We start from the raw sequence: 55,371 nt of genomic DNA, 5'->3' as shown, positions 1-55,371 counted from the left end.
TCAGTGCCCTCACGAACCGTTGTCATCAATTCGTAACCGATGAGTCGCTGGTGCTCAAAATATTATTATAAGTGAAATTGGATTTACTCCGTTGAATAAACGCTGAGGCATAGTTAGAGTGGAACACGCAGCGGTTCTATATTTGCAGTGGTAAACACCAAATCGATTTCACAGAACCATTGGTACAGCAAACACTCGCTTAACTCTGTCCTGCGAGCGCTTAGTTGTCGAATATGAATTTCGGCCATCCAGCTCCGAGAGCTCTCTTTTGTCCGGACGGATGTGTTATCTGCGGTTACGTTCAGTGACGACCCACGAGAGTGAACGAGGTGATCAATTTCTAGCGTAGCAATTTCGCATTCGGTACGCCAGTCTTGGAAAAATCAGTCCCTGTCAGTGAATGGGTGGGATGGATACGTCAGAACGGACTGTCGTCCAGATGGAGAGACTCACAGCTCTGAAGTCAGACGGAGTACTTGAACACGACTGCTTTTATATGATCTGTCAATGTCTACTATCCTCTCTATAGAATCTTAGGTCGAGTTGTCCGCAATAGAGTTCTCAACACGCCACCGACAACACCCCTTTGATAATAACGTGGGTTATGGACAGTCACTGATCGCTTTTGCGAGTGTGTATTCACAGTCAGCGTGCTACTTTCTCACCTCGTCATACTGTTTCTCTGGTCACTGCCTCTCACCGTATCTCGGTTATGCCAAAGAGTGTGTAGAAAGCCTCGTGTCGAATGCACAGTGTTCAGAGTGCGTCCAGCACAACCGCAAACCTACAACGATACTACCACCGGAGAGTTTCAAGGGTTGTGCCACAATCCGGACACTCACCGTCGGTAATCGTTAGCTGTGCATCGCACGACGGACAGTAGTCACGATAACACGCTGGGTCGCCCATATCACACATCTATTCCGGCAGAGTGTGAGCGTTTCCCCGTTCTCAGACAGTCCTTCAACGAAGCACTGATAACCAGGAAAAGACACGACCTCCTTCTTCGGCTATCAATATAGCATCCTGATTCCCATACACTATTCCTATAGCAGTAACAGGCTTGTGCGCGATCCGTCTGGTGTCCATATGCGCAACACCGGCGACCAAGGGTCAGCAGCCGAAGCGGACCAGCCAGTCGATGGTGCTGGGTACGGGCCGGCGAGCCCATCAGAGACGGGTGAGACATCACGGGGGAAGAGCCTCGGTGTCGATCTGTGTCTGAGTCATCCGGAGCTGGTTCTGACGGAGGCAGTCGAGAGTAGTCCGGACATAACAGTCCGTCCGGAGCAGATGGTCGACGACGGTACGTCGAGTTTCGTGGTGATAGAGGCCGTCGGTGAGGGTCTCGACCAGTTCGAAACAGAACTGGAGAGGGATAGCACGGTATGCGAGTCCGTCGTGTTAGACTGGACGGAGACGAACCGCGTCTATCGGGTTGAGGTGGCCGACAGCGCCGTTCGACTCACGCCCTCGCTCGTCCGCGCCGGTGGTCGGGCGCTCGATATCAAAGGGACAAGTGGACAGTGGCTGGTACACGCCCAGTTTCGGTCGCGGGCGGCACTGTCACAGTTCCGCTCTGACTGCTCTGACCGGAATATCACGTTTCGACTTGATCGACTGTACTGGACCTCCGGAGAAGTCAATGCCGGTGCATGCGGGCTAACCGCAGACCAGCAAGTCGCACTCGAGACGGCACACAGCGAGGGGTACTTCGACGTTCCCCGTGGCATCTCACAAGCAGAGTTGGCGGACAAACTCGGCATTTCACCATCTGCGATGTCACAGCGGATTCGGCGCGGGATGGATCAGGTCGTCGGGTCGGAGCTTGGACTATCTGATGAGTAGATGACTAAAGAATAAATAATTATATCTGAATTATCAAGTGTGGCCAGACGTGACAGGGCTATCATGTGCCAAAAAGGATATTGTTCCGCTGTGACACCCGTTCCGTATGAGACACCGGATCGTGAGCGGGATATGCGCTTTATTCCTCCTCTTGACAGTCGCGTCCGTCTCCGTGGGTGTCGCTGCTGCAGCGGACGCCGGGCAGTATGCTGATGACACAGCGACGGGCAACGAAACAGCGCCAGCGATACAGTCGGCTGGTCCCACACAGGCTGTTGCGCACGGGCCGAACGGAACCGCGTTCGTCTGGGAACGGATAGACGGCGCGCGGCCCGGCGGGTATCAGATCGCAGTGACCGTTAGCTCGCCGCAGGAGAACCGCTCGATCTGTGCGCGCGCGAACGGGTCTTTGAACTGTACGTCGGTCGGCCCGAACGGAACAACGACCCTCACGACTCCCGGGACAACGGGGATCGATGATCTCTCAGTCTCTCTCTACAACACGCGCACCGACACCATGATAGATCGGCAACCGGTGTCTCTGCAGCCGATTCAGCGTACCGGTGATATTGATGACGACGGGCTCAACAACAGCCACGAGGTGGTCCAGGGTACGAACCTCACTGACGCCGACACTGACGGCGACGGGCTGTTGGACGGGACAGAAGTCCACCAGCACGGGACGGCCCCCACAGCCGTAGACACTGATGAAGACGGTGTCGCCGACAGGACTGAGATCCAACAGGGCACCGACCCGCGACGGGCCGATACCGATGGCGACGGGCTAGCAGACGAACGCGAACTGACACTCGGGACGAATCCGACCGTCGCGGATACTGACGGCGATGGGCTGTCCGACCAGCGAGAGGCGTCAGGCAAGACCGATCCAACCGACGCGGACACGGACAACGACGGCGTCGTCGACGGTCGGGAGCTGGCGGTCGGCACGAACCCGGCTCAGGCCGACACCGACGCTGATGGGGTCGCTGATGGCAGGGAGCTGGCTCTGGGCACGGATCCAACAGTCGCAGACACTGACGGTGATGGGGTGGCAGATGGAACAGAACTCGAATCGGGGACCGAGCCTACCGAGAGTGATACAGATAGTGACGGCCTCGACGACGGAAGAGAACTGGCAGCCGGCACGTCCCCAACCACCGTCGATACGGATGGCGATGGTCTCAGCGACGGGCGCGAGGTTTCGGCCCTTGGAACAGACCCGCTCGCGTCCGATTCGGACGGTGACTTCCTGACCGACCCACAGGAAGTCACCTGGGGGACGAACCCGAACAGCGTTCTGACGCCAGCCTGGGTGACGAGTTCGCTACTGGGGTTCCTGATAGGAATTGGGTTGACAGTCGCAGCGATCAGGCGTGGCTGGGTGATAAGGCTCTCCACGGCGGCCAGACTGTTCATTTATCGCTACCTCGAACTGGATCGGGAGATACTCGAAATTAACCGTGAAGTCGACGCCACGGACAGGGTGGTCGAAGCCGACAGTGCAGACATCGACGTGGACACTGCAGCTGGGGCCTTCGAGCAAGCTGACCGGGAACTCACCCCTGACGCGCACCTCGTGAAGCTGATGCTGCAAGCCGAGAACGGTCGTCTGCACCAGACAGATATCGTTGAGGCGACGGACTGGTCGAAAGCGAAGGTTAGCCGCCTCCTTTCGCGGATGGTGGACGAAGACGAAGTCGTAAAAATACGTCTCGGCAGGGAGAACCTCATCTGTCTGGAGCGGGCAAAGCCCCCGGCGGCGAACTCGCCCCACGCAGGCGATATCAAGCCGCCGACGCCCGGCGGATAAGCTGACACGCGGGCCGGATAGCTTGGTCGGTAGTGGCGTCACTGCACAGAGATGGGTAAATCTCCGCCAAGCGCACCTGTCCGCCGCCGTCACGGCGGTCAGGAATATGTGCACAACACCCTGCGGCAGATAAAGGTCACCGTACTCCCGGCTTTTGTGCCTTCTACGTCCCGAAAACAGTCGAATAGGCCCGTGACATGCGAAATTCCCACGGTGCACGAGTGTGGTTTTTCACATACTAGTTGCTGTCGAAACGGTGGAACGATCCGGTACGGTGCGTGAAACAGTACTGGAAAGCAATAGCTGGGGCGAAACGACCTATATGGCTGTATTCGTCCTTCAGAAGCCACTTTTACTGTCCTGTGTCCAGAGTAAGTCGGTCACTACCGACCGGCTAAATCGGTGAAACAGTCGCAACCGACGGAACAGTCGACCCGGTATATGGCGGCCGCTGGAAAAGGAAAAGTCACATGTCGATAGCTGAAACGACTTCCGAACCCACAGCAGCCGAGGCAGAGGCGTCCACGACAGACGAGTCATCGTCTGGAGACGCCTCGTCTGACGATAACCTCACCCGCGACGACATTTTCCATGTCCTTCAGTGTCGTCGTCGCCGCTTAGTCCTCAAGTACCTCCACGAGCACTCCGGCGAAGAGCCAGCCGATATGAGCGACATCGCAGAACACATCGCGGCGCTGGAACACGACACCACCATCGACTCGCTGCGCTCGAAACAGCGCCAGCGCGTCTACATCGCGCTGTACCAGTCCCACCTCCCAAAGATGGACGATGCGGGCGTTATCAACTACAACCAAGATCGAGGACTCGTCGAAGCGACCGCGCTCGCGAACTCCTTTGATAAGTATCTCGCTGCGGAACCATCACTTCTGTCGACGCCGCCTGCGGAGTCGACGCTGTCGGCCGGTGTAACTGACCACGACCGGCCCGGGGCCCACACGCCTGCCGATGAGCGATGGGCAGGTCGGTATCTCGGGACTGCGTGTGCCACACTGGTTGCAGTCGGTGGACTCGCACTCAGCGGGACTACAGTGTCAGGTGTCGCAGTCGCACTCGTCGTGAGCGTGGTATTTGTAGCACTGGCGGTGATCCATCGGCTCTCACTGATGGGGTCGCGGTCGCTTTCAGACCGTCTACGAGCGGCTCTCGATACGGAGATGTAAGCTACGTACTGGACAAATGCGTGCACACAGCGGTACACCCGGGGTGAGTAACATATGCGACCGGCAGTAGGGCCCGACGCCTTCGTTGATACCGGAGAAAAGACTACGCCGCCAGCGCAGAACGACCTCGATGGCGCAACCCTATTCGATATTCTCGGTAACGAGCGGCGCCGCGCATGCCTGTACTGCCTTGCTGAACACGGGACGGCGCTCTCTGTCAGTACGCTGGGCAAACAGGTGGCGCGGGCCGTCGCCGATGCAGAGACCGATAGTGACGAACTCTACGACAGTGTGTACATCTCCCTCTGTCAGACTCACCTGCCCAAACTCGACGCTGTCGGGCTGGTAGAGTACGAGCAAGACCGGAAACGTGTCTGTCAGGGCCCCAGATTTGACGCTATCAGGGACCAGTTCGAAGCGGCCCGCACGCCCAGAGAACAGGCAGCCGAGAGTCTTCGGGCAGAGACCATCGTGAGTGTTCTGACGGTGGCGATAGGCGGGGCCGCAGTCGCGAGTCCACCGACAGCTAGAACCGTACTGCTTTCCGGACTCGTTGGGATTCACCTTTTCGTTCTCATCCTCGGGTCCGCGTCTCCGTTCAGAAGTAGTGACTGAGCGCGTCCGTCTGGTCGGGCGTAGCACATACACTGGCCAGTGGTGAAATAGTAGTCACCTGCTACCGTAGTGAACGCTCCGCCGGGCGGCTGTTGCGTGTTTGACAGGGCTGCAGACAAAGACCGGTGCCGTATTGTGGTACAGTCCCTGACGGCGGTTCCCTGAATTGCGTGGCAGAAGTACGTGTCTACCGGGTAGATAGCGGGCGTAAAGAAGCATATAATCAAACGGTGGGCGACAGAGAAAGCGTGTATGACCGACTACGCCAGTATGCGAAAAGCGATCGAAGAGACGAAAGAATCGTTCGACGCGGTCGAGCGGTTCCAACGTCGGTCAGCCCTCTGTCCTTGGTTGAATGTACCGCTTCGGGATGAGCCGTAAGTAAGCCACAGGTGCGTCTTGACCGCCGGATTCGGTAGCCTGTCCGCCCCGATGGGGCCGGACTGCTGGCCGGATGAAAATACACTTCACCCATCGGCGGAAAGCTGATGCATATGAATCAGGCGGAGGCACAGCCGTGTATATCGTAATCGTCGGCGCGGGCGAGGTCGGTTCGAACATTGCTGAGAGCCTCGCTGAGAGCCACGAAGTCGCCGTCGTAGATATCGACCCAGACCGCGTTGAAAGCCTGATGTACGAGGCTGACGTGCTGGGCGTCGAAGGGGACGGTGCGGAACTCGACACCCTCTCCGAGGCCGGTATCGAGAAAGCCGACGTTCTCATCGCCAGTACCGACGACGACGAGACGAACATCGTCACCTGCGGGACGGCGGTAACGGCGGCTGACCCCTTCACCATTTCCCGCGTCAAGAGCGCGAAGTTCCTCCGGACTTGGGAGAAATCCGAGGGCGCCTTTGGCGTGGATCACATGGTCGCGACGAACCTGCTCACTGCGGAGAATATCGCCCGAGTAATCGGGCTCCCCGGTTCGCGCGACGTAGAAACATTTGTTGACGGTCAGGTCCAGATGGGTGAGTTCGAAGTGCGCGAATCCAGTCCAATCACGAACCTGACCGTCGCTGAGGCCGACCGCTACGAGTCATTAACCTTCGCTGCCGTACTGCGCGACGGCGAAGTCATTATCCCGCGCGGAGAGACAGTCATCAAAGCCGGCGACGATATCGTCGTCATCGGCAGCTGCGAGAGCGTTCGCCTGTTCGCGACCGAGATCGCGCCGAAGTCGGAGGCGACCCAGAACGTCCTCGTTGTCGGCGGGAGCGACGTCGGCTATCACACCGCACGACTGCTTCAGGATCGCGGTATCAAACCGCGGCTTATCGAGCGCGACCACGACAGAGCGCGCGAGCTGGCAGAAGAGCTGCAAGGAACCACCGTGCTGGAGAGTGATGCAACCGACACTGAGTTTCTCGAACGGGAACACGTCTCCGATGCCGATGCTGTGGTTGCGACGCTCGATAGCGACGAGAAGAATCTCTTAGTGACGCTGCTGGCCAAGCGACTCGGTGCGGAGCGAACCGTCGCCGTCGTCAACTCCGGCGAGTACGTTGACCTGTTCGAAGCTGTTGGCGTCGATGTAGCTGTCAATCCCCGCGAGACGACCGCAGAAGAGATTACCCGGTTCACCCGGGAGTACGACGCGACGAAGGTTGCCATCATCGAATCCGACCGCGCCGAAGTGCTGGAAATCGAAATAGCCGCTGACAGTGTCCTCGCCGGGCGACCGATCCAGGAATCGGTGCAGGAACTGCCGACTGGCGTGGTCATCGGAGCTATCAGCCGCGGCGGCGAGCTTGTCATCCCCCGCGGTGACACTGTTATCGAACCCGGCGACCACGTCGTGGTGTTCGTGGACGCCGACTGTCTGGAAGCGGTCAACGACAAGCTGTAGTAACAGCGCTACGCCCAAGAGACTAAGCCTGTTTCCCGCCTCAGTTAGTGTATGGCTTCCGTTGCGGCCCGTATCGTGCTCTCGTTTGCTCCCAACACCACCGATGGAGACCCGTGGTCCGGCGTCGATACCGAGTGGATAGCTGACGAACTCCGCGGGGACACCTATCAACAGTACCTTCGACGCGCCCACAGCGGCCCGGTAGCCGTCGGCGAGGAGTGGGACGAGTTCGTGAGCTGTGGTTGCGCGACGCCACAGGACGTGGTGCTGCGCGTCGAGCGCGTCGAGGCCGGAACGGCAGTTGGTGACGAAACGACGCTTGACGTTCATCCCCGTAACGACACCGAGGCAGTGCCCCAGTAGCCGTTTTTTGCTGTCGAGCGTGTCTGTTCCTGCATAGTAGTCCGCCGCGACTGTCGCACCGGTCAGTATCGGGAGATATTGGGAGAAGGGAAAGGCTGATGCATGGCACTAGCACATTCCGGACTATGCCACGCGATTCCTATCAGGAGGGACTGAACTCGCTCCGCGAGGATGTCCTTTATATGTCAGAGATCGTCCTCGAGCGGCTTCGGCTTGGCTTGGATGCGCTCGAACAGAAAGACGAAGAGATGGCCCGAGAGGTCATCGAGGGCGACCACGAGATCAATCAACTGTATCTCGACCTCGAACAGGACTGTATCGACCTGCTGGCGCTGCAACAGCCGGTCGCATCCGATCTCCGCTTTATCGCCGCGTCGTTCAAGATCATTACCGACCTCGAACGGATCGGCGACCTCGCCACGAACCTCGGCGAGTACTCGCTGGAGGCCGAACGCGATGTATACCCCGAGGTCGACATTCAGGACGTTGCCGACGTGACCATCGAGATGGTCGAAAACGCTATGCAAGCCTACGGCGACGAGAACGCCGACCAGTGCTACGCCATCGCCGATGTCGACGACGAGGTGGACGAACGCTGTGAGGCCGCCTCGGAGACGGTCGTGCGCGACCTCATTGAGCGGGAGATAGACACCGACTCCAGCGAAGGCGAGATTGAGCAACTGATGGCCGACGTGTCCCGTCTCCTGCTGACGATTCGTGACATCGAGCGGGTCGGCGACCACGCCGTCAACATCGCCGCGCGGACGCTGTACATGGCCGAGAACGACGACGACCTCATCTACTGAACCTTTTTCGTCGTCGGGTCGCCGGGGGCGACCGCTCCTCGAAAAACGGTCATGAAAAAGGCCGAGCACGGCGAGCCGTGCTCGGTGAAACCGCGCTCGCTCCGCTCGCGCGGTATGCGTCGAACGGCCACAGAACCGCGACGGCCCGTGCCCGACTGGTTCAGCAGTTAGGGCGGGCTACTGCGGCGTCTCGGGCGTGTCGTCGCCTACAAGTCCCGAGTCGGTGATGCGGAACTGGGCCGTGTCGCCGGCCGGTTTGGCGCGGTGTTTCTCCAGTGTGGCGCGGCGGTTGCCGCCGCGGAACCGGTCCAGGCGGACGATTGCGCCCGACCAGTGGTTGAGGGTATGGCCGCCGAGCGCCGTTGAGCGGTCGCTGTCGGGGTCGGTAAACACCTGGTTCGTAAACAGGACCGCGAGGTCGTGTTTGCGGGCCAGCGAGAGCAGGTGGGTAATCTGGCGGGCCACGTCCCGAAGCGTCTCACCGCCGTCCTCGTCGTCGCGGCGGAGTCGATAGAACCCGGTCGCGCTGTCGAGCACGATGAGTTCGACCTCGGCGGCGAACTCCGCGGCGTCCTGGACGGCCTCGGCCTGCTCGTCGTAGTCCAGCGCCTCGGTGATGATGAGGCGGCCGGCGAGGTCGTCCACGGTCTGGGCGGTCCCGCGAGCGCGGCCGCTAGCGACCTGTTCCATCCGGTCGGCCGAGAGTCCTTCAGTGTCGATGTACAGCGCCGCGTCGCCGGCAGCGGCGACTTCCATCACCGCCGACAGGGCGAAGTTGGTCTTGCCGGCCGCCGGCGGGCCGTACACCTGTGTGACCGCACCGCGCTCCAGCCCACCACCCAGGAGGTCGTCAATAGCGTCACACCCGGTCGGGACGTACTCGCTCACGGGCAGGGGTTGGGCAGGTTCGGATAAAAACACTGGTACCTGACGACACTGCTGTCAGTCGTCCGAAAGCCGTTCGGCCAGCGTCCACTCGGCGAGGGACACGTCGTCGATGTCGGCTGTTGCAAACCGGAGGGCAGTCCCCCATCTGCGGGTGATGACGAGCGACTCGGCGTCGAGCTCGTAAGATTCCAGTTCTTCCCAGGCGTAGAACTGTCTGGCAATTGGGAGTCTGACTTCCAGACCGCGCTCGGTCGCCACGACGGTTCGGGTTCCGCCTGTCGAGAGAAGGACGAAGCCGGACGGGAACAGCACCTGACTGATGTACTGGAGCAGGGCGATATCGAACACCGCACCGACGGCGAAGCCGATGGTCGCGACGCCAGCGATGGCTCCGCCGACGTGCAACCGCCGACGCTGTGCAGACTCGGGCCAGCTCGCTCGCCAGCGGGTCAGCTCGTCCGCCCCTGCGGTAACTGCCGCAGTGTACCGTGTCTGTGACATAACCGCGACAGCGACTCCGAGCAAAACGGCTAGCAAGCCGAAGAAAAACGCCAGCACGCCACTGACACCACTCATCTCCAGCGACGCAAAGCCGACGGCGGCGTACACGGCCGCGATCGCCGCTGGAAGCCACCGGGCGCGAGTCGCGCCGACTGTAACGGCTACTGCCGGTCGACTGGAGAGCAGCCATCCTATTACGGTGGTCACAGCGGTCACCGTCCCGACCAGCGCGGCGTAGAGCGCCCACGCTTCGGTAACGCCGACCCACTTCAGCCCCGGTACAATCGGCGGTGCCAGAAGCAAGCCCAGATAAGCTCCGCTGGCACCACTGAACAGCGGGTCGGAAGCCGCGCCTGCTCCGTCAGTGTGAACCACCGGACGCATCACTAGCAGTCCAGTTAGCTGTTATAAAAATCCTATCAAATATAATAGGAATCGTAGATGTCCCCAACACGATGTATCCAATGGTGTCTGGTAAATATCTAGAATACAAACGTGGACTAACGGACTCCCATATCTGTAAGTAATCGGCGTCCGAACTCCGGTTGTGATTGTCGTCGCCACAGCGGACTTCGAAGTGTACCACGGTGTCGTCAACGAGCTGCGCGACCGTGGTGTGGCGTTCACAACTATCGAACCGGGCGACCAATGGCCCGAGGAGGCGGAGGTCGCGGTCATCGCGGCCGGGGAATCGGTCGAAATCCCCGACGGCGTCGACCTCGTGCAGGCGGACCCGGACACACCGCGTCGAGCCGTCGAAACCGTCATCTCGACACTCCGGGGTGGTGACGGTCGAACCGTCATCGGTATCGACCCCGGCGAACGGCCGGGTGTCGCGATTCTCCACGGCGATATGGTCGTCGCGGCGTTTCAGGTACCTGTGGCGGAAATCACCGACATCGTTCGCGATGAAGTCGAGGACGCGGTCGACCCGGTCGTCCGCATCGGCGACGGTGCACGGCTCGTCGGCGCGCGCATCATCGACGAGATTCAGTCCGTGCCGGTGGAGTTGGTCGACGAAACGGGGACGACGCCGTATCTCGGGTCCGGCGCACGCGGAATGGGTGACGTGCTGGCCGCGGTCAACATCGCCCGGCTCGACGGCGAGGAAATCGAGAGCCGAACCATCGAACCCACCGCCGGCGAACTCCAGAAGATCAAGGACCGCTCGCGGGAGGCAAGCGAGACGAACCGGGCAATCAGCGAGGGGCTGGCCCGAAAGGTCGCCACCGGCGCGCTCACCGTCGAGGAGGCGCTGGCCGAACACGACAGCGACACTGCGGTCGGGGACGGAGACGAGGGCGACTCCGACCCGGACACGGCCGACGAGTAGCGGCTATTCCCGCACCATCCGCTCGGCTCGCTGCATAACCGCCCGAACGGGGAGCCCGGTCGCGTCCGCGACGGCCGCGGCGTCGTCGTACTCCGCGCTCACGTCGAACACTGTGCCGTCAGTGTCACTTGCGACTTTGACCGTGACCTCGAACTGCTCGCCGTCGACGGAGAGCGCGACCGTCTTGTACTCCCGGTCGGCGACCCAGCGGTGACCGGCCCCGGACTCGCGCACGCCGAGCGTCCCGGTCGCTTCGGCGAGGCGGCGCGCGACCCGCTCGGCGTCTTCCGGCCTGCAGATGACCTTCACGATGTGGCCGGGCCGGGACTTCTTCATCGTCGTCGGCACTATCGACACGTCGCGTGCGCCGACCTCCGGGAGCGAGCGCTGGAGGTCGCCAAGCACTTCGGGTGGGACGTCGTCGACGTTCGTTTCGAGGACCGTGATTTCATCGCGGCGGAGCCGCCCCGCGCCGTCGCCGACCATGGCCCGCAAGACGTTGGGGCGGTCGTCGAGGTCCCAGCCGCCAGCGCCGTAGCCTGACGCGTCGAGATCGAGCGGTGGCAACGAGTCGGTCCCGTCAGCGATGTGGGCGAGAATCGCCGCGCCGGTCGGCGTCAGGAGTTCCCTGTCGATGGGGCCACCCTGCAGCGACCAGTCGGCTTGCTCCGCGATTGCAACTACTGCGGGAGTCGGGACCGGGTAACTGCCGTGGCTCATCTCGACAGTCCCGCCGCCCGTCGCCAGCGGCGTCGTTACGACCCGCTCGATGTCGAGGTCGTCCAGCAGGAGGCAGACGCCGACGATATCAGCGATGGCGTCGTCGGCCCCGACCTCGTGAAAGTGCGTGTCGTCGAGATCCGTCCCGTGGACAGACGCCTCGGCCTCGCCGAGTATCTCGAATATCGCCAGCGCGTCCGTTCGCACTGTCGCCGGGAGGTCCATCTCCCCGACGAGTTCGACGACCTCGGCGTACGTTCGGCTCGGGCCGCGCCCCTCAGCGTGGGTGTGGTCGTGGTCTTCGTGGGTGTGTGGGTGTGCGTCGTCGTCCCCAGCGTGGCCGTGTCCCTCGTCATGGTCGTGGGAGTGAGAATGCGACTGGTCGTCGTGAGAATCGTCGACATCGTCGGCGTCGGTCAGCAGTACGTCGACGCGCGTTGCAGCAATCCCTGAGCGGTCCACCGCGGAGACGGCGTATTCGACGTCCAGCGCGTCTTCAACCGGCGACAGAGCCTCGCGGTCGGCCCCGGCGGCCAGTAGTGCCCCCAGCAGCATGTCGCCGGCAGCACCTATCCGGCCATCGAAAGCGAGTGTTCGCATACCCGGAGAGTCAGGCTGGGCCGGTAAAAGCCCTCTCGCTACAGCCTCACGTCTGGCGGACGATGTGGATGTCGTAGGACTCGCCGTCTGTGACTTCGCCGATGGGGACGACGATGTCTTCGGTGTCGTCGCTACCGAGGAACACGACGCTGGCGTCAACGTCTCGGGCGGTCTGCCTGATCGTCGTCGACAATTCACTGGTGGAGTGGGCGCTCACGTCGTCGTAGCGGAGTTCGGAGTCGTCGGTCGCCTCCTCGATCTTGCGTCTGAGGTCATCTGCGGCGGTTTCGGCGGCGAAGTCTTCAGTGGGGTCGACGCGTCGGCGGCGCTCGGCGTAGTCGGCCCCAGTGGGGATGAACGCGACGGCGACGACATCCTCGTCAAGCGCTCCAGCGTAGGTGACGGCGCGGTCGAGTGCGGCATCTGCAAGCGGTGACCCATCGAAGGGAACAAGAAATACCATATCGGCGCTATCGGGTCCAGCCTTATGAAACGCGGCGATGGCGGCAGCCTGTGTCACTGCGTCCCAAAACAGAGGCTATTACCGCATGCTGTGCGGTGTGTTATTAGGTATCATATAAACCCGTCGCCCTGCGTCTTGGCCGCCGGTAGCATAAAGCATATCTCCGGGGCTACCCGAGTTCGTTGTAAGCAGGCTCTACTATGAACGAAGTCCAATTGGAAGTGGCGAAGGCGTACCCGAACGACTCGGGGCGCGGCATCGCCCGACTCGACCCCGACACGCTGCTGCATCTCAAGCTTTCCCCCGGCGACATCATCGAGATAGAAGGGAGCGATACGACCGCGGCCAAGGTGTGGCGGGCCGACCGACAGGACTGGAACACCGACACCGTCCGCATCGACGGCTTCACGCGCCAGAACGCAGACGTGGGCATCGGCGAGCGCGTCACCATCCGCAAGGCCGAGGCCGAGAAGGCCGACAAGCTCGTGCTCGCCCCGCCCGAGGAGGCATCGGTCCAGTTCGGCTCCGACGCCGCCGGCATGGTCAAACGCCAGATTCTCAAGCGGCCGGTCGTCGAGCGCGACATCGTCCCCGTGATGTCCTCGACGAACCACCCGTTCATGCGCTCGCCCGGACAGGCCATCCCGCTCATCGCAGTCGAGACCGAGCCGGAGGGCGTCTGTCTCATCACTGAGGACACCGAGGTCGAACTCCGCGAGGAACCCATCTCCGGGTTCGAGAAGACCGGCGGCGGCATCACCTACGAGGACATCGGCGGCCTCCAAAACGAGATTCAGCGGGTCCGCGAGATGGTCGAGCTGCCGATGAAACACCCCCAGATATTCAAGAAGCTCGGCATCGAGCCGCCACAGGGGGTCTTGCTCCACGGGCCGCCCGGCACCGGGAAGACCCTGCTCGCGAAGGCCGTCGCCAACGAGACCTCCGCCAGTTTCTTCTCTATCGCCGGCCCCGAGATAATCTCGAAGTACTACGGCGAATCGGAACAGCAGTTACGCGAGATCTTCGAGGACGCGAGCGAGGAATCGCCCTCGATAATCTTCATCGACGAACTGGACTCTATCGCGCCAAAGCGCGAGGACGTGACCGGCGAGGTCGAGCGCCGCGTCGTCGCCCAACTGCTGACGATGATGGACGGCCTCGAATCGCGGGGCCAGGTCATCGTCATCGCCGCGACCAACCGCGTCGACAGCGTGGACCCGGCGCTTCGCCGCCCCGGCCGCTTCGACCGCGAAATCGAGATCGGCGTGCCCGACGAGGTCGGCCGCGAGGAAATCCTCCAGATTCACACCCGCGGCATGCCGCTGTCTGACGACGTGAACCTCGCCAAACTGGCGACGGACACGCACGGCTTCGTCGGAGCCGACATCGAGAGTCTGACCAAGGAGGCCGCGATGAAGGCGCTCCGGCGCTACCTCCCCGAAATCGACTTGGACGAGGAGGACATCCCGCCGAGCCTCATCGACCGCATGATAATCAAGCGCGACGACTTCAAGGGCGCGCTCAACGAGGTGAGTCCGTCGGCGATGCGGGAAGTGCTGGTGGAACTCCCGAAGGTGTCCTGGGACAGCGTCGGCGGCCTCAGCGAGCCCAAAGAGCAGGTCCAGGAGGCCGTCGAGTGGCCGATGAACTCCCCGGAGAAGTTCGAGCGCATGGGCGTGACGCCGCCGTCGGGCGTGTTGCTGTACGGTCCGCCCGGCACCGGAAAGACGCTCATGGCGAAAGCTGTCGCCAACGAGACGGACGCGAACTTCATCTCGGTCCGCGGGCCGCAACTACTCAGCAAGTGGGTCGGCGAGAGCGAGAAGGCCATCCGCCAGACGTTCCGGAAGGCTCGCCAGGTCGCCCCGACCATCATCTTCTTCGACGAACTCGACTCGCTGGCACCGGGTCGGGGCGGCGAGATGGGGTCGAACGTCTCCGAACGCGTCGTCAACCAGCTCCTGACCGAACTCGACGGGCTCGAAGAGATGGAGGACGTGATGGTCATCGGCGCGACCAACCGCCCGGACATGATCGACCCGGCCCTCATCCGCTCGGGCCGGTTCGACCGGCTGGTGATGATCGGCGAGCCCGACATCGAGGGCCGCGAGCAGATCCTGAAGATCCACACGGACGACACGCCGCTGTCGCCCGATGTGAGCCTGCGTGAACTGGCCGAAGTCAGCGAGGGCTTCGTCGGCTCGGACCTCGAATCCATTGCCCGTGAGGCCGCTATCGAGGCGCTCCGTGAGGACGACGACGCGGAGGAAGTCGAGATGCGCCACTTCCGGCAGGCGATGGACAGCGTGCGCCCGACCATCACCGACGATATCCGCGAGTACTACGAGCAGATGGAAGAGGAGTTCAGAGGGGGTTCCAGCCCACAGCGTCAGGCTGGAACCGGCGGCCGGATCGGCTTCCAGTAACGCCGGCGACCTCGATACTGCTTCTCGCTTGATTTGAACGCGTTTTCCGCTTCACCGCTCTCGATCAGCGATGCATCCCTCGTGGCTGCACAATACCCGTGGATAATTATTAGATAAACTATAAAACCGGTGCTTGTTTCTCCTTTCGAAGCCCCCTTTCAAGTCGCAAGTGTATGAGGGGTGATGTCGAACACAAACCGCGTTTACCGGCTGGCGAAGCGCCCCGAAGGGACGCCCGACCACGATACGTTCGAGCTTTCCGAGGAAGAGATCCCGGACCCGGGGCCCGGCGAGGTACTCATCAAGACGCTGTACCTCTCTGTCGACCCGTATATGCGTGACCGGATGCGAGACAGCGAATCGTATGCGGACCCGTGGGATGTGGGCGACGCGCTCAAGGGTGCTGTCGTCGGTGAGGTTGTCGAGTCCAACGGTGCACGTTTTGACGAGGGCGATGTCGTCACCGGCGAGCTAGAGTGGGCGGAGTACGCCACAGCGCCCGGACCGGTGCTCACAGAAGTCAATCCGGAGCTCGCACCCATTTCGACAGCGCTCGGCGTCTTAGGGATGCCGGGCCTGACAGCGTACTTCGGCACGCGGGAAGTCGCGCAGCCTGCGGCCGGCGACACGTTCGTCGTCACCGGCGCTGCGGGCGCCGTCGGCTCCGTGGCGGGTCAGCTCGCCAAGCTCCAGGGCGCACGCGTCGTCGGTTTCGCCGGCTCCGACGAGAAAGTCTCGTTCCTCGAAGACGACCTCGGCTTCGACGCTGGCATCAACTACAAAACGACCGACGACTACCGGGCCGCGCTGGACGAGGCCGCGCCGGACGGCGTCGACGCCTACTTCGACAACGTCGGCGGCCCGATCACCGACGCGGTGTTCACGCGACTCAACACCGACGCGCGCGTCGCCGTCTGCGGACAGATCTCGCTGTACAACAGCGAGGAGGTCCCGATGGGGCCGCGCAAGCTGACTCAGGTCATCCAGTCCCGGGCAACCGTCGAAGGGCTTCTCGTCTCCGACTTCGAGCCGCGGTTCGAGGAAGCGACGAAGCAGCTCGGTCAGTGGGTCGCCTCGGGCGACATTTCCTACCGAGAAACCGTCACCGAAGGCATCGAGAACGCGCCCGACGCGTTCCTCGGGCTGTTTGAGGGCGAGAACATCGGCAAGCAGCTCGTGCAGGTCGCCGAGCGATAGAAAAAACGAGTATCCGGTTATAGCTCGCCGAGCTTACGGAGGAGCTGGCCGCGGTACTCCTCGTCGGCCTGAACGCCTTTCAGTTCGAGGACGTTGCGTTCTAGCTTGTCGAGCGCGACGTTGAAGGCGGTTTCAGCGCCGTAGCCCTCACCGGAGCCGGCCGCCTGACCCTTGTTGGTGCGCAGGCGGATCTGACACTGGATGAGCGGCGTGCCACGGAGCTTCTCCTTGTGCTCGTGGAACCGGACGTGCGCGTGCTGGACCTGCATCGCTCCGTACTTGTCCGCGACCGTCTCGATGTCGGCCCGGATATCCGCACGGGAGATGGTGTCCAGCAGTTTTATATTCGTGATCTGGACGTCCATGTGCTCTTCTTCGGTGTAGGTCAGCGCACGGAGCACGTCGGTCTTCGTGAGGATGCCGGCGACGTGGGTGTCGTCCTCTTCCGGCGTGACGACGAGCCCGGCGAAGTCGTTTTCGAGCATCCGCGCGACGGCGTTCTCGACGGAGTCGCCGAGCTTTGCCGTCTCCACCGGACTGCTCATTACGTCGTAGACCGGCATGTCGAGCACGCGCTCGACTTCGCCGGAGCGGTCGCCCCGCGTCGTCTTGTTCATGTCCCGGACGACCACGTCGACGATGTCGTGACGCGTGACCATCCCAGTCAGGCCGTCGTCGTCACCAAGTACCGGAAGCCGGGAGATGCCGTGTTTCCGGAGGAGGTTGACGACTTGCCCGACGTTGGTGTCCTCAGAGACTGTGATGACGTCCTGCGTGTAGATGTCCTCGACGCGCAGTGCGTCGAGGTTGTCGAGAACCGCGTCGAGGATATCGTCCTCGGTGACGATACCCCAGAGCTCGCCCGCCTCGAACACCGGCGCGAGCTTGACACCACCCTCGACGAGGACGCGCGCGACCTCGCGCACGTCGTCGGTGCGCTCGACTTTCGGCGCCGAGCGCGTCATCGCCCCCGCTTTCGCGTTGTCCTCGACATGGGACTGGACCAGCTGTTTCTGCGTGATAACGCCAGCGTAGTCACCGTCTTCCGTGACGATGATACCCTTGGGGTTCTCGCGTTCGAAGATAGACCGGACTTTCCCCAAGCGCTTGTTGGCGTCAACCTCGACAAATTCTCTGGTGGCGATATCAGCAATATCCATCGTTCTTCACAATTCGTAGATTCGACGTGTGGGGTTATCAAGGTTGGTTTAGTCCCCGGAAACCGAGAGACGAACTAAGCTTTAGGCCCGTAGATCTAAGGTCGGTGTATGCTGCCTGACATCGGGGTCTTCGGCCCCTACACCTACCTAGTGACCGAGGTGATCTGGGGGAGTATCGCTCTCGTGTTGCTCTGGCGCGCGAACGCCCTCCGGATGGCGGCCAAGACCATCGTCGCGCTCTATCCGATCGCCTACGTCTGGGACTGGTACACACTGACCGTTGGTGTCTTCGAAATCAAACTCCGGACCGGTGTCGACCTGCTCGGGATTCCCATCGAAGAACATATTTTCATGATCGTCGTTCCCGCGCTCATTCTCGGTATCCACGAGAATCTCCACGGTCTTTCGTCCGGGTCGAACAGCGAATAGTAAGAAATCCGATATCGCTTTCAGCTGTTAACTACTTCCAAATTTGCGTTACAACTGGAATCGGACCGCTCACAGATACTGCTGATTTCGCGCGTATCTCGTCCTGAAAGGGCCATCTGTACTATGCAGACATCTCTCACAGTATCTATATGTGTCAGCCGGGAGTGCTGTCGGATAGCCATGAGTGATACTAACCCGACACCTCATATTGAACTGTATGTCCGGTCGATGCTGCCTGACGGCGCACACGAACGACAGGAAGCGGTCATCGACCGGCTTCAGACGCTCGACGAGAACGACCACATCGACGGGTTCAACGTCATCGTCTGGGGCAAACAGATCGCACCGCAGTCGGCCGCCGCACGGACGGAGGAAGGCAAGTACATCCTGAACCGGGTCGCCGAGTTCAAGCAGTGGGCACTGAGCAACAATGTCTCGCTGGACTCGTTCTATCAGGACACAACCGTTGATTCAGAAGTAGCGGAGTCGGCGTACGACGCTATGGCGTTGCCAGTCATGGGGCTGGCTGAATACGACGGCAGCGAACTCGTCCACGTCGCACCCTGTACGAAAGACGATGTCGTCCACACGATTATGGACCGCCTTGACCGTCTCGAAGTGGGCCAACCACCCGCTCTCGATCAAGAGGGTGGCGACGTGAGTGTCGTCTAACGGGAACCTACGAGGACCGCACCGTTTCGATATACGAGTTGAATTCGTCCGTCGTCGACAGCGCTTCAAGCACTTCGTCCGGGTCTCCAGCCAGTCCGTATCCCGGCCGCCCTTTCCCCGTGGGTGACTCCGTCTTTTCGTTGCTCAGGAGTCCCTTCTCGGCGAGTTGTCCCAGCACCGAGATGACCTTCTGGCGCTCGACGCCGCCGAAGGGCTGTCGGTCGATATCTGCGAGGTGCGCTTTCATTGTCTGCGTCACGTGATAGGAGTGGACTGGCGTTTCACCGGCGGTTTCGAGTTCCACAACGGCCAGCAGCACGAACTGTTCGAACGCGTCCGCCGACTGGACCTGATCTCTCATATAGATGACTCTAACGCGGTTGGGGCAAGAAACTATGGGACGGTTCTGCCGGCCGATCGGTCTGCTTCCGACTTCGTCGGGGTGCGCCAGTGTCGTACTCATTCCCGACGACAACGGGAGTGGACTCGGGAGGATTGTGGTCCACGTCGAGACGGGTGCGTTTGCACAGACTCGGCGAACCAACGCCAGCAATCGCTGCAGACTTGCTTCGCTCGCCGGCAGGGATAGTAGAAATGGGTTCGGGCGGATTTGAACCGCCGGCCTCCTCCATGTCAAGGAGGTGTCATAACCGACCTAGACCACGAACCCTCACTGCGAGGTACACCACATTGTTTCCGGCGGGTGTAATTGAAGGTTTCGAATTCCGTATCGCTACGTTGTCTGTTGATTGTCCACACGTATCCGTCAACGGGCAAAGTCCCGATAGGCTTAAGTCAATGTACGGATTTGTACATCACAACACGAAAGAGTCCATTGGTGAATACAATGAAAGAGTATATTGAACGCGTCACCGACGGTGAAGACCTGACACAGGACGAGGCTCGGACCGTCGCGACGACTGTCTTCGAGGATGCGACCGAGGCACAGATCGGAGCGCTCCTGACGGCACTGCGGGCAAAGGGGGAGACAGAGGCCGAGATCGCTGGCTTCGCGGAGGGGATGCGAGACGCCGCACGGACCATTCGGCCCGACCGCGAGGGGCTTGTCGACACCTGCGGGACCGGTGGCGACGACTACAACACAATCAACGTCTCGACGACGAGCGCCATTGTCGCGGCCGGGGCTGGCGTCCCGATTGCCAAACACGGCAACTACTCTGTCTCTTCATCGTCTGGGAGCGCCGACGTGCTCGAAGAGGTCGGCGTCGACATCGAGGCCGAACCGCCGGCTGTCGAGGAGACGATTGAACGAGACGGGATCGGCTTCATGCTCGCACCCGTGTTCCACCCGGCGATGAAGGCCGTTATCGGCCCGCGCCAGGAACTCGGGATGCGGACTGTGTTCAATATTCTCGGCCCGCTGACGAACCCTGCCGATGCGGACGCACAGGTGCTTGGCGTCTACGACCCGGACCTCGTGCCCGTGATGGCCGAAGCGCTGGCTCGACTGGATGTCGAGCGGGCGCTGGTCGTCCACGGCGACGGCCTCGACGAGATTGCAGTCCACGGCGAGACGGTTGTCGCGGAAGTAACCGGCGACCGGATCGCGGAGTACACCATCTCCCCGGAAGACATGGGGCTTGAGACACATGACATCGAGGCCATGGCGGGCGGCGAGCCCGCGGAGAACGCCGCCGACCTTCGTGGCATCGTCTCCGGAGAGATCACCGGGGCGAAGCGGGACATCATCCTCGCTAACGCTGGCGCAGCCATCTACGTCGCCGGTGTCGCCGACACGCACGAGGCGGGGGTCGAACAGGCCCGGGAGGCTATCGAGTCGGGCGCGGCGGCCGACAAACTCGACGATCTGATCGGGGCATGACGCGCGTGAAGATCTGTGGCGTGACGGACAGCACGGACCGCGATGCCGTCGTTACGGCCGGCGCTGACGCGGTCGGCGTCATCCACGGTGTCCCGGTCGACACACCACGGGAAGTCGATGCGGCCACTGCCGAGAAGCTCGCCGACGGCGTCCCGCCGTTCGTGACGAGCGTACTGGTGACGATGCCGACGACGGTTCAGGAGGCCGTCAGGCGCGTCGACAGGATCGAACCCGACGCAGTGCAGGTCCACGACGGACTCTCACCGGCAGAACTCGGGGCCCTCGACAGCCGCATCACCCAGGATATCGTCGCCGTCGTCGAGGCGGACGCGCCAGCCATCGAGAGCTATGCCACCCACGCCGACGCCTTGCTCGTGGACTCAGTCGACGCCGACGGCGGCGGCGGCACGGGCGAGACACACGACTGGGAGCGCACGCGCGACCTCGTCGACTCGCTGGATGTGCCCATCGTGCTGGCCGGCGGACTGACCCCTGAGAACGTGGCCGACGCCGTCGAGACGGTCGAACCGTTCGCCGTCGACGTGGCGAGCGGCGTGGAGTCCGCTGGCGGCACGAAAGACCACGACGCGGTCAGCCGGTTCGTCCGGAACGCCAAGCAAGCAGCGGAGGGAGCGGTATGACCCTCGATATCTCCCGCGAGGAGTTCGTCGAACACGCCAAGGCCGACCGCCCGGTCGTCGTCCGCACCGCCGCGGAGCTGGACGTCGACGTGGAACCGCTGACCGCGTACGCAGCGCTGACCGGCCGCACGAGTGACGTAGCCGCAAACGATTACACGTTCCTGCTGGAAAGCGCCGAGAAGGTCGCCTCCAGCGACCCCGACGGCGCGTTCGCGCCGGAGACCGACGACCGCCACGCCCGCTTCTCCTTCGTCGGCTACGACCCGCGCGCTGTCGTTACCGTGACCGGCGACGAGAGCGAGGTCGAGGCGTTCGACGACCGCTACGCCGACCTCGTGACGACCGATGGCGGCGACGTGGTTGATGACCTCCGGGCCGCGATGCCCGATGTGGCGCTGCGGAACTTCCCGGAGATGGACCGCCAGCATCTCGAAGGCGGCCTCGTCGGCTTCCTCTCCTATGACGCCGTCTACGACCTCTGGCTCGACGAGGTCGGCTTGGACCGCCCCGACTCGCGGTTCCCGGACGCGCAGTTCGTCCTCACGACGTCGACGGTCCGATTCGACCACGTCGAGGATACTGTCTCGCTCGTGTTCACACCTGTTGTCAGGCAAGGCGAGGACGCCGGCGAGCGCTACGACGAACTGGTCGCCGAGGCCGAACGGGTCGAGGCCGTGCTGACGGACCTCGCCCCGCTGGAGACTGACGGCTTCCGCCGCGAGGACGAAGTTGCTGGTCCGCAAGACGAGTACGAGGACGCCGTCGAACGCGCCAAGGAGTACGTCCTCTCGGGGGACATTTACCAGGGCGTCATCTCGCGGACCCGCGAGCTGTACGGCGAGGTCGACCCGCTGGGCTTCTACGAGGCGCTCCGGGCGGTGAACCCCTCGCCGTACATGTATCTGCTGGGCTACGACGACCTGACCATCGTCGGCGCGAGCCCGGAGACGCTGGTCTCGGTCGCCGGCGACCACGTCGTCTCGAACCCCATCGCGGGGACGTGCCAGCGCGGAAACTCCCCCGTCGAGGACCGCCGCCTCGCCGGCGAGATGCTCGCCGACGGGAAGGAGCGGGCCGAACACACCATGCTGGTCGACCTGGCGCGCAACGACGTGCGCCGCGTCGCCGAGGCCGGGAGCGTCCGCGTTCCTGAGTTCATGAACGTCCTCAAGTACAGCCACGTCCAGCACATCGAATCCACGGTCACTGGCCGGCTCGCCGCGGACAAGGACGCCTTCGACGCCGCCCGCGCGACGTTCCCGGCGGGGACCCTCTCGGGCGCGCCGAAGATTCGCGCCATGGAGATAATCGACGAACTCGAACGCTCGCCGCGTGGCCCCTACGGCGGCGGCGTCGGCTACTTCGACTGGGACGGGGACACCGACTTCGCCATCGTCATCCGCTCGGCCACGGTCGAGGACGAGGGCGACCGGGACCGCATCACCGTCCAGGCCGGCGCGGGCATCGTCGCGGATTCGGACCCCGAAAGCGAGTACGTCGAGACCGAGCAGAAAATGGACGGCGTGCTGACGGCGCTGGAGGAAATCGAAGGGGAACCGGTCGACACGACTGTGGGTGCCGACGACACCGAGGCTGCGAGCGGAGCCGACGGCCCCGAGGAGGTGACCCGATGAGTGCGTCACAGCCCGCTGGTGTGGACGCTGTCAGGGATGACCTCCGGGTGCTGTTCGTCGACAACTTCGACTCCTTTACGTACAATCTCGTCGAGTACGTCTCCGAACACGCAGAGACCGAAGTCGTCCGCAACACCGCGACGCTCGACGAGGTCAAGGCGTTCGACCCCGACGCCATCATCCTGTCGCCGGGGCCGGGCCATCCGAAGAACGAGCGGGATGTCGGTGTCACGCTGGAGGTCCTCCGCGAGGTCAGCCCTGACGTGCCGACGCTCGGGGTCTGTCTGGGCCTCGAATCGGCGGTGTACGCCTACGGCGGTAGCATCGGTCGTGCGCCGGAGCCGATTCACGGCAAGGCGTTCCCTATCGACCACGACGAGACGGGGGTCTTCGAGGGCCTGGAACAGGGGTTTCAGGGCGGGCGCTATCACTCGCTCATCGCCGAGGACGTGCCCGACGAGTTCGTCGTCAGCGCGACCACGGAGACCGAGGACGGGACAGAGCTGGTGATGGGTGTCCGCCACCGCGAATATCCCATCGAGGCCGTCCAGTTCCATCCGGAGTCGGTCCTGACTGCGGTCGGCCACGACGTGATTCGGAACTTCCTCGCCGGCCTCTAGATGACCTGAAAGCCCAGCAGTCCGAGTATCCAGAGGACGGCGACGGCGATGATAGCGATGATAACGAGCCGCCACGCCACCTTCATCACGAGCCGACCGACCAGCAGGACCACGGCGATAGCCAGCAAGCCGACGAGTATCGCTGGCAGCGATGGCAGCGCTCCAAGCTGAAGGAGTGGCAACATACTACAGATAGGAATAGCCACGGGGAAATACTTCGTGGCCGGCGGGGACTGTCCCGGCACGGGTTGCTGAACCACTGCACGCTCACACCGCCAAAGATTCAAACGGCCAGCTGTGCTACCCACTATCATGAGCGTCGCCGGACTGTGTGAACTCTGTGAGCGCCCCGACGTGGACCACACCTGCGACAGGTGCGGGCGACTCGTCTGTGATCGCCACTGGGACGACGACACCGGGATGTGCGTCGAGTGTGGCGCAGAGGTCGGTCGGCCGGGCGACCGCGTCTCGCCGGAAGACATGCCTGACGGCGTGGACACGTTCCGCTTCTGATACTGTCGGCTGTAATCACGTACCGAATGTTGCCACCTCGAACTGGCGAATATCTCCACGAAGGTACGGCTACCATACGAGCTACCGGAACTGATTCAATCGCTCTTTGAGCTGTCGTGCCGACTGGCCGGCGGCCTTGAAAAACGCGTCACCAGAGTCATCGCGCCGCGCGTCAGCGTCCTCGCCGGCGAAGATGATACCCCGCGAGGAGTTGACGAGGCCGACGCCGTCGGCGAGGCCGTGCTCGACGGCGGCCTCGGCGTCGCCGCCCTGCGCGCCGACGCCGGGGACGAGAAACGGAATGTCTGGAACCAGTTCGCGGATTTCCTCGAGTTCGTCGGGGTTTGTCGCACCGACGACGAGACCGACGTTCCCGTTGCCGTTCCAGAGGTCAGCGAGGTGGACGACGCGCTCGTACAGTTTCTCGCCGGAGGCCAGTTCGAGGTCCTGTAAGTCCTCGCCGCCGGGGTTCGAGGTGCGCCCGAGAACGAACACCCCTTTGTCCGCGCACTGGAGGAACGGCTCCAGCGAGTCTCGTCCGAGAAAGGGGTTGACCGTGATGGCGTCGGCGGCGGGGCCTGCCTCGTCGTCGAGAATCTGGGCGTACTGCCGTGCGGTGTTGCCGATGTCGCCCCGCTTGGCGTCCAGCAAGACCGGCACGTCTTTGCCGTGTGCGTAGGCGATGGTTTCTTCGAGGGCGCGCCAGCCGTCGGGGTCCTCGTAGAAGGCGGCGTTTGGCTTGTAGCACGCGGCGTGCTCGTGGGTCGCGTCGATAATCCGGCGATTGAACTGCCAGCGCGGGAGGTCGGCGTCCAGCACGCTGTCTGGGAGGCGGTCGGGGTCCGGGTCGAGACCGACCGATACCACGCTGTCGGCGGTCGCGATGCGGTCCGCGAGGCGGTCGAAGAAGTGCATAGATACCGCGGCGGTTGGAAGCGATACAAGCGTTTCCTTCTCGTGTCGCCCCTTGCTTCGGTGGAATCAGATTTGATACTTCTTCCGCTGTCTATTTCACACCGGAGGGAGAAGCCCGCGTATGGATCGTTTCGTGGATGTCGGTCACGTGGCCGAGACTCTCCCAGACCTGAGCGAAGCCCTGGATGACCCACGGCTGCGGCAGTTCGGACTCGTCGGCGGTGTCGTGCTCGTGGCCCTCGGCGCGCTTCTGTCGCTCGCGCCCGCGTCCGAGCAGTGGCTGTTCTGGTCGTACGCCGTCGCCGCGACGCTGGTGTTTATCGGCGTCCCACTGCTGTGTCTCGGCCTCGCCGCCCCCGACCCGGAACCCGGGTCGCTGTTCCATCTCGGTATCGAACTGACGACGACACAGCGCCGGGCCGTCGCGCTGGGCTCGCTCTGTATCACAGTGACACCGATTGTCATCGCCCTCGGGACGCCGCTTGGCCTTCCAACGCTGGTGCTTGCTATCGCTGCCGTGACAGCTATACTCGGCTCCGTGCTCATCCTGACCGGATTCGTCGCATGGACGTCGGCAGCTATCGCTGAGCCGAGCCGTCACTGAGTGCAGTTCAGTCGGTGTCCAACCGTTTCCGTCCTCCGAAAGACCGTCTACCTCGAGAGAGTCTGCTCCAGCACGTCGACCGTGGCTTTCACCGCCGCGCCGCTGTGAACAACAACGGTCCCCCCGTCGGCTGTGATATCGTTACGCTCTGGGACGGTTACGGGCTCCGCGTTCAGGACCAGTCGGGCCGTCTCCGGCGTCACCTCGACAACCGCCACTTCAGTGTCGTTGGCCGTCACACGGTAGGCGAAAGCCCCGTCAGGCGTCGGCTCCACGTCTCTGTCCGCATCAACGACGGAAATGTCCGCGAACGGGCCGCGCTGGAGACCGGTCAACTCCGAGGCGAGCAACTGCCCGATCCGCCGGCCGTCAGTGATTCTGTCCTTGACCATCAGAGTTCCTCCCGAACGTCCGCCGCGATAGCTTCGACATCGACACTCTCACTTCGCGCATACACGACAGCCGCGGCCTCAAGCGTAACGCCGATGTCGGACTGAAGCGCGTTGATGCCGGCGACGGCGGTTTGCTTTTCGATGCCGGCCTCGACGACAGCGTCGAGCACCCGCTCGAACGTCGACCGCGACTGCAGGATTTCCTCGCCGGGCGTGAACCCATCCGGGATGTCGGTGTGCGTGGCGTCGAATCCGACGACGAGGTCGTCGTCGTCCCGTTCGACTAACCCCTCGCTTGCGGCCACATCGACCAGTGTCTTGGCCTGGTCGGGCGAGAACCAGTTCCGGTCCAGCGAGAGCGCGACGACGAACTCGCTTTCCGCCATCCGGTCGGTTCCACGCTGGCGGAACGGCGCGGCGACGGCCGTCTTCAGACTCATCGTCAGAGCAACCGCTCGGCACGGGGGTAACGATTACGATGGCGAGTCGGCATCGAACGGTTCAAGTAGCCGCTGGGTCTTCCTTCCCCTATGAAAGACCAGGGACGCTCCCCTCGCAAGCGGACAGGCGGACGCCGACGACCGAACCACAAGAAGAAGAAACACGAGCTCGGGAAGGACACCGTCGAGACGCAGGTCGGCGAGCAGCGACTGAAGACCGTTGACTCCCGCGGCAACACCCAGAAGGTCCGTGCGGTCAAGACCGACGTTGCGAGCATCGCTGACGGCGCGGAAACCATCGAGGCGACCATCGAGAACGTCGTGGAGAACCCGTCGAACCCGAACTACGCCCGGCGAAACATCATCACGAAAGGCGCAATCCTCGAAACCACCGAGGGACGTGCCCGCGTGACCTCCCGTCCCGGGCAGCACGGGCAGGTCAACGCCGTGCTTGTCGAGTAATCCGGCGCGCAATCAGCGTTTTTAGCTGGCCACAGGTTCGGAGCGACAGCTACGGCCGTGGCGCAGCCTTCTGGAGTGCGCTTTCGGCGATATTGCCACCGTAGTCTGCAGTCCGGGACAGCGAGTCAACCACGCGACCAAGTAGTTGTGCGCTCTGTGGATCTAGCTCCCTGACTTTTCCGTCGACCTCGCGGGCGGTTTCATCGACTTCGGGAATGCGGGACCGAGCCTCGTTTGCCAGCTCGACGGCCTCGTCGTTGTCGTCAGCTAACAGCGCATCCATCGCGGTTTCGGGGACCGCAATGGCTTCGGTCTCCAGCTGGTCGAGAAGGTCGGCGGTTTCGCCGGTGATTTCGTCAATCTCCTGTGAGAGGCCGGCGATCTTGGTCGCGTGGTCGGCGATGCGTTCGAGTTGCCGGGCGCTGGACTGGTAATCGAACACAGTCTCACGCGGGAAGCCGATCTCGTTAGCCGCTGTCGGGTTCCGGAGGACGGTTCGGAACACACGGGAGACCATGTACCAGAGCCGGTCTACGTCGTCGTCGCGTTGCATCACGTCTTCTGCGAGGTCGTTGTCGTCCTCTATGAGCGCCTCGACAGCATCGGAGAGCATCGTTAGCGACACGAGTCGCATACGTGTGATGGCGTTGAGAACAGAGAGTTCCGAGGAGTCAAGCAGGTCCTGCAGAACAACACGGGCAGCCGTTTCCTCGATCATCTCGAGGCCGACCAGTCCCTGGGTCGCATCGCGGATGATGCGTCGCTGCTCGGCCGTGATCCGAGCGGCTTCCAGTCGGATGATGTCGAAGCCGCTGACGTACATCGTCATCACTGCCCGCGTGAGTTCGTGCCTGTTTTCCAGGCCGGTCACGTCCAGCGCTCCCTCGACGTGGTCGTCGCCGTGCTGTGGCGAGACCAGTAGCAGGTCGTCTTCGGCGTAGAATTCGACGATACTGCCGCTCTCGACACCGTTCTCTGTCGCCCATTCCTTCGGTAATGAGACGGTATACGTGGACCCACCCGTCAACTGTACTTTGCGCGTCTCCATAGTACTACAAATACACGCCAGAGATTTATAAAATATGATTTGACTATATATTAGCCATCGGTGCTCTATCAGATGCTGCCATGGAATCACAACCCACTGTGAAAGCACTATTCCAAGTGGTCTGCCACCACCGGAGTATGTGATAGATTTCGCTCTGTATTAGGATTAAAACGGCTTCAGACGGCCGCTGAATCGGTTTAACGGCATAGCTTGGTAGTAGAACATAATAATATATAGCAGTATATAGCGTTTATATCTGGATATAGGGCTAATAGTAGGGTACTTATCCGCTCTTCATCTGGAACTGGATGATGACAGATTCACCGAGCGGTGGTTTCTCCCGCCGTCGTTTTCTGACGAGCTCCGGTGCAATCGGAGCGCTGGCACTGGCCGGCTGTACTGAACAGTCCTCTGATGGCAGTGACGGAAGCACCGGTAACAACGGTGGCAGCACCGACAGTAGCGGCAGCGGACAGCTGTCCGGTGAAATTACGATCACGGGGAGCAGCACGGTGTTCCCCCTCGCGACGGCCGTCGCAAACGAATTCCAGAAGCAACACGGCCAAGTCAACATCAGTCTCTCCTCTACGGGGTCCGGTGGCGGCTTCAGCAACCACTTCTGTGTCGGAAACGCCGAGTTCAACAACGCCTCACGGCCGATTTCTAGCGAAGAGAAGCAGCTCTGTGCCGATAACGACATTGAGTTCCACGAGATTCAGGTCGCCACCGACGCGGTGACCGTTATCGTCAACACGGAGAACGACTGGGTCGATTGCGTGACGCCGGAGCAGCTCAGACAGATGTGGCGCGCAGACGGTGCGTCGACCTGGGCGGACGTGAATTCGGACTGGCCCGATGAGCCGATCAACCGGTTCGGTGCCGCCGACACGTCCGGGACGTTCGATTACTTCAACGAGGCGATTCTCGGCGAGGAAGCGGACCACACCAGCAACTACGAAGCCACCGAACAGGATAACCTCATCCTGCAGGGCGTCCAGCAGGACCAGTACGCCATCGGCTACTTCGGTTTCGCCTACTACCAGAGTAACACGGACGCAGTCACGGCACTCAGCATTGACAACGGCGACGGCTGTGTCGAGCCTTCACTGGAGACAGCCAAGGCCGGCGACTACCAGCCCCTTTCTCGCCCCCTGTTCACCTATCCACAGAAGGGCGCGCTCGCCGAGGAGCACGTCGCCGAGTTCGCTCGGTATTTCATCGAACAGAGCGCCAACACTGAACTCGTCGCCGAGGACATCGGCTACGTCCCACGGACAGAGGAAGCGATGCAGGCGGAACTCGACGCCCTCAACGAAGTTATCGACGAGGTCCAGTAACGAGTCAGCTATATAGACAGTAGAGAACTACAGATACAATCACGCACTTTTCCCGAGATACATAGAATGAGCGAACAACACCGATGAGCAACGAAGGACAGACGCCAGACCTAGCAGGGGATCGAGGGTTCAGGTCGGTCCGTGAGTCGGCATACAAATACGCGCTGGCGGGCTGTGCCGTCCTATCCGTCCTGACGACGGTGAGTATCATCGGGGTGCTCGTCCTGGACGCCGCGGAGTTTTTCGCCGAGGTGCCAGTCCTCGCGTTCTTGACCGGAACGACGTTCAGCCCGAACCTCGAACCGGTCTCGTTCGGCGTGTTGCCCCTCGTTCTCGGGACGATTCTCATCACCATCGGCGCGGGCGCGCTCGCGCTCCCGACCGGCGTGTTGACCGCGATATACCTCAGTGAGTACGCGAGCGACCGCACGCGGTCGATACTCAAACCGATGCTCGAAGTGCTCGCCGGCGTCCCGACCGTCGTCTACGGCTACTTCGCTATCGTCTACGTCACGCCCGCGCTGAACGCCGCAATCACGTGGCTCAACGGCGCGTTCGGGACCGGCTTCGACGAGCTGGGGCTGTTCAACGGGCTCTCGGCTTCCATCGTCGTCGGCATCATGATTATCCCGATGGTCTCCTCTATCAGCGAGGACGCGATGAGTTCGGTCCCGGACTCACTGCGCCAGGCCGGCTACGGCCTCGGAGCGACGAAGTTCAATGTCTCACTGACTATCGTCGTGCCGGCGGCGGTTTCCGGTATCGCCTCGTCGTTCATCCTCGCTATCTCGCGGGCCATCGGCGAGACGATGGCTGTCGTACTGGCCGCGGGGTCGCAGCCGCCGGATATACCGCCCGTCCAGCAGGCCTTCGGCATCCCGTACGTGGCACCGGCTGACGTGATCGGGCTCTTTACCGAGAGCTCTGCGACAATGACCGTCGCGATGGTCAACATCGCACAGGGGGACATCTCCGGCGGGTCGACCGCGTACCAGTCACTGTTCGCTATCGGGCTCACGCTGTTCGTCATCACGCTGGCGATGAACGTCGTCAGCGACCTCGTGGCGAGTCGCTACCGGGAGGTTTACGAGTAAATGGCCACGACATCACCGACCGAGACCGAGTTCGGCGAGGTCAGCCGAATCAAAGGCATCGTCTTCAAGTACATCTCGTTTGCTGCCTCTATCGTCGGTATCCTCGCGCTCGGCGTGTTGCTCGCGTACGTGTTCTGGGACGCGCTGGGCCTAGAGAGCGCTGGCACCGGCTGGTACCTCGCGTACACGGGCACGCTGCTCGTCCCGCTGCTCGCGTTCTTCGCCTACGCCCGGACACGGCCCGCCGTCGTCGCGGGGACGTTCGAACTGTTCAGCATGACGCTGGCCGGCGTCCTGCTGACCGGCGCGGGCGTCATCATCCTCTCGATTATCGCCAGCCCCGGGGTGTGGTTCGCGTACTTCCTGACCGTCGTCGGGCCCATCGTCGGCCTGTACGTCTACGGCCAGTACGACCGCGAGGCGACCTGGGTCGGCCTGGCGATGCTCGGGGTGGTACTGCTCGGCCCGGTCGTCGGGACGCTCGGGCTGGGCCCGCTGACCGCGGTCGGCGCGTTGCTCGGCTCGCCCGGCATCTACTTCCTGTCGCTCGTGGTCCCCGCGGCCGCCGTCGCCGCGTACCTGTCGGCGGAACGGCTGGATTTCTCCCGGCGGCGGAGCCTGGGCATCGGCGTCGGCCTCCCGGTGCTGGCCATCGCCGCCGTCCCGCTGGTCGACACCGTGCCGGCCATCTCGCGGTCGGTCTGGCTCATCGGGCTCGTGTTGCTCGGCCTCCCGGCCGGGTTCGCGGTCGCGAACACGGCCCGAACCCGCGAGCGGTGGCCGGCGTTTGCCTTCCCCGCAATCGTCGCTCTCGGGTTCCTCGCGGGCGAGGCCGTCGTCACCGCCATCGGCGCGACGCCGCCGACCCCGTGGCTCGACTGGCAGTACGTCACCAGCGGCCCGTCCCAGACCGCGGCGGAGGCGGGACTGTACCCCGCCATCATCGGCTCGATATTCCTCATCGTGCTGGTGAGCGTGTTCACCTTCGTCTTCGGCGTCGGCGCGGCCATCTACCTCGAAGAGTACGCGCCGGGCAGCGGCCCGCTGGCCGCCGTCACGCGGATTATCAAGGTGAACATCTCGAACCTCGCCGGCGTTCCCTCAGTCGTGTACGGCCTGCTGGGGCTGGGCATCTTCGTCAACATCGAGTCCCAGCTCGGCCCGTTCACCTACGCCGGCTTCGGCGTCGGGACGGTGCTGACCGCCGCGATGACCCTGTCCCTGCTCATCCTGCCCATCGTCATCATCTCCGCGCAGGAGGCGATTCGGTCCGTGCCGGACTCGCTGCGGCAGGCGTCCTACGGGATGGGCGCGACCCGGTGGCAGACGATTCGGAACGTCGTCCTGCCGCGCTCGCTGCCGGGCATCCTCACCGGGACGATTCTCGCGCTCGGGCGGGCTATCGGCGAGACCGCACCGCTTATTATGGTCGGCGCAGCGACGACGAAGTTCTCCCCGCCGAGCGGGCTGTTCGGCAAGCTCACCGCGATGCCGATGCAGATTTTCGCCTGGGCGTTCGAACCGAGCGACGAATTCCGGTACGGCGTCGTCGCGGCCGGCGTTGTGACGCTGCTCATCGTCATGCTGACGATGAACTCAGTTGCGATTCTCGTACGGAACAAATATCAACAGGAGGCAAACTAATGACTTCACAGGACATGGCCAGCGACACCGACGTTGAGACCGACGACGACTCCCTCGTGACGACAGACCCCGGCAAAGGCGGTCTGGACGAGAACGCCGACCGCGGCTCGGTCGGGCAAAGCGGGGCGGGGACCGTCATTGAGTCCCGCAGTCTCGACGTGTTCTACGGCGAGACCCAGGCGCTCCAGGACATCGACCTGGCCATTCCGGAGAACCAGGTGACGGCGATGATCGGCCCCTCGGGCTGTGGCAAATCGACGTTCCTGCGGTGTATCAACCGCATGAACGACCTCATCGACATCGCCCGCATCGATGGGGAGCTCATGTTCAAGGGGAAAAACGTCTACGACACTGACGTGGATCCGGTGGCTCTCCGACGCCGAATCGGAATGGTGTTCCAGCACCCGAACCCGTTCCCGAAGAGCATCTACGACAACGTCGCCTACGGCCTCCGCATTCAGGACAAGACCGATAACATAGACGAGGTGGTAGAGCAGTCTTTGAAGAAAGCGGCGCTGTGGGACGAGGTCAAAGACCGGCTCGACGAGTCGGCCCTCGATCTCTCTGGCGGGCAACAGCAGCGACTGTGCATCGCCCGCGCCATCGCCGTCGACCCCGAGGTCATCCTGATGGACGAACCGGCCTCGGCGCTTGACCCCATCGCCACCTCACAGATAGAGGACCTCATCGAGGAACTGGCCGAGGAGTACACTGTCGTCATCGTGACTCACAACATGCAGCAGGCGGCCCGCATCTCCGATAAGACGGCCGTCTTCCTCACCGGCGGCGAACTCGTCGAGTTCGACGACACGGACAAGATATTCGAGAACCCCGACAGCCAGCGCGTCGAGGACTACATCACTGGGAAGTTCGGATAGCCGTCGCCTGCGGACCGGCCGTTTTCGTCGCCTCTTACTGTTCTAGCGTCGCTTCGGTGTCAATACCGTACACCGCCTTCGGTGTCTCGACGTGTGCCGTTCTGACCGCGTCCTCGTGTCCCTCTTCGAGTAGCCAGCGGACGCGCCGTGGGACGGTTTTCGGTCCAAGTACCGCACCGGGGCGGTCCGGGTCGTCGATGTAGTCGGTCTCCATCAGGAACGGCTCGTCTGTCTCGACGGCGATTTCCAGTTCGTCCTTGTCGGCCAGCACCGACTTGACCGGCCCCTGGAGCCGGCCCCCGGAGTAGTGTTTGACGACCTGCGTGCGGTCGAGGCCGCGTTCTTCGGCCCAGCGGGCGACTTCTTCGAAGTCTTCGCCGCCCTCGGTGTGAAGCTGTATCGCACAGCCCACGTCGGCGGCGCGCTCGAACCCGTGACACATGACTTCGTTCGAGGCTTCCCAGACGGCGTCGTCCACGTCGTAGTGCGGGCGTCCGGATTTCATCGCGAGTGCGTCACCGGTATCGACATACTCCGCCGCCACGTCGAGGCCGGTCTGCATGATGTCCCGCGCTTCCGATGGCGTGTGGCCGTCGTCGACGAGCTTCGAAACCAGCGCCGGGTGAACACCGAGGACGGGCCAAGTCCGGCCGTCGAGTACGTCCGACGCGTCGGCGGCCGCTTCGACAGTCAGGTCGAACACTTCCCGGAAGGTGGCCTCGTCGGTGGCCATCTCGACTAAATGCCAGGACGGCTTGTTGAGCACCAGCAGGTGTGTGCCGCCCTGTGCTGCGAACTCCTCGGCTGCCGCAACGTTCCGTCCGTTGACCGGGTCGAGATGCAGGTGGTTGTCCAGTATCGGCGTGTTGTCGATATTCATACGTGCTCACTAGCACTGGCGGAAAAAACAGTTGGCGTCATGAGATTCGAACCTTAGAGCGTTACTGCGTCCTCAGCCGCGTTGCGTAACGCATCAGAGCGGCCATACTCTCCCGGCGCGATGGCGACCGTTCGGACTCCTTCTCGTGCAGCCACTTCCAGCGCCGGCTTGAAATCCGTATCCCGCGAGGCAACGGCCAGTACGTCGATTTGTCCAGCAACGGCGGCGTCTGTCGCGTCAACAGCCAGCCGGACATCGACGTCACCGCTGGTGGTTCGAACCTCGAAGCCGCGGGCCTCGGCGGCCTGAATAAGCCCCGGCGAGGCGTTCTGGTCGACGTAGAGACGAGTGACCGCCAGCGGACCGTATTCGGCTGCGATATCCCGGACCGCATCTAGATCGACATCGAACTCGGACCTGAGCACGTTCGGGCCGTCGACGAACAGTCCGACGCGCTGTCGCGAATCTTTCTCCTCGAATATCCGACGGAGCAGCTCCATACGCCTCTTTCCCTGCCCGGTCTGCTTATGCGTGCCGCTTCGGTCGGTAAACTCTTTCTCGCTATATAGAATAATACGACACAAAGTTTAGTATGATACCCTCCTCACACTATGTACGCATTTCCGTCCGGAGTCGGCCAGCAACAATGCGTGGACATTGACATATGAGTGAAGAACGCCTTCACGACCAAGACGTACTAAACGGGCTCTGTGAGATTATTTCTGATCCGGCTATTGTTCTAGACGCCGACGGCGCCTTTGTCGATGTTATCCACAACGCCCACAACGGGGCATTGTTTTTCAAAGATCCAGAGGCACTACTTGGAGCAGATCTCTGGGATATTTTCTCTACAGCACAGGCAGACCAGTTCTACGCGATTATAGAGGATGCTTTACAAAGTGGTGAACAGCAGGATATCGAGTACCAGTTATCGCTCGATCACGGAGAGCGATACTTCGAGGCTCGTGTCACGCCGGTCGGCGGTGATAACATGGAGCGCGTGCTATGGCTGGCGGAGGATATCACACAGCGTAAACAGCGGCAAAAAAAGCAGGCCCTCATCGAACGGGTGTTCGAGGTCAGTCCGGTCGGCATCGTCGTCGTAGAACGGTCTGGCAAAATTTCGCTAGCTAACGAGCGCGCCGAGGAACTGCTCGGTCTCGAACGCGAGAAGATCACTCAGAGACGATACACCCAACCGGAGTGGAATATTTACTACGAAGACCGGACGCCAATCCCCAACTCAGAGCACCCGGTTACGCAGGTACTCGAATCGGGCGAACCGGTGTTCGGGTTCGAGCACTGGATCGAACTCGCTGACGGCAGCGAGCGGTGGCTTTCGAGCAATGCCGCGCCGATACTGGGCGAGGATGGGACTGTCGAACGCGTCGTCGTTGGTCTGGACGACGCCACGGGATTGAAACAGCGCGAAGAACAACTGGAGTGGCTTGTCGGGACCGAAACGTTGGCCGACATTGGCGGGTGGGAACTCGATCTGGAGACGGGTACGATAGAGGGAACGACTGGAATGAAGCGCCTCTACGGAACGTCAGAGTACAATCCAACGCTTGAGGAGGCTATCGAGCAGTACCATCCCGACGATAGAGCGGCCGTTCGCGACGCCATCGAGGCCTGTTGTGAGACCGGCGAACCGATGGAACTAGAGGCACGCCGCCAGACCGCGTCCGAAACCGAGCGCTGGTTCCGACTTCGGGCCGAAAAAACGGTCCGGAACGGGACGCCGAAACTGCGAGGCATCGTTCGCGACATCACACAAGACAAAGAGCGAGAGCAGCGGCTCATGGTCATGAGCCGGATTCTCCGGCACAACATCCGGAACAAGCTGACCGTGATACGGGGTAATTCGAGACTTCTCAAGGAAGAACTCGATTCGCCTGGTTTCACTGTTGACGCTGCTAGCGGACACATCGAAAGAATCGAAAACGCCTCCGAAGAGCTTGACTCGCTGGCTGAGCGCGTACGGACGTTCGACCGGGCTATTGAGCGTGACCTCCGGAGTGGGACATTTCACCTCCAGCAGGCGCTCACTGCTGTCCAGAGCGACCTCACAGAACAATATTCCGAGGTGACTATTAAGGTAGCGCCGACTGACGCGGAGGTATCAGGCGACAGGATGGCTCTCGACCTGATACTGGAGATTCTCGTCGAGAACGTGCTGGAATACAGCGACCTGACCGACCCGACAATTGAGCTTACCGCTGAGGAGACACCGTCGGGACAGGTGACAGTTGAGGTCGACACCGATGGCTCCGCAATCCCCGATATGGAACGCGACGTTCTGACTTCGGAGACTGAGGGGCCAGTGGCACACAGCCGTGGGCTCGGACTATGGGCAGTCATGTGGCTTGTCCGACGACTCGGTGGGTCCGTGACGATGGACGAAGATCACGGCGACGGAACCCGAGTTGAACTCGTGTTCCCGCAAGCACGAAACGAGTAACGAAGACGCTGCTTGTTTTCTCTCTCTCAATTCGCCGTGTGCCTGCCACGATTGCCGATTTGATATCGTCGTATGTGATTTATCAGTGGGCCGAGGGCGGTGAGGGCCAAACGGTAAGACCACGCGGTTCGAGAGGTTCGCGTATGACACTGCGGGCACCACCGCTTTCTGCGGTTCACCAGCGAGCCGACGCTTCGTTCACCGATTTCGGCGGGTGGGAGATGCCGGTCGAGTTCGAGTCGATTCGCACGGAACACGAGGCAGTTCGGAGCGAGGTTGGGAAGTTCGACGTTTCGCACATGGGACAGATAACCGTGGCCGGGCCGGACGCGGCAACGCTGACACAGCGGCTGACCACCAACGACGTGACCGTGCTGGACCCGGGTGAGGCCCAGTACGGAGCCATCACAGACGAGGATGGGATCATGCTGGACGACACCGTCGTCTACCGGCTGCCGGAAGGCGCGGCCGATGAGTTCCTGTTCATCCCGAACGCCGGTCACGACGGGGAGATGACCGAGCGGTGGCTCTCCGAGCGGGACGAACGGGGGCTTGACGCGACAGTGACGAACCGGACCGAGGAGTACGCGATGATCGCCGTTCAGGGGCCTGACGCGCCGGACCTGCTGTCGGCCGAGACAGAGGTTTCGCTCGCTGGCCTGTCGCGGTTCGAGGTGACTGACGGGCCTGTCGCTGGCGTTGACTCTCTGATTGCCCGGACGGGATACACGGGCGAACCGGGCTTCGAAATCCTCTGTCCGCCAGACGATGCCGAAGCGGTCTGGGGCGCGCTTGAGTGCCAGCCCTGTGGGCTCGGCGCGCGCGACACCCTCCGCTTGGAAATGGGCTTTCTACTCTCCGGCCAGGAGTTCCATCCAGTTGACGAGCCTAGGACGCCCTACGAGGCCGGTATCGGTTGGACTGTCAAACTGGATACGGAGTTCGTCGGTCGGGACGCACTGGAGGGCGTCGCCGCTGACGGTCCCGAAGAGAAGCTCATCGGCATCGAACTCATTGACCGTGGTGTCCCGCGCCACGGGTACGACGTGACGACGCCTGACGGGGAGCCAATCGGCCACATCACCAGCGGGACGATGAGTCCGACGCTGGGAGCGCCGATTGCCCTCGCCTACGTCCCGGCGGCGTACGCCCAACCGGGCACATCCGTCCGCGTCGTCGTCCGCGGTGAACCGAAGAAAGCACGTACCAGGAGCACGCCATTCCTCGATAGATGAGCTTCGACGTTCCCGACGACCTGCGATATCTGGAGTCACACGAATGGGTACGCGTCGCCGGCGATACCGCAGAGGTCGGCATCACGGCGTTCGCACAGGACGAGCTCGGCGACGTGGTGTTCGTCGAGCTGCCCGAGGAAGGGGCGGAGTTGACCGCCGGCGAGGACTTCGGCGTCGTGGAGTCCATCAAGGCCGTGTCGGACGTGTACGCCCCCGTCTCTGGCACCGTCACAGCAGTTAACGACCGACTCCGCGACGAGCCGGAACTGCTGAACGAGGACCCGTTCGGTGACGGCTGGATGCTCAAGGTCGAAGTGGCCGACGAGAGCGAAGTCGACGACTTGCTCTCACCCGACGCGTACCGCGACCAGATTGAGTAACCCGGTGGCAGTGGTCCCCTGCAGGGGTGAAAGGAGTAACCTAATGTGGACACGGTCGCTAGCTGTCGATATCATGTCACCCCGGCGCTACTGGGTGGTTCTCCAATGAGCGATAGTGATTCACACGCGACAGGCAGTCCGTACGCACCGCAAACGGCTGCAGAGACCGCGGCGATGCTCGACGCGGTCGGGGCCGACGACCTCGAATCGCTGTTCGACGTTCCCGAGTCCGTTGCTTTCGACGGCGAGTTCGGCATCAATGCCCGGAGCGAGCGGGCGACCCGCCGAGAAGTCGCCGGCCTCCTGAGCCGCAACGCCGACCTTACCGAGTTCCTTGGCCGCGGCCACTACGACCATTACGTCCCGAGCGTCGTCGACGACCTCGCAAGCCGGTCTGAGTTTTTGACCTCCTACACGCAGTATCAGCCCGAGGTCGCACAGGGGTTCCTGCAGGCCCTCTTCGAGTTCCAGTCGATACTGGTGGAACTCACGGGGCTGGGCGTTGCTAACTGCTCTATGTACGACGATGCGACGGCGCTGGGTGAGGCGGCGACGCTCTCCCAGCGCGTCCGCTCGGTGTCTGGCGACCGGATTCTGGTCCCTGAACACCTTCGGGAGAGCAAACGAGCCGTGCTGTCGAATTACGCCGATGGACCGGCTCTCACGATCGAGTCCTACCCGATGACCGACGGGGCCGTCGACGTACCGGCGCTGTCTGACCAACTCGGCGACGACACCGCGATGGTGTACGCCGAGTCGCCGACGGTCCGCGGCGTTATCGAGGAACGCCTCGGCGCAATTGGCGACCTGGCTCACGACCACGAGGCGCTGTTTTGCCTCGGCTCGGACCCGCTCGCGCTGTCCCTGCTTGAGCGCCCGGTCGATGTCGGGGCAGACGTGGTCGTCGGCGACGCCGCGTCGCTGGGGACCGGGACCGCCTACGGCTTTGGACTGGGGATGTTTGTCACCCGCGAGGAGTACCTGCGGCAGGTCCCCGGTCGGCTGGTCGGGGCCAGCGAAGACGCCGCTGACCGCCGCGCGTACACGCTGACACTCCAGACACGAGAGCAGCACATCCGCAAGGAGCGAGCCACCTCCAACATCTGTACGAACCAGGCGTGGGTCGCGCTCCGAACCGCGATGCACGCCGCGTGGCTCGGCCCGGACGGGCTGGTCGACCTCGCCGAGGACTGTGTGACCCGCGCCCGTGACCTGGCCGACCGCCTCGACGACATCGTCGGCGTGAAAGCGCCGATTCACGGCCGCCATCACTTCCGGGAGTTCCTCGCACGTACGGACCAGCCCGCAAGCGCCATCGTTGCCGATCTCGCAGCAGAGGGCTTCGCGGTCCACGCGGTCGATGACCATCTGGTACAGGTGTGTACGACCGAGACCACTGCCGACGCCACAGACGAGTTCGTCGCGGCGTTCCGAGAGGTGGCGAAATGACACTCGCCGCACTGCGTTCGGCGACCCACCGTGGGACAAGCCACGCCCCACGAGCGTCACGCTCGACACGGGGGTGTCTCGCGTGAAATACGATCAAGCGCGCTGGACTGACGACAGCGAGGACCTGTACGAGCCGCTGCTCTCGGAGAAAGCGAACAAGACGGTCGCGGTCGAGGACTCGCCGCTACCCGATGACCTGACGCGAGACAGTCTCTCACTGCCGGACCCAGCCGAGCCCGAACTGGCCCGGCACTACACGCGCCTCTCGCAGATGAACTACGGCGTCGAGAGCGGGCCGTTCCCACTCGGTTCGTGTACGATGAAGTACAACCCCTCCTTTACAGAGGATGTCGCTGGACGAGCCGATGCTGCCATCCACCCGGACCGACCCGATTCGACGGTCCAGGGGACGCTGGCACTGTGTCATCGCCTGCAGGACTATCTCGGCCGCATCGGTGGCATGGACGCCGTGACGCTGCAGCCACCCGCCGGCGCGGCCGGCGAGTTCACCGGAATACAGATCGCAAAGGCGTACCACGAACACAACGACGACGAGCGCCCGGAGGTCGTCATCCCGGACTCGGCACACGGCACGAACTTCGCGACAGCGGCGATGGCCGGGTACGAGGTCGTCGAGCTCCCGAGCGGCGACGACGGTCGCGTCGACATCGAGGCACTGGAGGCGGCTGTCGGCGACGATACCGCCGCGCTGATGCTCACGAATCCCAACACGCTGGGGCTGTTCGAGCGCGACATCGAGCGCATCGCCGACATCGTCCACGACGCCGGTGGCCTGCTGTACTACGACGGCGCGAACCTCAACGCGCTGCTGGGGCGCGCTCGCCCCGGCGACATGGGCTTTGACGTGATGCACTACAACGTCCACAAGACGTTCGCGACGCCCCACGGCGGCGGTGGCCCCGGTGCTGGTCCGGTCGGCGTCCGCGAGGGACTGGCCCAGTTCCTCCCGAACCCACACGTCAGAGAGCGCGGCGGGAACTACGAACACTACGAGCCGTCGAACTCCGTCGGGAAGGTGCATGGCTTCTACGGCAACTGGCCGGTGCTGCTCAAGACCTTCGCGTACATCGCCAGACTGGGCGACGAAGGGCTCCGCGACGCCAGCGCGAAGGCTGTGTTGAACGCGAACTATCTCGCCGAGCAGATCGAGTACGACGTTCCGTTTGGCCCGTTCCACCACGAGTTCGTCGCCAGCGCGGGCGAGCAAGACGCTGCAGACGCGGCCAAGCGGATGCTCGATTACGGCGTCCACCCGCCGACGACGAAGTGGCCCGAAATCGTCGACGAGGCGCTGATGACCGAGCCCACGGAGAGCGAAACCAAGCGCTCGCTGGACCAGCTCGCGGCCGCGTTCAACGCTGTGGCCGGTGACTCGGACGCCGAACTGGCCGACGCACCGTCGCGTCCGACGGCGAAACGCATCGACCAGGCGACTGCGGCCCGGACCCCGCGGCTCTCCTGGCAGGCGCTTGACGACACGTAGCCGCTCGTTTCGACATTTGATACTCTCGCCCGAGCGTATATGCCACCCCGTTGTATAGCATTTACAACGGAACGCTATGTCCGATATGCCGCATTTGTTGTACGTAGGCTCTGCTGGCGATGACGCGGACACGGCCATGCCCGGCACGCCGGCTTCAGTCACGTCAGTCACCGGCGTGGCGGACGCACTGTCGGAGCTGGCCGAGCACGCCTACGACGCCGTCGTCTGTGAACAGCACCTGTCGGGAGGGGAAACTGGGCTGGAGGCACTGGCAGCGATACGTGAGCAGTACGACGCGCTCCCGGTCGTGCTCTGCACGGCCGAGCCGGACGGCTCGGTCGCCGCTCGCGCGACACGACTCGATGTGACCGAGTACGTCCCTCGCAGCGACGTGTCGCTGACGGACCGAGTGTACGACATCGTGACGCAGGGGCGCGAACCAGCGGGCCGCGGCAACGAGAGTCGCTCATCGGCTGCTCTCGATGACGGGCCGACCCGGCTCCCACCGGAACTCGCGGACTCCTTTGACGCCATCGCCGGCAGTATCTCCGACGCCGTCGTCACAATCGATGCCGACAGCGAAGTCGTGTACGCCAACGACGAGGCCGCTGAGCTAACTGGCTATGACCGCGAGACGCTGGTCGGTGACGATTTCGCGAAAGTGATTCCCGAACATCTGCGAAGCTCCCACTTCGACGGCGTGGACCGCTACCGCCGGACCGGCGACCGGAACGTCGACTGGGACTACCTCGAACTGCCGCTCGTAACCGCTGCCGGAGAACAGCTGACCGTTGCGGTGTCGTTCGGTGATTTCGAGCGAAACGGGCAGTGGTTCTGTACGGGCGTTCTCAGGGATATCTCTGACCGGAAAGAGCGCGAGCGGGCGCTCGAAGAGACGAACCGCCGCCTCGACCTGGCGCTGGACGGAACGGATACCGGCGTCTACGAGTGGAATCTGGGCACCGGCGAGATGGTCTGGGACGAAGCGACCGCGGAACTCTTCGGAACGACGCCAGCGGCCTTCGAAGGCACCGTCTCCGCGTTCTATGAGCGCGTCCATCCCGATGACCGGCAGTCGCTCGAAGCGGCGTTCGAGCGGGTGTCCGAGAGCGACGAGCGGGTCGACGCCGAGTTCCGTACCGATGTCGACGGAGAGACGCGATGGCTCCGGACGAGCGGCGTTATCGAGGACCGCGACGCACAGGCCCCACGCCTTGTCGCCATCGCCACGGATATCACGGAGCGTAAGGAGCGCGAACAGACGCTGCGTGCCAACAACGACTCGCTGCAGGAGCTGACACAGCTTGCAACCGGGAACGGACTCGACAAGGCCGAAACTGTCGGCCGAGTTATCGAAATCGGGCTGGACCGGCTCGACATGGCGTTTGGCTACCTGAGCCGTATCGAAGACGGGGTCCACGAAATCCAGCTGGTCACCGGGGACACCCCCCTCGAATCCGGGACACAGACGCCGCTTGAAGACACGTACTGCCAGCGAGTGCTCGAATCCGGCGACCTCTACGCAATTACCGATGCCACCACCGAGGATGGGCACGTGGGTGACGTGTATCGAAACAGCGGCGTCGCGTGCTACGCCGGTGGGCTCATCACAGTCGACGGTGAGCCCTACGGAACGCTCTGCTTCGGCGACGAACAGGCCCGGTCGGAGTCATTCTCCGACAGCGAGGAGGCGTTCATGAAACTGCTCGTCGAGTGGGTGAACCACGAACTCCAACGCCGCCACCGCGAGGACGAACTCGAACGGTACGAGAACATCATCGAGGCGGTCGACGACGGCGTGTACGCCCTCGACTCCGAGGGGTACTTCCAGTTCGTCAATCAGGCGATGACCGACCTCACGGGCTACTCCGAGTCTGAACTGCTTGGCTCGTACACCGGTTTCATCAAGAACGATGGCGTCGTCGAGCGGGCCGAATCCATCGTTCAGGAGATGATATTCGAGGACCGCGACGACGAGGAGACGTTCGAACTGGCGATTCAGCAGGCGTCGGGTGGGTCGTTTCCCGCGCAGGACCACATGACGCTGCTGTACGACGACGACGGACGGTTCGCCGGGACCGCGGGCGTCATCCGGGACATCACGGAGCAGAAACGGCGTGACGAGGCACTGTCCGGACTGCTTGATACGACCCGGTCGCTCATGCAGGCACAGACGCCGCAGGAGGTCGCCGAAACAGTCATCGAAGCGATCCAGTCGGACCTCGGGTTCGACCACGCGCTCGTACGGCTGTACGACGAGGCAACGGACACCCTCAGACCCGCCGCCGCCAGCGATAAGGTCCCGGAACGGCCGGTGTACGATGCCGACGAGGGGTTCCCCGGCGACGCGTTCCAGCGCGGCGACCCGCTGGTCATCGACGAGTTCGACCGGGTGGACAACTACGACTCCGACGCCCTGTCGGCAACGATGTACCTCCCGATGGGTGATCACGGGGCCGTGAGCATCGGCGCACAAGACGGGATGGAGCTGACCGACTCGGACATCTCCGTGGCAGAAATCCTTGCCTCCAACGCGGCCGCCGCGTTCGACCGCGTCGAGCGCGAGCGGAGCCTGTTGCGGTACGAGTCGGTCGTCGAGAACGTCCGCGACATGATGTACGTCCTCGACGACGAAGGCCGGGTCCAGCTGGTCACTGAACCGCTCGCGGAGTGGCTCGGCTACGAGCGGGCGACGCTTCTCGGCCAGCATCCGAGCGTGGTCCTCGAACAGGACGCTGTCGACGAGTTCGCCCGCCGCATCGCCGACCTCCGTCAGCGGGACGGGACCGGCGGTATCCAACTCGAAACGACCCTTGAGACGGCCGCCGGGGAGCGGCGGCCGGTCGAAATCGACGTGTCGCTGCTCGATGCGGAGCAGTTCCGTGGCACCGTCGGCGTCGTCCGTGACCTGACCGAACTCAAACAGGCGCGGGCGGAGCTGGAAGACGAACGCGACCGGTTCTCGTACCTGTTTAACACGCTTCCAGACGCCGTCATCGAGACGGAGACAGTTGCAGGCGACCCGGTCGTCAGGTCAGTCAACCCTGCCTTTTCCGACGTGTTCGGGTATGGTCAGGAGACAGCCGTCGACAGTCCTCTGTCCGACCTCCTCCGCCCACCGGACACCAGTCGCGATGAACTACCTCGGTTCGACGGCAAGCAGCCGAACGGCGACCCCTTCCAGACCGAACTCCGACTGATGACCGAGACGGGGTTCCGTGACTTCCTCTTCCGGGGCGTGCCGTACAGCCGGGACGGCGACAGCGTCCGTGGATTCGGAATCTACACTGATATCACCGACCAGCGGGAGCGCGAGCGTCGGTTGAAACTGCTCAACCGCGTCCTCCGGCACAACCTCCGGAACGACCTGACTGTCGTCCTTGGCATGGCTGATGCACTGGAAGACCGAATCGACGACGCCGAGCGCGCCGCCATTCTCGACAGACTCCAGCGAAAGGCCGAAGAGATGGCATCACTGAGCGAGCGGGCACGAGACATGGAGCGGTCCGTTCGCCGCGACCAGTTCGGCACGGACCCGGTCGACGTGTCCGCGGCTGTCACGGATATCGTCTCATCATATCGCGACACGCACGCCGGCAGAATCGAAACAGACCTTCCGGATACGTCGGTGACAGCGGGCGATGGACGGTTACATCGAATCCTGGGCGAACTCATCGAAAACAGCCTCGAACACTCCGGCGACGACCCGTCGGTCCGCATCGAGGTGACGACAGACCAGCGAACCGTCTCGATCACGGTCGCCGACGACGGTCCGGGAATTCCACAGCACGAACTCGATGTCGTGACCGGTGATGAGCCGATTACGCAACTGCGCCACGGAACTGGACTCGGCCTGTGGCTGGTCGTCTGGGTAGCCGAAACCTACGGCGGCACAGTGAACTTTGGTAGCGGTCCGGACGGTGGGGCGGTCGTCACGCTGGAACTGCCAAAGATAGACCGCTAGATGGTGTTTCGAATCCGGTCGGCGAGCACGCCGTACTGCTCCGTGCCCGTTCCTTTCTGGACCACGGCAGTGACGCCGTTTTCGGTGGCGGCATCTGCGACATCGTCGTGTTCGCGCGCCGTGAACAGCAGGAACGGAATGTCAACACCGTTTTCGCGGAGCGCGGCGCACAACTCGATTCCGTCGAGCCGGGGCATCTTGTAGTCACTGACGACGGCGTCGAAATCACCGTCAGTTGCCAGGTCCAGTGCCGCTTCCGGATCGGCCTCTGTCGTTATTTCGAACCCGTCTTCCTGTCCCAGAAACGTCCCGACAATCTCCAGAACGTCTACGTCTTCGTCTACCAGTAGAACCTCGATGCTCATCGGTTCTAGGTCCGTGGTTCCCCGGTAAAAACTCTCGGTCACCGCATCGCATCGAGACCGACGACGACCGACTTATCCACGGTCATCCACGTCGACAGCTTGGCGACGCCGGAGAGCCCCCGCGGTGACACGGTGCACCGGTCCGGTTCACTGGTGTACTCAACCACGGTCATCGACAGTTCGTGCGGGGCCTGCGGTCGCTCGGTGGCTGCGCTCCCTGCACCGTCCGGGTTGAGGCTCATCGGTAACAGATGCTTCTCGGTGACAGTGTAAAACGGCTGCTAAGAGGTCTCTATACCGCTCCGGAGAGCTATGCCGCCTGTCCGGTGTCGACTTCGCCGTCGATGCGGACGAACCCGTAGTCACACTCCGGGCAGTGCCACTTGACCTTGGTCCCCAGATGCATCGTCGTGCTCGCGACCTTCCAGAAATCGCGGTACTCTTCGCATTCAGGACAGTAGTGTTCGAGTTCGAGGCTCATACTGAGTTGTTTCCATGGGGGTACAGTTGAATTTCCCGGTTCCACACGGGGCGTCGAAGCAGGCAAACGGCTCGAAGCCCTGTCTCCAAGTATGACTCCGAGTGCGTACGAGCCAACCCATCCCACAGCACTGGCTGTCGATGCCGAGGCACCGGGGCCGGCGGCGACAGCATCAGCGACGTTCGGTATGGGCTGTTTCTGGGGCCCGGACGCCCGCTTCGGCGCGATGCCGGGGGTGGTCAGGACGCGAGTGGGCTACGCCGGTGGAACCGAGCCGGAGCCCAGCTACTACTCGCTGGGCGACCACACAGAGGTCGTGCAGGTCGAGTACGACCCGGAAACGGTGAGCTACGAGGCCCTGCTGAACGTGTTCTGGGCGAACCATGCGCCGTTCTCCGCGCCCCTGAAGCGCCAGTATCGCGGTGTGGTGTTAGCCCACGACGACCGGCAGCGCGAAACCGCAGCGCGGACGCGTGAGGAACTGGAATCGCAGACCGGGAAGTCCGTCGAGACGGCAATCGAAACCCTCGACCGGTTCTATCTGGCGGAGGGGTACCACCAGAAGTACGAACTCCGCTCGACGCCAGTGGTCGCCGACGAACTCGAAGAGACCTACGGCGATGCGTTCGTCGATTCGACGGTCGCCGCCCGGCTCAACGGCTTCGTCGCCGGCCACGGGGACGACGACGAACGTGAGGCGCTGTTTGCCCAGCTGGATATCTCTCCGGCTGCGCTCTCTGAGGTCCGCCGCCGGCTCTAAGCGCGGGGCTGAGAGCCCAGAGTCGGAACGTGGCTCGGGCGCCCGCGCTCCCCAATGATTCGCCCACGGCTATAAGACGCTGGCAGTGCCAGATTCAGCTATGACTATCTACACCGGTCGCGGCGATCAGGGCCAGACAGATCTCCGGAACATGGAGCGGGTATCGAAGGACAGCCGCCGTATCGAGGCGTACGGCACTGTCGACGAGGTGAACGCGCTGGTCGGTGTCGTCAGGCCGACCGGCCACGACGATATCGATGAAAAGCTCCGGGTCATCCAGAACCACCTCCACATCGTTCAGGCCGACTTCGCCAACCCCAGCCCAGAGGAGGACGACCCGCGGATACAGGAGTCCCACGTCGAGACGCTCGAAGATCTCATCGACGAGGCCGATTCGGAGCTGGACCCGCTCGAATCGTTCATCCTCCCCTCCGGGTCGGAGCCGGGGGCGAAGCTTCACCACGCCCGCGCGGTCTGTCGCCGTGCCGAGCGCCGTTGCGTCTCCTTTGCCGCCGAGGAGGCCGGCGTCAACGAGACGGCTATCATCTACCTGAACCGGCTCTCGGACGCCCTGTTCACGCTCGCCCGCCTCGTCAACAAGCGCGAGGGCATCCGCGAGGAGAACCCCGAGTACTGACGCCGTTTGCCGACCACGCCGGCGCCGGCGGTTCGCAATAGCAAAGTGACCGGCCCGGAAGGGTGAGATATGAAAGCGACCGCGAAGGCACATCCGATTCAGGGGCTGGTCAAGTACCACGGGATGCGCGACGAGGAACTGCGACTGCCGTACCACGACAGCATCTCCGTCTGTACCGCACCGAGCCACTCGAAGACGACGGCCGCCTTCGACCCGGACCGTGAGGAAGACGTGTACGTCATCGACGGCGAGGAGGTCACTGGCCGCGGAGCCGAACGTATCGACGCCGTCGTGGACCACGTCCGCGACCTCGCTGGCATCGACCACGGTGTCCGCTTCGAGTCGGCGAACAACTTCCCGACGAACATCGGGTTTGGCTCCTCCTCGTCGGGCTTTGCCGCCGCGGCGATGGCTCTCGTCGAGGCGGCAGGCCTCGAGATGACGCGGCCTGAGATTTCGACGGTCGCGCGCCGCGGGTCCTCGTCGGCCGCGCGTGCCGTGACCGGCGCGTTCTCGCACCTCCGGACCGGGATGAACGACAAAGACTGCCGGAGCGAGCGCATCGAGACGGACCTGGAAGACGACCTGCGGATCGTCGCCGGGATGGTCCCCTCCTACAAGGAAACCGAGGAAGCCCACAAGGAGGCTGCCGAGAGCCACATGTTCGAGTCGCGGATGGCCCACATCCACGGCCAGATTTCGGATATGCGCGACGCGCTGTACAACGGCGATTTCGACGCCGTCTTCGACCTCGCCGAGAAGGACTCGCTCTCGCTGGCCGCCGCGACGATGACCGGACCGGCCGGCTGGGTGTACTGGCAGCCCCGCACCATCGAGATATTCAACGCCGTCCGGGAACTCCGGAATGCCGAGGACGTGCCGGTGTACTTCTCCGTCGACACCGGCGCGAGCGTCTACATCAATACGACTGATGAGTATGTCGGCCGCGTCGAAGAGGCGGTCGCCGACTGTGGCGTCGACACCCGCGTCTGGGAGGTCGGCGGCCCCGCACAGATTCTCGACGAGGACGAGGCGCTGTTCTGAGTCAGTCGACTGGCCGCCGGAGGCGGATCTCGACTTCGGTCCCGCCGAACCGGCTCTCCGAAACCGAGATCGACCCATCAGACTCCCGGACGATCCACTGCGTGAGCCACAGCCCCGTGCCCGTGCTGTGCGCGAGCGGTGTCTCTGTTCCAGTTGTGAGGACCGACTGCTCCGTATCAGGAAGCCCCGGACCGTTGTCAGCTATCCGGAAGATGACGCGGTCGCTTCCGCTCGCTGGCTCGGCAGTCACATCGATACGGGGCGTCTCAGCGTCGTTGTGTTCCACTGCGTTGTCGAGGACGTTGTCGAGCGCATACGGGAGCAGTTCGTGACCGACAACGCGGCCCGTGACGCGCACGTCTTGCCGAAGGGCAAGGGTCGCTTGCTCGGTCCGCAGACGGCCGATCCGGTCACAGAGCAGTGCGCTCGGGTCGAAGGTTCGCCGTTCCGTCTCGTCGCTGTGTTGCAGTTGCTCAATCTGCTGTGCGGCCTCGCTCAGACTACGGATATCTTCGATACGGTCCGCGATGATATCGATATGTTCACTCTGGCGTTCGTCGCTGAGCAGGTCCAGATGCCCGCGGATGACAGTCACGTCGTTACGGATGTTATGCCGAAACAGGCGGTTGAGGACCATGAGCCGCTGCTCGCGTTGTTTCTGCTCCGAGATGTCGGTGACAAACAACGACGCACCGTCTGTACTCTCGCCGGCGAGCGGCGCTCCCCACAACTGCACGTCGAGCGTCGACCCGTTGGCGTGCCGGTGGGAGGATTCAACGCCGGTGAGCGACTCTCCGGAGACGAGAGAGGATAGCAGGTCGTCGAGTGTCGCTGGCGACTCCGCAAGCGTCTCGGCGTACGAACGGCCGGTCACCCGACTCTCGTTCCAGCCGAACAGTCGCTCGGCACCGTCGCTCCAGAACTGAATCGACCTGTCCGCGTCGATTACGACCACCGCGGCAGGGATTGACTGCACGATAGCCGAAAACCGTTCTACCAGCGAGCCGACCGAGTTCGCCAGTATCTCGACTTCCGCATCGCGGTCGAGTCGGGCGTCTAACAGCGCCAGTAGTTCAGACAGCAACGTCCGCGAAAGCGCTTCCCGCTCCCGGACCGCGCTGTCTTGGTACACTTCCAACAACGCTTCACGTGTCTCTGTCCGCCCCTCCTCAGCAAGGGACGCAAACAGTTCGCCGACAAGTAACTCGGCACCGTCGTCCATTTTAGGCTAGCCTAATCAGAAGAGTGCATGAATATAAATGGTATGATGATCGCTCGCCTGTCTGTCCCATGGAGGCAGGCCTTTCAGCGTCTAGCTCCAAGCGAACGGTATGCGTGTCGCCGTTCTCGGAGCCGGGTACGCCGGGCTCACGCTCGCCAGAAAGCTCCAACAGATACTCCCCGATAGCGTCTCGCTGGTCGTCGTCGACGAACAGTCCGAGCATCTCGTTCAGCACGAACTCCACCGGGTCGTCCGGCGGCCGTCGCTGGCCGAGGAAATTACCGTCGACCTCGACGCCGTTCTGGACTGTGAAATCCGACAGGCGACGGTCACCGATGTCGACCCTGATGCCGGCGTTGCGACGCTGGACGAGTCGGAGACGCTGTCCTACGACGTGGGGGCGGTGTGTCTCGGCGCGCAGACGGCGTTCTATGACCTCCCGGGTGTGCGCGAGCACGCGACGCCGCTGAAGCGCCTCGATGACGCGCGCGCGATCCGCGAGCGGTTCCACACCCTCAGTGACGGCGACCGCGTGGTCGTCGGCGGCGCTGGCCTGTCGGGCGTGCAGGTGGCCGGCGAACTGGCCGAGATGCGCGAGGACAGTGATATCGAGATCCGCTTGCTCGAACAGGAAGACGCCGTGGCACCGTCGTTCCCCCCGTCGTTTCAGTCGGCGGTCCACGACGCGCTGGTCGACGCCGGCGTGACAGTCATGACCGGGACCGGCGTGGCTGGAGCCGACGCCGACGCCATTTCGCTCGCGGACGGCTCGGACCTGCCGATGGACCAGTTCGTCTGGACCGGCGGTATCGAGGGGTCACCGGCGCTCGATTCCGACCGGCCCGTCGTCCGGGCGGACCTCCGACTCGGCGAGTCCACCTTCGCGGTCGGCGACGCGGCCCGGGTCGTCGACAGCGACGGCGAGGCCGTGCCGGCGAGCGCGGCGGCGGCCATCCGCGAGGCCCGCGTCGCCGCTGACAACATCGGAACACTCGTCGAACGGTCACAGGGTGGCCACGGCGAGTTCCAGCCCCGGCTGACCCAGTACCAGTTCAACGTGCCGGGCTGGCTCGTCTCGGTCGGCGACGACGCCGTGGCGAAGGTCGGCCCCTCTGTCCTCACCGGCGGGGCCGCGCTGGCGCTCAAGACGACCGTGGGCGCAGGCTATCTCGGGACGGTGGGTGCCGTCCAGAACGCGGTCGATCTCGTCAGCGAAGAACTGGACCTCCACGGCGAGAAGCCGGACAGTGAGTAAGGGGCGGGAAAACGGCCCGGATACCCCTCTCAAAGACGCGAGATTTTCACGGCCGTCAGCATGAGCGGGTACCTGAAACCCACGGGGGAGCGGAAGTTAACACATATATCCGACACCCGTGTATCCCGACGTTATATGCAATTCTGTGACGAGTGTGGCTCGGTAATGCACACGGAGGGCGACACCTGGGTGTGTCGCTCCTGTGAAAACGAGGAACCCCGGGACTCGCAGGCAGAAGCGGCGATGGCGACCCAGGATGCACAGCGGGACGACGGGGCACCCGCCGTGGCCGACGCGACGCAGGACGCTACCGAGACGATGCAGGAGCCCTGTCCGGCGGACGACTGCGACAGCGACCAGGCCTACTACGAGATGCTGCCGAAGCCGGGCGGCTCCTACGAGGTTCGGCTATTCACCTGTGTCGAGTGCGGCCACAAGTGGCGCGAGTCCTGATGGCGCGTCTCGCGAACCCCGTTCTTGTCGGTCAGTGAGTAGCCGATCCAAGGTCTCCGACATGAGAAGCGGAGCCGCTGTGCTGGGCGGACTCTCTCTGCGGTCCGGCAGCTATTCCGTCATGAGGGGATGCAATCAAGCTGAAAACAGTAGCGTCAGTCCTCGCCGTCCGCGGTTGCGTTCCCGAGAACGTCGTCGGGTTCGATCCAGATGACGAACTCGTCCTCGTCGTCACGGTCGACGACGCCGTTGATGTACTCGCCGTCGACCGGGGCGGTGTTCACTTCGGACTCGGCGACGGGGACGACCTGCCGGACCTCGTCGACGATCCAGCCCATCGCACCCTGTTCCTCGAACACGCCTGCGTCGAAGACGACGATGAGATTCTCGGTCCCGTCGCTGTCGATGTCCATCATCACCTTGGGGTTGAGAATCGTCGTAATCTGGCCCCGGAGGTCGACGACGCCCTCGACGTAGTCCTCGGTATTTGGGACGCGAGTGACCGTTTCGCGCTTGACGATCTCCTCGACGTAGTCGATGTCGAGACAGTAGTACTCGTCACCGAGCGCGAACTCGAGTACCCGGACCAGCTCTTCTGTCTGGGTCGCGTCGTCATCGATAGCCGCGGCGCGAGCGCCACCTTCGGTCGTGGCGGTGTTGTCCGACGCCATCGCCTCCTCGATGAGTTCCTGGTCCGGCAACTCGACGCCGGTCGGCCCCTGCATCGGGCTGGCCGAGGCCGAAAGGTCGTCTGTCGGCTGGTCGGCAACACCGGCGTCGACGTTCTCACCGGTCATCTGTGCGGAGGCCTCGGCCGCTCGCTGTGCGGCGGCCATCGCGTCAGTATCGGTCTGGGCAGTGGTTGCGCCGTCGGCGTTCGTATCGCTGCCGTTGTCGTCAGGAGTCTGTCCATCGGCCGCCGCTTCCTCAGGCGCGTCGTCGCTCTGGGCGGCCGACGGTTCCGCGTCACCGGCCCTGACCGGCGTCTCCTCGTTTCCGCTGTCGTCGGAGTGGTCACTGGACCCATCCGCGGAGTCATCGTCCGTCTCCTCGGTGTCGTCGGTAGTCTCTGCTTTGTTCCCCTCGCGCATCTGTCGGATGCGCTCCGCTCTGTCCATACGTTCGTCGTCACTCATGCTGGTACCTCTGTGTCGGTAAAGCCGAACTGCTTGTCGAGTTCTGCGGCGATGTCCTCGAAGACAGCCGCCATATCACACGATTCCTCTGTCGCGAAAATCGATTGGCCGGCGCTGAACGCGCGCTGGAGCGCGACCCGCTTGCGGACCTCCCAGACGGGACTGTCCGGGAATGCCATGTTGAACCATTCGAGCATCGTCTCGTCCTCGGATGTCGTTTCGACCCGGTTGGCGACGACGCCGAGCGTGTTGATCGACGCGTCGGTCTGGCGCTCCATCGCGGCCATCTGGTCCATCAGCAGTTCGATGGCTCGCTCGGAGGTCGCTTCAGTCAGCGCGGGAATGAGGACGTTCTGTGCGGCGTACATACCGGTGTCGGTCAGCTTCCCGTAGAACGGCGGGCAATCGATGATAACGTAGTCGTACTCGGCGTCGAGCGTCGACAGCGCCCGGTCGAGCGTGTCGAGCGCGTGTGACCCCGTGACCATCTCTGGCGTGATGTTGATCGCGAACGAGGCCAGCGCGGCCTGGTCGATATCCCCGCCTTGGGTGTTGACCCGGGCGATGAGGTCGGCGATGGTCAGTTCGTGCTCGGCCTGGAGCATATCGATGCTGGAGGGGATCACGTCCATCTCCTCACCCTTGCAGATGAGGTCACCCAGCGCCGATGGGTCACCAGTCAGTGCGTCGAACAGCGTCGGCGGGTCGGCGTCGTACGCCTCGACGAGACCGACGCCTTCCGTGGCGTTGCCCTGTGGGTCGAGGTCGATAAAGAGGACGTCCCGGCCGCGGTCGTTCAGTGCACCGGCTACGTTGATAGCAACTGTCGTCTTTCCGGTCCCGCCTTTCGCGTTGGTCACACAGAAGCGGGCTGGACCGGTTTCTGATTGCCGGTTCATCATCCAAGTATCCACAGGTCGACTCCGAGCCACTATAAAAATGTGGTCCCGATTATCAACCTCGCAACTGGGGGACGGAACGCGGACGAGACCGAAATGCCCGCGAGCGTGTGCATGACGGCCGTCTGACGGTGTGCAAGATTTATGATTGTGTAGATTGAAGGGTCAGTATCATGACCATCAACCCGCGTGATTACGACCTCGACGAGTTACGGAAGATGGCTCGTCAGCGGGGCAACGGGATGGGCGACGAGGACGTTCCGGACCCGACAGATCTCGACATGGGGCTCGACGACTCCGACGAAGAGGTGCTTGCGGGGAGTTCGTTCCGTTCCGGGCTCTACCGTGAACTCCTGCCGTTCCTCGGTGGTGACGCACAGGAGAAACCCTATCTCGAAGCGCTGCCCGAGACCTACGCCGCAGAGTTCGTGGTCTTCGAGTGGCTGGAGTTCCTGCTGATGCACTCCGGGTATCAGGGGGCCGACGAAGCGCTCGATTACTACCGCTCTATCGACTGGATCACCGAGGACGTACAGGACGACCTCTCGGACTATCTGCTCGGCATCGACGAGTCGGCGACCAACGACGACAACGAGCTGAGCGTCGACGACCACATGCTGAGCCTCGTCTACATCGCGAAGCTCACCGCGATGACATAACGCTCGTTTTCAGCAGCAGTTCTTTCCGTCACATTCCTGATATCGAGGATGCTGCAGTATCAGTCACCCGAGGGGGCAGCTATCAGTCCTGAATACTAGGGAGAGGATATATATCGGGCGGTCGACAAGGACGACCGTATATGAGTGACGAGGATGCGGACGACGACACCGGGTCCGAATCAGACGCCGGTGTGTCGTCAAGCGGCGCTGCCGCTGTTCCGGTCGGGGTCAAGCTCGGGAGTACCCGGACCGTCATTGCCCTGCCGGGCGAACACGGCACGGAGAACCGGATCATCAAGACACTGACCTGCATGGCGACGTACGAGGACGCCCTGACCGGTGAGGAGAAAATCCTCTACGGCGAGGAAGCGGCCCGCGAGTATCCGGATCGCGTCGAGTACATGCTCCGGTCGGGACTGCCCGAGGACGCCGACCGGGCCGAGATGACCAAGACGTTCTTCGAGGCGATCATCGAGGAACACGACATCCCGGCAAACAGCGGCGTCGTGTACGCTATTCCAACCATCGACAATCCGACTGGGCTGGGGAACCTCCAGAACGTCATCGAGAACTCCTCGATCGGGCTGGAACTCGTCGAGAGCTATCCAGAGTCACTGTGTGGCTCCATCCCGGCCTTCGGCGACGACCTCGAAGCCATCGACGAGATATTCGTCGCTGTCAACATGGGGTCAACGAACCTCGAAGCCTCTGCGTACCGCCGCGGCGAACAACTTTCGCCGTTCACGACGGGCGCAGTGACCGGGAACGAGGTCGACCGGATGATCGCCAACTACGTCGAAGAAGAGACGCAGGGCCGTGTCAACATAGACAACCAGACTGCTCGCGAATACAAGGAGGAGCACGCCGACTTCGTCGATTTCGAGCCGTTCACGGACATCATCCAGCAGCCCGGCGGCGGCTCACACGAGTTCACCATCGAGCGCTCTGTGATGGACGCGGTCAACGAGTACCTCGACGACGCCGTCGACGAACTGGCGAACACGTTCCTGCCGGAGCTGGCAAACGACTACATGAAAGTGTACCAGCTAGCACTGGACCGGCCGATCGCCATCACCGGCGGCATGGCCTGCATTCCCGGTATCGTCGACGAGTTCGAGGAGCGACTCAGCGCGGAACTGAACCGCGATATCGAAGTCATCGCCGCCGACGAACCGGACATCGCACCGACTATCGGCGCACAGCGGATCGCGGCGCGTCTCGTCGAGACCAACTAGGGATTCCGCCAGCAGTCCAGCCACTGTGCGATTCTGGGCTCGGACTGTGCCATTTTGTGACCGCGACCAGTCGAGAGCAGTTCGAATACGTCAGTGTCGATTCCGAGGCCGGTCGCGTCAGTTGCGAGGTCACCACCCCGTCGCTTCTGAGACGGACTCCCGCTGAGACGAGTACGTGGCATATGCTCGGCTATGCGAGCATGACACCTAAAGTCAAGTCAGACAGCCGTCTGCCGGCTGACGGACGGCGTGGCGAGATACGCGGGATATCGACGGCCGCGGCCTGACGGGAACGCGACAGCGCAATTCAGGTGAAGACTGCAGTAATTTACTACACCAGTATCAGAATTCATAAGTCAAACTCAAGTCTTCAGGTGTATTTTGCTCCGGTAATGGGAAAAATTATCAAATTAAATAATTTGGAGG

Annotated in this window: 58 protein-coding genes and 1 tRNA gene (1 of these 59 only partly in view); 37 read left to right on the top strand and 22 right to left on the bottom strand. The window is 62.8% G+C overall.

Features of this window, described 5'->3' with window-relative positions:
• Positions 1–795: 795 nt before the first annotated feature.
• Positions 796–909, bottom strand: a complete 114-nt coding sequence (locus DVK00_RS22425) for a DUF2089-like zinc ribbon domain-containing protein (protein WP_394337659.1) — start codon at positions 907–909, stop codon at positions 796–798.
• A gap of 180 nt (positions 910–1,089) precedes the next feature.
• On the opposite strand from DVK00_RS22425, the gene DVK00_RS01155 reads away from it, so the two are divergent.
• The 7 genes from DVK00_RS01155 (at position 1,090) to phoU (ending at position 8,472) form a co-directional block, all read left to right on the top strand.
• Entirely contained in the window at positions 1,090–1,848 is a 759-nt protein-coding gene (locus DVK00_RS01155) for a helix-turn-helix domain-containing protein (RefSeq protein ID WP_101350560.1), read from the top strand.
• Between the two features lie 106 nt (positions 1,849–1,954).
• Positions 1,955–3,658, top strand: a complete 1,704-nt coding sequence (locus DVK00_RS01150; RefSeq protein ID WP_121577114.1) for a hypothetical protein — start codon at positions 1,955–1,957, stop codon at positions 3,656–3,658.
• A gap of 470 nt (positions 3,659–4,128) precedes the next feature.
• Complete coding sequence (locus DVK00_RS01145; RefSeq protein ID WP_101350558.1) at positions 4,129–4,839, top strand: hypothetical protein; 711 nt, start codon at positions 4,129–4,131, stop codon at positions 4,837–4,839.
• Between the two features lie 54 nt (positions 4,840–4,893).
• Positions 4,894–5,454 carry a hypothetical protein gene (locus DVK00_RS01140; RefSeq protein ID WP_121577113.1) on the top strand — a complete coding sequence of 187 codons (561 nt, stop codon included), beginning with the start codon at positions 4,894–4,896 and terminating at the stop codon, positions 5,452–5,454.
• Between the two features lie 517 nt (positions 5,455–5,971).
• Positions 5,972–7,303: a Trk system potassium transporter TrkA gene (gene trkA, locus DVK00_RS01135; RefSeq protein WP_101350556.1), complete on the top strand. Its 1,332-nt coding sequence runs from the start codon at positions 5,972–5,974 to the stop codon at positions 7,301–7,303.
• 51 nt (positions 7,304–7,354) lie between these two features.
• Positions 7,355–7,666, top strand: a complete 312-nt coding sequence (locus DVK00_RS01130; RefSeq protein ID WP_101350555.1) for a hypothetical protein — start codon at positions 7,355–7,357, stop codon at positions 7,664–7,666.
• Positions 7,667–7,791: 125 nt separating this feature from the next.
• The gene (gene phoU / locus DVK00_RS01125; RefSeq protein ID WP_101350554.1) at positions 7,792–8,472 is read left to right on the top strand and encodes a phosphate signaling complex protein PhoU; all 681 of its coding nucleotides are present in this window, start codon (positions 7,792–7,794) and stop codon (positions 8,470–8,472) included.
• A 177-nt stretch (positions 8,473–8,649) separates the two neighbouring features.
• On the opposite strand, the gene radB is transcribed toward phoU, so the two are convergent.
• The gene (gene radB / locus DVK00_RS01120; RefSeq protein ID WP_101350553.1) at positions 8,650–9,360 is read right to left on the bottom strand and encodes a DNA repair and recombination protein RadB; all 711 of its coding nucleotides are present in this window, start codon (positions 9,358–9,360) and stop codon (positions 8,650–8,652) included.
• 54 nt (positions 9,361–9,414) lie between these two features.
• Entirely contained in the window at positions 9,415–10,245 is an 831-nt protein-coding gene (locus DVK00_RS01115) for a hypothetical protein (RefSeq protein ID WP_121577112.1), read from the bottom strand.
• A 163-nt stretch (positions 10,246–10,408) separates the two neighbouring features.
• On the opposite strand from DVK00_RS01115, the gene DVK00_RS01110 reads away from it, so the two are divergent.
• Positions 10,409–11,194 (top strand): hypothetical protein, encoded by a 786-nt coding sequence (locus tag DVK00_RS01110; protein WP_121577111.1) that lies wholly within the window; start codon positions 10,409–10,411, stop codon positions 11,192–11,194.
• A gap of 3 nt (positions 11,195–11,197) precedes the next feature.
• Here the strand turns inward: DVK00_RS01110 and larC are convergent, their stop codons facing one another.
• Both larC and DVK00_RS01100 read right to left on the bottom strand, forming a co-directional pair.
• Entirely contained in the window at positions 11,198–12,514 is a 1,317-nt protein-coding gene (gene larC, locus DVK00_RS01105) for a nickel pincer cofactor biosynthesis protein LarC (protein ID WP_101350550.1), read from the bottom strand.
• 46 nt (positions 12,515–12,560) lie between these two features.
• Positions 12,561–12,977, bottom strand: coding sequence for a universal stress protein (locus DVK00_RS01100; RefSeq protein ID WP_101350549.1), 417 nt, complete (start codon positions 12,975–12,977; stop codon positions 12,561–12,563).
• Positions 12,978–13,177: 200 nt separating this feature from the next.
• On the opposite strand from DVK00_RS01100, the gene DVK00_RS01095 reads away from it, so the two are divergent.
• Both DVK00_RS01095 and DVK00_RS01090 read left to right on the top strand, forming a co-directional pair.
• Positions 13,178–15,403, top strand: a complete 2,226-nt coding sequence (locus DVK00_RS01095; protein ID WP_101350548.1) for a CDC48 family AAA ATPase — start codon at positions 13,178–13,180, stop codon at positions 15,401–15,403.
• 183 nt (positions 15,404–15,586) lie between these two features.
• Entirely contained in the window at positions 15,587–16,600 is a 1,014-nt protein-coding gene (locus DVK00_RS01090) for an NADP-dependent oxidoreductase (RefSeq protein WP_101350547.1), read from the top strand.
• Between the two features lie 17 nt (positions 16,601–16,617).
• Here DVK00_RS01090 and DVK00_RS01085 read toward each other — a convergent pair whose 3' ends face one another.
• Complete coding sequence (locus tag DVK00_RS01085; RefSeq protein WP_101350546.1) at positions 16,618–17,760, bottom strand: CBS domain-containing protein; 1,143 nt, start codon at positions 17,758–17,760, stop codon at positions 16,618–16,620.
• 108 nt (positions 17,761–17,868) lie between these two features.
• Between DVK00_RS01085 and DVK00_RS01080 the strand changes: the two genes are divergently transcribed.
• Both DVK00_RS01080 and DVK00_RS01075 read left to right on the top strand, forming a co-directional pair.
• On the top strand, positions 17,869–18,189 hold the full coding sequence (locus DVK00_RS01080; protein WP_101350545.1) for a lycopene cyclase domain-containing protein: 321 nt from the start codon (positions 17,869–17,871) through the stop codon (positions 18,187–18,189).
• A gap of 180 nt (positions 18,190–18,369) precedes the next feature.
• Positions 18,370–18,861, top strand: a complete 492-nt coding sequence (locus tag DVK00_RS01075) for an HTH domain-containing protein (protein ID WP_121535123.1) — start codon at positions 18,370–18,372, stop codon at positions 18,859–18,861.
• 7 nt (positions 18,862–18,868) lie between these two features.
• Here the strand turns inward: DVK00_RS01075 and DVK00_RS01070 are convergent, their stop codons facing one another.
• Together DVK00_RS01070 and DVK00_RS01065 are read right to left on the bottom strand one after the other, a co-directional pair.
• A complete protein-coding gene (locus tag DVK00_RS01070) occupies positions 18,869–19,222 on the bottom strand; it encodes a hypothetical protein (RefSeq protein ID WP_121535122.1) in 354 nt (117 codons plus the stop codon).
• A 234-nt stretch (positions 19,223–19,456) separates the two neighbouring features.
• A tRNA-Val gene (locus DVK00_RS01065) sits at positions 19,457–19,531 on the bottom strand.
• A 177-nt stretch (positions 19,532–19,708) separates the two neighbouring features.
• Here DVK00_RS01065 and trpD point away from each other — a divergent pair.
• From trpD to trpG, 4 genes are read left to right on the top strand one after another with little or no spacing between them, the layout of a single operon-like run.
• Positions 19,709–20,704: an anthranilate phosphoribosyltransferase gene (gene trpD / locus DVK00_RS01060; RefSeq protein WP_121577110.1), complete on the top strand. Its 996-nt coding sequence runs from the start codon at positions 19,709–19,711 to the stop codon at positions 20,702–20,704.
• Positions 20,701–21,345, top strand: coding sequence for a phosphoribosylanthranilate isomerase (locus tag DVK00_RS01055; protein ID WP_101350542.1), 645 nt, complete (start codon positions 20,701–20,703; stop codon positions 21,343–21,345). Before trpD ends, DVK00_RS01055 begins: the two co-directional genes overlap by 4 nt.
• Positions 21,342–22,979 (top strand): anthranilate synthase component I, encoded by a 1,638-nt coding sequence (trpE, locus tag DVK00_RS01050; protein WP_101350541.1) that lies wholly within the window; start codon positions 21,342–21,344, stop codon positions 22,977–22,979. The genes DVK00_RS01055 and trpE overlap by 4 nt, the downstream gene beginning before the upstream one ends.
• The gene (gene trpG, locus DVK00_RS01045) at positions 22,976–23,599 is read left to right on the top strand and encodes an anthranilate synthase component II (protein WP_121535121.1); all 624 of its coding nucleotides are present in this window, start codon (positions 22,976–22,978) and stop codon (positions 23,597–23,599) included. Before trpE ends, trpG begins: the two co-directional genes overlap by 4 nt.
• On the opposite strand, the gene DVK00_RS01040 is transcribed toward trpG, so the two are convergent.
• The gene (locus DVK00_RS01040) at positions 23,596–23,784 is read right to left on the bottom strand and encodes a hypothetical protein (protein ID WP_101350539.1); all 189 of its coding nucleotides are present in this window, start codon (positions 23,782–23,784) and stop codon (positions 23,596–23,598) included. The genes trpG and DVK00_RS01040 overlap by 4 nt on opposite strands.
• Positions 23,785–23,911: 127 nt before the next feature.
• Between DVK00_RS01040 and DVK00_RS01035 the strand changes: the two genes are divergently transcribed.
• Complete coding sequence (locus tag DVK00_RS01035; RefSeq protein ID WP_101350538.1) at positions 23,912–24,112, top strand: hypothetical protein; 201 nt, start codon at positions 23,912–23,914, stop codon at positions 24,110–24,112.
• An 81-nt stretch (positions 24,113–24,193) separates the two neighbouring features.
• On the opposite strand, the gene pyrF is transcribed toward DVK00_RS01035, so the two are convergent.
• Positions 24,194–25,027: an orotidine-5'-phosphate decarboxylase gene (gene pyrF, locus DVK00_RS01030; protein WP_101350537.1), complete on the bottom strand. Its 834-nt coding sequence runs from the start codon at positions 25,025–25,027 to the stop codon at positions 24,194–24,196.
• 121 nt (positions 25,028–25,148) lie between these two features.
• Between pyrF and DVK00_RS01025 the strand changes: the two genes are divergently transcribed.
• Positions 25,149–25,631 (top strand): hypothetical protein, encoded by a 483-nt coding sequence (locus DVK00_RS01025; RefSeq protein ID WP_101350536.1) that lies wholly within the window; start codon positions 25,149–25,151, stop codon positions 25,629–25,631.
• Between the two features lie 47 nt (positions 25,632–25,678).
• Here DVK00_RS01025 and DVK00_RS01020 read toward each other — a convergent pair whose 3' ends face one another.
• Both DVK00_RS01020 and DVK00_RS01015 read right to left on the bottom strand, forming a co-directional pair.
• On the bottom strand, positions 25,679–26,023 hold the full coding sequence (locus DVK00_RS01020; RefSeq protein WP_121577109.1) for a hypothetical protein: 345 nt from the start codon (positions 26,021–26,023) through the stop codon (positions 25,679–25,681).
• A complete protein-coding gene (locus DVK00_RS01015; RefSeq protein WP_101350534.1) occupies positions 26,023–26,463 on the bottom strand; it encodes a DUF2240 family protein in 441 nt (146 codons plus the stop codon). The genes DVK00_RS01020 and DVK00_RS01015 overlap by 1 nt, the downstream gene beginning before the upstream one ends.
• 90 nt (positions 26,464–26,553) lie before the next feature.
• Between DVK00_RS01015 and DVK00_RS01010 the strand changes: the two genes are divergently transcribed.
• Entirely contained in the window at positions 26,554–26,925 is a 372-nt protein-coding gene (locus DVK00_RS01010) for a 30S ribosomal protein S8e (RefSeq protein ID WP_101350533.1), read from the top strand.
• Positions 26,926–26,974: 49 nt separating this feature from the next.
• Here DVK00_RS01010 and DVK00_RS01005 read toward each other — a convergent pair whose 3' ends face one another.
• Positions 26,975–27,973 carry a phosphate uptake regulator PhoU gene (locus tag DVK00_RS01005; protein ID WP_101350532.1) on the bottom strand — a complete coding sequence of 333 codons (999 nt, stop codon included), beginning with the start codon at positions 27,971–27,973 and terminating at the stop codon, positions 26,975–26,977.
• A 308-nt stretch (positions 27,974–28,281) separates the two neighbouring features.
• Between DVK00_RS01005 and DVK00_RS01000 the strand changes: the two genes are divergently transcribed.
• From DVK00_RS01000 to pstB, 4 genes are all read left to right on the top strand, one after another.
• A complete protein-coding gene (locus tag DVK00_RS01000) occupies positions 28,282–29,310 on the top strand; it encodes a phosphate ABC transporter substrate-binding protein PstS family protein (protein WP_101350531.1) in 1,029 nt (342 codons plus the stop codon).
• 83 nt (positions 29,311–29,393) lie between these two features.
• Positions 29,394–30,404 (top strand): phosphate ABC transporter permease subunit PstC, encoded by a 1,011-nt coding sequence (gene pstC, locus DVK00_RS00995; protein ID WP_101350530.1) that lies wholly within the window; start codon positions 29,394–29,396, stop codon positions 30,402–30,404.
• Entirely contained in the window at positions 30,405–32,048 is a 1,644-nt protein-coding gene (pstA, locus tag DVK00_RS00990; RefSeq protein WP_121577108.1) for a phosphate ABC transporter permease PstA, read from the top strand.
• A complete protein-coding gene (pstB, locus tag DVK00_RS00985) occupies positions 32,048–32,926 on the top strand; it encodes a phosphate ABC transporter ATP-binding protein PstB (protein ID WP_101350528.1) in 879 nt (292 codons plus the stop codon). The genes pstA and pstB overlap by 1 nt, the downstream gene beginning before the upstream one ends.
• Positions 32,927–32,960: 34 nt before the next feature.
• Here pstB and DVK00_RS00980 read toward each other — a convergent pair whose 3' ends face one another.
• Both DVK00_RS00980 and DVK00_RS00975 read right to left on the bottom strand, forming a co-directional pair.
• Entirely contained in the window at positions 32,961–33,806 is an 846-nt protein-coding gene (locus DVK00_RS00980; protein ID WP_121513292.1) for a TatD family hydrolase, read from the bottom strand.
• A 53-nt stretch (positions 33,807–33,859) separates the two neighbouring features.
• A complete protein-coding gene (locus DVK00_RS00975) occupies positions 33,860–34,306 on the bottom strand; it encodes an NYN domain-containing protein (protein ID WP_101350526.1) in 447 nt (148 codons plus the stop codon).
• 164 nt (positions 34,307–34,470) lie between these two features.
• On the opposite strand from DVK00_RS00975, the gene DVK00_RS00970 reads away from it, so the two are divergent.
• From DVK00_RS00970 to DVK00_RS00945, 6 genes are all read left to right on the top strand, one after another.
• Positions 34,471–36,267: a PAS domain-containing sensor histidine kinase gene (locus DVK00_RS00970; RefSeq protein WP_121577107.1), complete on the top strand. Its 1,797-nt coding sequence runs from the start codon at positions 34,471–34,473 to the stop codon at positions 36,265–36,267.
• Positions 36,268–36,410: 143 nt separating this feature from the next.
• Complete coding sequence (gcvT, locus tag DVK00_RS00965; protein WP_121535117.1) at positions 36,411–37,502, top strand: glycine cleavage system aminomethyltransferase GcvT; 1,092 nt, start codon at positions 36,411–36,413, stop codon at positions 37,500–37,502.
• Positions 37,499–37,882, top strand: coding sequence for a glycine cleavage system protein GcvH (gcvH, locus tag DVK00_RS00960; protein WP_121577106.1), 384 nt, complete (start codon positions 37,499–37,501; stop codon positions 37,880–37,882). Before gcvT ends, gcvH begins: the two co-directional genes overlap by 4 nt.
• Before the next feature lie 105 nt (positions 37,883–37,987).
• Entirely contained in the window at positions 37,988–39,331 is a 1,344-nt protein-coding gene (gene gcvPA / locus DVK00_RS00955) for an aminomethyl-transferring glycine dehydrogenase subunit GcvPA (RefSeq protein ID WP_101350522.1), read from the top strand.
• A gap of 82 nt (positions 39,332–39,413) precedes the next feature.
• On the top strand, positions 39,414–40,835 hold the full coding sequence (gene gcvPB, locus DVK00_RS00950) for an aminomethyl-transferring glycine dehydrogenase subunit GcvPB (protein WP_101350521.1): 1,422 nt from the start codon (positions 39,414–39,416) through the stop codon (positions 40,833–40,835).
• Positions 40,836–40,911: 76 nt separating this feature from the next.
• On the top strand, positions 40,912–44,799 hold the full coding sequence (locus tag DVK00_RS00945; protein ID WP_121535115.1) for a PAS domain S-box protein: 3,888 nt from the start codon (positions 40,912–40,914) through the stop codon (positions 44,797–44,799).
• Here the strand turns inward: DVK00_RS00945 and DVK00_RS00940 are convergent.
• From DVK00_RS00940 to DVK00_RS21540, 3 genes are all read right to left on the bottom strand, one after another.
• Positions 44,796–45,164, bottom strand: a complete 369-nt coding sequence (locus DVK00_RS00940) for a response regulator (RefSeq protein ID WP_101350519.1) — start codon at positions 45,162–45,164, stop codon at positions 44,796–44,798. The two genes, DVK00_RS00945 and DVK00_RS00940, sit on opposite strands and share 4 nt — an antisense overlap.
• 38 nt (positions 45,165–45,202) lie before the next feature.
• On the bottom strand, positions 45,203–45,406 hold the full coding sequence (locus tag DVK00_RS00935) for a hypothetical protein (protein ID WP_101350518.1): 204 nt from the start codon (positions 45,404–45,406) through the stop codon (positions 45,203–45,205).
• 68 nt (positions 45,407–45,474) lie between these two features.
• On the bottom strand, positions 45,475–45,645 hold the full coding sequence (locus tag DVK00_RS21540; protein ID WP_167768497.1) for a hypothetical protein: 171 nt from the start codon (positions 45,643–45,645) through the stop codon (positions 45,475–45,477).
• A 91-nt stretch (positions 45,646–45,736) separates the two neighbouring features.
• Here DVK00_RS21540 and msrA point away from each other — a divergent pair, with 91 nt between their 5' ends.
• From msrA to mvaD, 3 genes are all read left to right on the top strand, one after another.
• Complete coding sequence (gene msrA / locus DVK00_RS00930; RefSeq protein ID WP_121535114.1) at positions 45,737–46,405, top strand: peptide-methionine (S)-S-oxide reductase MsrA; 669 nt, start codon at positions 45,737–45,739, stop codon at positions 46,403–46,405.
• Positions 46,406–46,505: 100 nt separating this feature from the next.
• A complete protein-coding gene (locus tag DVK00_RS00925) occupies positions 46,506–47,042 on the top strand; it encodes a cob(I)yrinic acid a,c-diamide adenosyltransferase (RefSeq protein ID WP_053968960.1) in 537 nt (178 codons plus the stop codon).
• A 69-nt stretch (positions 47,043–47,111) separates the two neighbouring features.
• The gene (gene mvaD / locus DVK00_RS00920) at positions 47,112–48,086 is read left to right on the top strand and encodes a phosphomevalonate decarboxylase MvaD (RefSeq protein WP_121577105.1); all 975 of its coding nucleotides are present in this window, start codon (positions 47,112–47,114) and stop codon (positions 48,084–48,086) included.
• A gap of 1 nt (position 48,087) precedes the next feature.
• On the opposite strand, the gene DVK00_RS00915 is transcribed toward mvaD, so the two are convergent.
• On the bottom strand, positions 48,088–49,308 hold the full coding sequence (locus DVK00_RS00915) for a PAS domain S-box protein (protein ID WP_101350515.1): 1,221 nt from the start codon (positions 49,306–49,308) through the stop codon (positions 48,088–48,090).
• Between the two features lie 109 nt (positions 49,309–49,417).
• On the opposite strand from DVK00_RS00915, the gene DVK00_RS00910 reads away from it, so the two are divergent.
• Together DVK00_RS00910 and DVK00_RS00905 are read left to right on the top strand one after the other, a co-directional pair.
• The gene (locus DVK00_RS00910) at positions 49,418–50,563 is read left to right on the top strand and encodes an NAD(P)/FAD-dependent oxidoreductase (RefSeq protein ID WP_121535112.1); all 1,146 of its coding nucleotides are present in this window, start codon (positions 49,418–49,420) and stop codon (positions 50,561–50,563) included.
• 135 nt (positions 50,564–50,698) lie between these two features.
• On the top strand, positions 50,699–51,016 hold the full coding sequence (locus tag DVK00_RS00905; protein WP_101350513.1) for an RPA12/RPB9/RPC11 RNA polymerase family protein: 318 nt from the start codon (positions 50,699–50,701) through the stop codon (positions 51,014–51,016).
• A 155-nt stretch (positions 51,017–51,171) separates the two neighbouring features.
• Here DVK00_RS00905 and DVK00_RS00900 read toward each other — a convergent pair whose 3' ends face one another.
• Positions 51,172–52,152 (bottom strand): chemotaxis protein CheW, encoded by a 981-nt coding sequence (locus tag DVK00_RS00900; RefSeq protein WP_121535111.1) that lies wholly within the window; start codon positions 52,150–52,152, stop codon positions 51,172–51,174.
• A complete protein-coding gene (locus DVK00_RS00895) occupies positions 52,149–53,054 on the bottom strand; it encodes a ParA family protein (RefSeq protein WP_121577104.1) in 906 nt (301 codons plus the stop codon). The genes DVK00_RS00900 and DVK00_RS00895 overlap by 4 nt, the downstream gene beginning before the upstream one ends.
• A 170-nt stretch (positions 53,055–53,224) precedes the next feature.
• Here DVK00_RS00895 and DVK00_RS00890 point away from each other — a divergent pair, with 170 nt between their 5' ends.
• Complete coding sequence (locus tag DVK00_RS00890) at positions 53,225–53,710, top strand: FlaD/FlaE family flagellar protein (protein ID WP_101350510.1); 486 nt, start codon at positions 53,225–53,227, stop codon at positions 53,708–53,710.
• A gap of 140 nt (positions 53,711–53,850) precedes the next feature.
• Positions 53,851–54,945, top strand: coding sequence for a rod shape-determining protein (locus DVK00_RS00885; protein WP_121577103.1), 1,095 nt, complete (start codon positions 53,851–53,853; stop codon positions 54,943–54,945).
• Here DVK00_RS00885 and DVK00_RS00880 read toward each other — a convergent pair.
• Complete coding sequence (locus DVK00_RS00880) at positions 54,942–55,127, bottom strand: hypothetical protein (protein WP_101350508.1); 186 nt, start codon at positions 55,125–55,127, stop codon at positions 54,942–54,944. The genes DVK00_RS00885 and DVK00_RS00880 overlap by 4 nt on opposite strands.
• A gap of 237 nt (positions 55,128–55,364) precedes the next feature.
• On the opposite strand from DVK00_RS00880, the gene DVK00_RS00875 reads away from it, so the two are divergent.
• On the top strand, positions 55,365–55,371 hold the start of the coding sequence (locus DVK00_RS00875; protein ID WP_233560743.1) for a hypothetical protein. It continues 1,454 nt past the right edge of the window; the window shows 7 of its 1,461 coding nt (coding positions 1–7); the start codon lies at positions 55,365–55,367; the stop codon falls past the right edge of the window.

The organism is Haloarcula sp. Atlit-47R, from assembly GCF_003665985.1.
GTDB classification, from domain to species: domain Archaea; phylum Halobacteriota; class Halobacteria; order Halobacteriales; family Haloarculaceae; genus Haloarcula; species Haloarcula taiwanensis.
The sequence above is the reverse complement of the archived record's forward strand: the minus strand, read 5'-3'. Positions and strand labels throughout refer to the sequence as shown.

Excerpts from the sequence above, each read along its gene's own strand:
- DVK00_RS00900 (WP_121535111.1), bottom strand. The coding sequence starts at position 52,152 with ATGAGTGACGACGAACGTATGGACAGAGCGGAGCGCATCCGACAGATG.
- msrA (WP_121535114.1), top strand. The coding sequence starts at position 45,737 with ATGACTCCGAGTGCGTACGAGCCAACCCATCCCACAGCACTGGCTGTC.
- DVK00_RS01070 (WP_121535122.1), bottom strand. The coding sequence starts at position 19,222 with ATGAGAGATCAGGTCCAGTCGGCGGACGCGTTCGAACAGTTCGTGCTG.
- phoU (WP_101350554.1), top strand. The coding sequence starts at position 7,792 with ATGCCACGCGATTCCTATCAGGAGGGACTGAACTCGCTCCGCGAGGAT.
- pstA (WP_121577108.1), top strand. The coding sequence starts at position 30,405 with ATGGCCACGACATCACCGACCGAGACCGAGTTCGGCGAGGTCAGCCGA.
- DVK00_RS00980 (WP_121513292.1), bottom strand. The coding sequence starts at position 33,806 with ATGAATATCGACAACACGCCGATACTGGACAACCACCTGCATCTCGAC.
- pyrF (WP_101350537.1), bottom strand. The coding sequence starts at position 25,027 with ATGCACTTCTTCGACCGCCTCGCGGACCGCATCGCGACCGCCGACAGC.
- DVK00_RS01020 (WP_121577109.1), bottom strand. The coding sequence starts at position 26,023 with ATGGTCAAGGACAGAATCACTGACGGCCGGCGGATCGGGCAGTTGCTC.
- DVK00_RS00890 (WP_101350510.1), top strand. The coding sequence starts at position 53,225 with ATGACCATCAACCCGCGTGATTACGACCTCGACGAGTTACGGAAGATG.
- DVK00_RS00895 (WP_121577104.1), bottom strand. The coding sequence starts at position 53,054 with ATGATGAACCGGCAATCAGAAACCGGTCCAGCCCGCTTCTGTGTGACC.
- DVK00_RS01155 (WP_101350560.1), top strand. The coding sequence starts at position 1,090 with ATGCGCAACACCGGCGACCAAGGGTCAGCAGCCGAAGCGGACCAGCCA.
- DVK00_RS01095 (WP_101350548.1), top strand. The coding sequence starts at position 13,178 with ATGAACGAAGTCCAATTGGAAGTGGCGAAGGCGTACCCGAACGACTCG.
- DVK00_RS00940 (WP_101350519.1), bottom strand. The coding sequence starts at position 45,164 with ATGAGCATCGAGGTTCTACTGGTAGACGAAGACGTAGACGTTCTGGAG.
- pstB (WP_101350528.1), top strand. The coding sequence starts at position 32,048 with ATGACTTCACAGGACATGGCCAGCGACACCGACGTTGAGACCGACGAC.
- DVK00_RS00935 (WP_101350518.1), bottom strand. The coding sequence starts at position 45,406 with ATGAGCCTCAACCCGGACGGTGCAGGGAGCGCAGCCACCGAGCGACCG.
- DVK00_RS01010 (WP_101350533.1), top strand. The coding sequence starts at position 26,554 with ATGAAAGACCAGGGACGCTCCCCTCGCAAGCGGACAGGCGGACGCCGA.
- DVK00_RS01040 (WP_101350539.1), bottom strand. The coding sequence starts at position 23,784 with ATGTTGCCACTCCTTCAGCTTGGAGCGCTGCCATCGCTGCCAGCGATA.
- DVK00_RS00905 (WP_101350513.1), top strand. The coding sequence starts at position 50,699 with ATGCAATTCTGTGACGAGTGTGGCTCGGTAATGCACACGGAGGGCGAC.
- DVK00_RS01035 (WP_101350538.1), top strand. The coding sequence starts at position 23,912 with ATGAGCGTCGCCGGACTGTGTGAACTCTGTGAGCGCCCCGACGTGGAC.
- mvaD (WP_121577105.1), top strand. The coding sequence starts at position 47,112 with ATGAAAGCGACCGCGAAGGCACATCCGATTCAGGGGCTGGTCAAGTAC.
- DVK00_RS01080 (WP_101350545.1), top strand. The coding sequence starts at position 17,869 with ATGCTGCCTGACATCGGGGTCTTCGGCCCCTACACCTACCTAGTGACC.
- gcvPA (WP_101350522.1), top strand. The coding sequence starts at position 37,988 with ATGAGCGATAGTGATTCACACGCGACAGGCAGTCCGTACGCACCGCAA.
- DVK00_RS01150 (WP_121577114.1), top strand. The coding sequence starts at position 1,955 with ATGAGACACCGGATCGTGAGCGGGATATGCGCTTTATTCCTCCTCTTG.
- DVK00_RS00915 (WP_101350515.1), bottom strand. The coding sequence starts at position 49,308 with ATGGACGACGGTGCCGAGTTACTTGTCGGCGAACTGTTTGCGTCCCTT.
- DVK00_RS00975 (WP_101350526.1), bottom strand. The coding sequence starts at position 34,306 with ATGGAGCTGCTCCGTCGGATATTCGAGGAGAAAGATTCGCGACAGCGC.
- pstC (WP_101350530.1), top strand. The coding sequence starts at position 29,394 with ATGAGCAACGAAGGACAGACGCCAGACCTAGCAGGGGATCGAGGGTTC.
- DVK00_RS01005 (WP_101350532.1), bottom strand. The coding sequence starts at position 27,973 with ATGGAGACGCGCAAAGTACAGTTGACGGGTGGGTCCACGTATACCGTC.
- larC (WP_101350550.1), bottom strand. The coding sequence starts at position 12,514 with ATGCGAACACTCGCTTTCGATGGCCGGATAGGTGCTGCCGGCGACATG.
- DVK00_RS22425 (WP_394337659.1), bottom strand. The coding sequence starts at position 909 with ATGGGCGACCCAGCGTGTTATCGTGACTACTGTCCGTCGTGCGATGCA.
- DVK00_RS00925 (WP_053968960.1), top strand. The coding sequence starts at position 46,506 with ATGACTATCTACACCGGTCGCGGCGATCAGGGCCAGACAGATCTCCGG.
- DVK00_RS00885 (WP_121577103.1), top strand. The coding sequence starts at position 53,851 with ATGAGTGACGAGGATGCGGACGACGACACCGGGTCCGAATCAGACGCC.
- trpG (WP_121535121.1), top strand. The coding sequence starts at position 22,976 with ATGAGTGCGTCACAGCCCGCTGGTGTGGACGCTGTCAGGGATGACCTC.
- DVK00_RS01100 (WP_101350549.1), bottom strand. The coding sequence starts at position 12,977 with ATGGTATTTCTTGTTCCCTTCGATGGGTCACCGCTTGCAGATGCCGCA.
- DVK00_RS21540 (WP_167768497.1), bottom strand. The coding sequence starts at position 45,645 with ATGAGCCTCGAACTCGAACACTACTGTCCTGAATGCGAAGAGTACCGC.
- trpE (WP_101350541.1), top strand. The coding sequence starts at position 21,342 with ATGACCCTCGATATCTCCCGCGAGGAGTTCGTCGAACACGCCAAGGCC.
- DVK00_RS01015 (WP_101350534.1), bottom strand. The coding sequence starts at position 26,463 with ATGAGTCTGAAGACGGCCGTCGCCGCGCCGTTCCGCCAGCGTGGAACC.
- gcvH (WP_121577106.1), top strand. The coding sequence starts at position 37,499 with ATGAGCTTCGACGTTCCCGACGACCTGCGATATCTGGAGTCACACGAA.
- DVK00_RS01025 (WP_101350536.1), top strand. The coding sequence starts at position 25,149 with ATGGATCGTTTCGTGGATGTCGGTCACGTGGCCGAGACTCTCCCAGAC.
- trpD (WP_121577110.1), top strand. The coding sequence starts at position 19,709 with ATGAAAGAGTATATTGAACGCGTCACCGACGGTGAAGACCTGACACAG.
- DVK00_RS01145 (WP_101350558.1), top strand. The coding sequence starts at position 4,129 with ATGTCGATAGCTGAAACGACTTCCGAACCCACAGCAGCCGAGGCAGAG.
- DVK00_RS01085 (WP_101350546.1), bottom strand. The coding sequence starts at position 17,760 with ATGGATATTGCTGATATCGCCACCAGAGAATTTGTCGAGGTTGACGCC.
- DVK00_RS01130 (WP_101350555.1), top strand. The coding sequence starts at position 7,355 with ATGGCTTCCGTTGCGGCCCGTATCGTGCTCTCGTTTGCTCCCAACACC.
- DVK00_RS01075 (WP_121535123.1), top strand. The coding sequence starts at position 18,370 with ATGAGTGATACTAACCCGACACCTCATATTGAACTGTATGTCCGGTCG.
- DVK00_RS01055 (WP_101350542.1), top strand. The coding sequence starts at position 20,701 with ATGACGCGCGTGAAGATCTGTGGCGTGACGGACAGCACGGACCGCGAT.
- DVK00_RS01115 (WP_121577112.1), bottom strand. The coding sequence starts at position 10,245 with ATGCGTCCGGTGGTTCACACTGACGGAGCAGGCGCGGCTTCCGACCCG.
- DVK00_RS00945 (WP_121535115.1), top strand. The coding sequence starts at position 40,912 with ATGTCCGATATGCCGCATTTGTTGTACGTAGGCTCTGCTGGCGATGAC.
- DVK00_RS00880 (WP_101350508.1), bottom strand. The coding sequence starts at position 55,127 with ATGCCACGTACTCGTCTCAGCGGGAGTCCGTCTCAGAAGCGACGGGGT.
- DVK00_RS01090 (WP_101350547.1), top strand. The coding sequence starts at position 15,587 with ATGTCGAACACAAACCGCGTTTACCGGCTGGCGAAGCGCCCCGAAGGG.
- DVK00_RS00970 (WP_121577107.1), top strand. The coding sequence starts at position 34,471 with ATGAGTGAAGAACGCCTTCACGACCAAGACGTACTAAACGGGCTCTGT.
- DVK00_RS00910 (WP_121535112.1), top strand. The coding sequence starts at position 49,418 with ATGCGTGTCGCCGTTCTCGGAGCCGGGTACGCCGGGCTCACGCTCGCC.
- DVK00_RS01000 (WP_101350531.1), top strand. The coding sequence starts at position 28,282 with ATGATGACAGATTCACCGAGCGGTGGTTTCTCCCGCCGTCGTTTTCTG.
- DVK00_RS01140 (WP_121577113.1), top strand. The coding sequence starts at position 4,894 with ATGCGACCGGCAGTAGGGCCCGACGCCTTCGTTGATACCGGAGAAAAG.
- gcvT (WP_121535117.1), top strand. The coding sequence starts at position 36,411 with ATGACACTGCGGGCACCACCGCTTTCTGCGGTTCACCAGCGAGCCGAC.